Raw genomic sequence first — 57,671 nt, 5'->3', positions numbered from 1 at the left:
CGGCAAAAGAGAGTGATGCCGCCTATGATGCGCTAAGTAAAGCCTTCGATGTTCGACTCGTGACGAAGAAAACAAGTACGTTTGAAAAAGGAATCTTAGTGCTTCCGTCTTATTTGGCAAAAGGCATTGAATTTGATGCCGTGTTAATTTATAACGCCTCTAAAGACATTTACACTCAAGCTTCGGAAGCTAAACTCCTGTATACGGCCTGTACACGGGCAATGCATGAACTTCATCTGTTTTCAATTGGTGAAAAGAGTTCTTTACTCGAAAAAGTCCCGAGTGAATTATATACAGTTTTAAAATAAAGTATAAATAGCGCTGCAATAATTGTGGCGCTTTTTTTATCTATCAACCAATGAGAGCTAATTAATAACTTAGCTGAAGATCCTTGCAATTACCCCTTTTGTGGTAAACTAGTTGTAAAAATATTTCAGAAAAATATAAATAAGTTGATTAAGGAGAGCTTATGAAATTAATATTACTCTTCGGACCACAAGCGGTTGGTAAGATGACGGTAGGACAAGAATTAGAAAAACTTACAGGCTTGAAGCTGTTTCACAATCATATGACAATTGATTTGCTACATCCCTTTTTTGGTTTTGGACCGGAAACTTGGAAACTATCAAGTACTTTTCGGGAAGCGATTTTTAATGAAGTGGCCAGGAGTCCAACATTATCTGGTTTGATTTTTACTTTTGTATGGGCTTTCGATATGGAGGAAGATTGGGCGTTTGTTGAGCAAACGTGTAAAATCTTCGAATCAAAAGGAGCAGACATTTATTTTGTTGAACTTCAAGCGGATGTAGAAACGCGATTGGTACGCAATAAAACGCCTCACAGACTCGAACATAAACCGACAAAACGTCATATTGAAGAATCGGAACATAATTTGAAAGAAACGTTGGTGCAACATCGGCTTAATTCAATGAAAGGCGAAATCAAAAGGGACAATTATATAAAAATAGACAATACCCATAAGACGCCTGAAGCCGTCGCGCAAATGATAAAGGAAAAATTCAAGCTATAAAATTCATGGGTAAAAGCTCTCAAACCTCAAAAGAAGAGTATCAACATTTCTCATAATAAAAGACGCCATAGCGAAGGTTTTAGATCAACGATAATGGCGTACCAAGGTAAAGAGGATCAATTTAGCTCACTAACAAAAGGGAGAGTGGAAGACTTGAAAATTGGGGAAGCGCGGATGTATGCCTCTGAATGGGTGGAAGAGCAAGCTAGTAAGTTAAAAGGATTTTGGGGAGCTTATTATAGCGGGTCAACGATCATGTTAGCGGATGCTGCTGAACTCTCACCATCCTCTGATTTGGATATCATGATTATTCTTGATAGTGAAGAGACTCCACTCAAAATTGGCAAATTTGTCTATAAGGGCGTTTTGATTGAAGCCTCTTATTTGTCTAAAAGTCAGTTTAACTCCGTGGAGGATGTTCTAGCACACTACCATTTAGCCAACAGTTTTCAAGTGAATACCATTATTGCTGATCCTACTGGAGAATTAGGTCAAATCCAAAAACAAGTTGCCCACCATTTTGCAGAAAAAAAATGGGTAGAACGTCGCAGTCAAGACGCTCTGAAAAAAGTGGAAAACGGACTACGATCCATTGACGAATCAGCCCCGTGGCATGATCAAGTGACCTCCTGGTTATTTCCAACAGGTGTGACGACCCATGTCCTGTTAGTCGCTGGACTTGAAAATCCCACCGTGCGTAAAAGATACCTGGCTGTAAAAAAGGTGCTTTCAAAGTATGGATACGATGAGGTGTATGACAAATTAATCGCATTACTCGGGTGTCAATCATTAACACCTGAATGTGTGGAAGCCCATCTTGACGCTCTGGCCCATACCTTTGATGTCACAACTTCAGTTGCACAAACTCCTTTTTTCTTCAGCAGCGATATCAGTGCATCCTCTCGCGTACTTGCCATTGATGGAAGCCGTGACCTTATTCGCGCAGGAGACCATAGGGAAGCCGTTTTTTGGATTCTTGCAACCTTTGCACGTTGTCACAAAATCTTAGCTGCTGATGCTCCAGAACGAGAACAGGAACTCGCGCCTGCCTTTAATGACGCTGTTGCTGAGCTTGTTGGTATTACCTCAATCGAAGACCTTTTTCAAAGGGCAGAAGACGGCCTTCAATTTCTTCCAAAACTTTGGGAAGTAGCAGAAGCAATCATTGCAGCCAATCCGATTATCACCGAATAAGTTATATATTGATTCATTGGGAGGGGATCATAAGCCCCAAATCAATGGATTTTAATCTCAGGTTAGATCAAACAATGAGAAACATTGAGGAAACTTCGTGAAGTGAGGAAGAAGCGGGACAAGACATTCAAAAATTAAAGTATATAAAAAGGTATTATATTGATAGTGTAGATATATTAATGCTCGGTTTTGTAGGGGGGGAGTCATATAAAAACCCTTTTATTCTCTAAAGAAATCGATGAAATAGATTGGTTGGATTTTACGGATGCCTTACAAGCTATTTTAAAAAATAGTATAGAGGAACAATTGTTAATAGATATTTATAGTATAAAAAACGCCAGGTTCCTTAAAACCGAGCGTTTTTACTATTTTCAATTCTCATTCTTAAAATACATATGTCCCTAAGACGCAACTTCTCCTTGCTGGAGGAGGTACATCTTATGATACAAGCCTTTGAAGGCGAGAAGCTCTTGGTGTGTTCCACGTTCGACGATTTCACCCTTGTGTAGCACGAGAATTTGATCGGCGTCTTGGATGGTTGAGAGACGGTGAGCAATCGCAATGGTTGTTCGTCCTTCACGCATTTTAGCAAGCGCTGTTTGTATCGCTTCTTCAGTTTCCGTATCCACATTCGCTGTAGCTTCATCAAGAACAAGAATCCGTGGGTCAATGGCCATTGTCCGGGCAAAGGAAAGTAATTGCCGCTGACCACTTGAGAAGGTTGAGCCTCGCTCTCCAATGGGTTCATCATATGTCTTAGGCAATTTTTCTATAAAACTATCAGCTTGAACAAATTTAGCCGCTTCGACGATTTGCTCATCTGAAATGTTGCGGTTATTTAAACGAATATTCGACTTTACATCTCCAGCAAAAATAAAGGGATCTTGGAGAACCAGACCGATGTTTTTGCGCAGTTCCTCATCAGAAAAGGCTTTTAAAGACGTGCCATCGATCGTAATATCTCCCTTTTCAATAGGGTAGAAGCGCATTAAGAGATTAATAATCGAGCTTTTCCCACTACCAGTATGGCCTACAAGTGCAACCGTTTCTCCAGGATTAGCAACAAAAGAGATATTTTTTAATACATCTGTCTTGCCATCATAAGAGAAGGTCACATTCTTAAATTCAATCTTGCCTTCCTGAATAGAAGAAGCGCTATTTCCTATTTTTGTCGGGGCCATTTCAGTTTCGTCGAGAAGACCAAAAACGCGTTCCGCTGATACTGTTGCCTGTTGGAAATGTGTCAATTGCTGCATCATTGAATTGACAGGTTCAAAAAATCGGTCGAGATAATTGACAAAGGCATAGATCACGCCAATAGAAATAACAGAGTCAAACGAGCGAACCCCGAAAAAGCCAAGGACGAGAACCAAGCCTAAGACATAAAGGACTTGAACAGCTGGACGAAGTAACAGACTGTTTAACTTGATACTTTTTAAAGAAGCGTGATTATGCTCTCCATTGGTCTTCCCAAACTCTTTTCTTAATCGTTTTTCTTGGCGCATCGCTTGAATGATCGTCATCCCTTGCAGAGATTCATTAAGCCGTGCATTCAGTTGACTTAGCTTCTCCCGAGTTGTTCGAAAGACCACAGCACTCAGCTTTTTATAGCCATACATCAAAACAAACAAGAGCGGAAGTAAGATCAAACAAAAACTCGCCACCTTAACATTTAAAGCAAACATGGCAATGAAGATGCCGATGAGCATGACGGAGCTTTGCACTAGCGTTGCAAGCACGGTAACAAAGAGCTCTTTAATCGCTTCCGTATCATTTGTAATCCGAGAGATTAAGCTGCCTCCAGGCGTTTTATCGAAAAAGGAAAGGCCGAGATGTTGGACCTTATTAAAGACATCAACACGAAGTTGCTGAATGATTTTTAAGGCAACGGTTTGAAAATTTATGATTTGCAAGTAATGAAAAAGCGCCGTTCCAATATAAAGTAGCACAAAGATAATTCCAAGGCCTGTTAGCGATTGCCAAGCAAAGTGCCGAGGCGTTAAATAGTCATCAATAAACACTTTGGCAATATAAGGCCCTAAAAGGTCGGCACCCGTCGCAAGAAAAAGAATTAAAAATGCAAAGGCAAGCTGTTTTTTATGGGGCTTGGTGTAACTTAACAAACGTCGAAATACTTTTTTACGCGCTAAATTTTCTTTTGGATAGCTTTCATTCATGAGGATATCCCTCCTTGTACGACGAATGATTCAAGTTGTTGGCGTCGGAACATCGCCCGATACCAATGATCTTCAGCCATTAATTCAGCATGCGTGCCATGTTCAATAATTTCGCCATTTTCTAGTACAATAATGATATCAGCGTGTTGAATGGCACTCAGGCGATGGGCGGTAATAAAGGTCGTTTTATTTTGGCGATTTCTTTTTAACGCTTCTAAAATGGCTTCTTCGGTACGGGCATCAACGGCTGATAGCGAATCATCCAAAATGAGAATTTCTGGATTGATTAACAAGGCGCGAGCAATGGACACCCGCTGTTTTTGGCCTCCGGACATCGTTACACCGCGTTCACCAACCACAGTGTCATACCCTTCTTTAAATGCCAGGATGTCCTCGTGAATATTAGCGAGTTTAGCAGCCTCATAGATTTCTTCCAAGGTCGCATCAGGTTTTGCAAAAGCGATATTTTCAGCAACAGTGGCTGAAAAAAGAAAGTGATCCTGAGGCACATAGCCAATCGCTTGGCGGAGGCTGCTCATTTTATAATCATAAATAGAGGTCCCACCAATGAGAATATCTCCAGCTTGGCAATCCATTTCCCTTAATAAGAGCTTAACTAAAGTTGATTTTCCGCTCCCCGTTTTACCCACAATTCCGATCGTCTGTCCCTGCTTTAAATCGAACGCAATATTTTTTAAAACAACAGGGGTGTCCTCAGTGTAGCGAAAAGTTTCAATGCGATAAGCAATATCACCACTGGGCACTTTCGCTAAAGCATTGGGACGATCGACAATATCGGGCTTGACTTTTAAAAGCTGACGAATGCGGTCATAGGAGGCGCGGCCGCGCTCAACAATATTAAATAAAATTCCGAACGCCAGCATCGGCCAGACCAGTTGCCCAAGATAGAGACTAAAACTCGTTAATTCACCAATTGTAATCGAATCATGGACGACAAAAATGGCACCAAAAACAAGCGTTAAAAAGTAGGAGAGACCGACAAAAAAAGTGATGGTCGGGTCAAAGAGGGCATCCACTTTTGCTACTTTAATGTTCTTAGCAACGACATCCGCCGATTGCACTCGAAAGTTTTCCTTTTCGGCTTGTTCTTCACCAAAAGCCTTGATGACACGAACTCCTGATACATTTTCTTGAACTCTATCATTAAGCTCAGAAAAAGCCGCCTGAGCATCGTGAAAATTTTTGTGAAGGAGATTCCCATAATGACTGATAGCCCAAGCCATGAAAGGCATAGGAATCAGCGCAATAATGGTTAAGCGCCAATCGATGATGGCAGCCATCGCAACAATCACCATTGCCCCCATCGTGATTGAGTCAACAAGCATAAGAATCCCGTCACCAGCTGCTTCTTGTACGGCGCGAATATCATTCGTGGAGTGAGCCATCAAATCGCCTATGCGTCTTTTACTATAAAAATGGGAGGTCATTTTAGTAAAATGTCCAAAAAGACGATCTCTTAATAGCTTTGCAAGATTCATGGAAGACCCGAAAATAAGCATTCGCCAGCCGTAGCCAAATCCATAGGCTGCAAATCCTGAGATGATTAAAATACTCAACCATTTGAATAATGATCCCGATGTTAAGGTATGAAGACGAATATCATCGACGATAACCCCTACAATAAAAGGAGGGACCATTGACATAAAGCTTGAGCACATAAGAAGGACAATTCCCCATATGTACTTTGCTTTTTCTTGCCGGAAATACCACATAAGATCAATAAAAACTTTCATATCCTACCCCCTAAACACTTCCTGAGACAACGAGAAAACAGGTCCACAGAAAAGCCAGTTTTTCTTTGCCCCATCTCTTTTTTTATTCTGAAAACGCAAAAAAACCACGGGTTCTAAACTGCACACACCCCTGGTTATCTCCAGAACATTCTTTGTTCACTTTTTCGTAAATAGGTCAAGTGATCTTGCATGAAGGTTGTGCCATTATACGCTCTATGCTGTTATTAAGAGTTATTATCATTTGAGTTCTCATGACACACACCCACCATCTCTAAACGAATTATTCCATAAATATTATATACTTAAAAAACACAATAAGTAAAGAGAATTTCGCCTAGTCAAATTATTTATTTATAGATAAAATAATACATACTTTTGGTTTACACAAGCAAAACAGACTGCCATGCTTTGGCAGTCTGAAAGAGAAAAGGGTGCTTCAGGGTTATCTAACATATAATTTTTGTCCAACGGTTAAAGTAGCTAAATTGCTGTCTTGTGGATTGAGATTGGCAAGCTCAGAAGATGTCATGCCATATTTTTTAGCGATGACCCATGCCGTTTCGCCACTTTTAACGGTGTGGATATTAGCTGCAACGCGAATCCTTTGCCCTACACTAAGCCTATTGAAATTTGTTACCTTTGGATTCAAAACCTTGATCTGATTGAGTGTGATACCATATTTTTTGGAGATGATATAAAATGTATCGCCTTTTTTAACCGTATAATATTGAGATGAAGCTTTTGGTGCTGCTTTTGGCGTAGGTGGGTTTGCAACATTTGATTTAATGAATTCTTGAACCCATAACCCATTGTAATACCCGACACCAATTTGGTTAAAGGCACTACTTAGAATATTAGCCCGATGCCCTTCAGAATTCATCCAGGACGTCATTACCTCTTGAGAACTTCTTTGTCCTTTCGCAATGTTCTCACCTGCCGAACTATACTGAATGCCATAGCTTTTCATCATATCGAAGGGTGAGCCATAGGTGGGAGAGGATGGGAAAAGTAATTCTTATTATACATATCCTTGGCCTTATCTTCAGCCATTTTTGCGAGTGCTGTATTATAAGTAAGCGCATTAAGTCCTTGTTTAGAACGCTCCTGATTGACTAAAGAGGCGACTTGTTCTTCAAAGGTTTGTCCCAACGCCTGAGTTCCTATACCTATCAACAACAAAAAAGCAACAAGACCCGAGGTAAGCGCTTTTTTCATGTGTTCACCTCCTTATATATCGTCTGTAACACCTTTAATATGTCATGTTTTTACCTTTTCATTCCTTTCATAGCCTATTACAGCCTTGACATTATATCTCGAATTAAAGATAATTGAAATGAATAGCATTAAAAAGGAGCATTATCCATGATTCATGTTTATAAAGAAGGAAAGTCAAAAAAACCGGTATTCCTTTTGCTTCATGGCACAGGGGGAAACGAGCGAGATCTCATACCTTTGGCCAATTTGATCGATCCAGAAGCGACATTGTTAGGGGTTCGGGGGAATGTTACTGAAAATGGGATGCCAAGATTCTTTCGCCGCTTAGCAGAAGGGGTGTTTGATGAGGAGGATTTAATTCAACGAACCGAAGAATTACAAGCGTTCCTTAGTGAGGCGGCTGAAAAATATAGCTTTGATCGTGAAAACATCCTAGCGATTGGTTTTTCAAATGGGGCAAATATTGCAGGAAGTCTTTTATTCCACTATGAAAAGGCGTTAAAAGGAGCCATGCTTCTTCACCCTATGGTGCCCAGAAGAGGAATCGACTTACCCAATTTAAAATATACGCCAGTATTTATTGGCGCAGGCAAACAGGATCCCTTAGTGCCTCAATCAGAGACATTAGAATTAGCAGACTTATTAAAGAATGCTGGTGCCAGTGTAGACCTGCACTGGGAAAATGGCGGACACCAATTAACGCACAGTGAACTCCAAGCGGCTAAAGCATGGTATGAAAAAGTAAAATAATTTTAGAAAAAACCGAGAAAAAAGCATGCCCGGTCCTCGTTTAGACATTGAAAAGTCTTTTACTCTTTTACCCAAAGGCTGCATAACAACTCAGTTGATTGGAACGTAAGGTGCGAGATTCAACTTATAAACTCAGTGGATTCCTCAGCGTCGTTGACTCACAGGTACCTAAACTAGAGTCTTTCGAGAAAAGCACGTGTCCGAAGGATCCATTTTGGAAAGCACAGATAATCCATTCCAAAATGAGCTTTTTGAGAAAACTTGGGTTCCGACAAGCCTTAATGGCGAAAGCCAAAGCTGTACATATAAGGTCTTTCGCAAAATAGACATTCTGACGTTTAATAAAAAGGAGGGGGCACTTAGCCACCCTCCTTTACTCATTGGTTAGGGATCTCCAATAAAAGTTTATAATATTGGTTGCCATTTCTTCATAGGCTGTAAATAACTCCTGCATAGAAGGAGCATTTCCCATCCGGAGTAATGCGATAAAGGCATGCGCTGCAAAGGGAGGGGAAACGGGTCTTATTTCATTATTGTTGACCGCCTCTTCAATAACAACCTCAATTTCTTGGTACATTCTTTCTTCAGCCTGACGCATCATATGTGTTTGATTTTCCGATACATTGTTCTTGGTTTCTCGTAAAAAACCGTCTAGGTCAATATCCATCGTGGCTCTCAAGTGGGCTTCAGCGACATCAAACAAGCGATCTTTTAAAGGTTTTTCACTATGTAATAACGAATCGATCTGTCGACGGATCCTTTCCATCATTTGTAAGATACTTTCAGTAAAAAGCTCGGCCTTTGTTTTAAAATAATAATAGACAGTTGCCTTTGTCACACCACAAGCTTCAGCGACATCATCTACGGATACCTTTTGATAACCATGGTTAAGAAAAAGTCGTATGGCCGCATGAATAATCACCTGATCGGTTGTGGTGTTTTTCTGTGTCGTTGGTGGTCGGCCGGGAGAGCGACGACGTTTTTCAGTCAATCCTCTTTCACTCCTTTAAATCCCTCTTTCATTTGCATTATACCATAATTGAACATAACTCATATTCAGAGAAAATTATTGTGTCATAAGCATTGAAAAATTAACTAACCAGTATATATAATATAGTGAGAAACAGATGAGGATGTGACACTATGGAGAGTTTATTATATACATGGGGAAGATTTGTAGCTGGACGAAGAGGACGATGGGTCACCTTAAGCATTTGGATCATTATTGCTGGAGTCCTCTCGATGATATGGCCTAGCGTAAACAGTGTTGAAGATAATGCTGCCGCACAATTGCCGAAAGATATCCCTTCCGTTCAGGCGAGTGCTATTGAAAAAGAACAGTTTCCAAGCGATGCAGGGACTCCTTTACTCATCGTTTGGAATGATTCAAAAGGTCTTCAGTCTGATGATTTCAATAAGATTCGTCAATTATATCAACATCTGAGTGAGGAGCCACTGAAGCAGCAAAGCTTTATCCCACCGCTACAAAAGGCAACGGATGTTGCTTTAAGCCAATCTGTTTCAAAAGACGGAACAACTTTGGTAACCCCCATTTTCTTCAGACAAAACGCTGAGGAAGGGGCTTTAAATGCGGATTTAGCCTCCTTACAAAAGCAAGTGGGTAAACAAGCAATTACAAATAATCTTAAGGACAAGGGTCTACATGTGCGGTTTACAGGCCCGATTGGGATTTCAACGGATGCCAAAGCCTTGTTTGGGAAAGCCGATATCACCCTGCTTATTGCCACGATTCTTCTTGTTCTTATTTTGCTTATTGTCCTTTATCGATCACCAATTTTAGCCTTTGTTCCTCTTGTTGCTGTTGGATTTTCCTATGGTGTCATTAGCCCAATACTTGGACTATTAGGTGATAAAGGGTGGATTACGCTTGATACACAAGCCGTTTCGATAATGACGGTATTATTATTTGGAGCAGGCACAGATTATTGTCTTTTTTTGATCACAAAATATAGGGAATCGTTACTTGAAGAAAAAGATAAGCACATTGCATTAAGTGGAGCCATTAAGTCAGCAGGTGGAGCCATTATGATGAGTGCCTTAACCGTTGTATTAGGACTGTCAACCTTGTTTTTAGCCCATTACGGTTCCTACCAACGCTTTGCTGCGCCTTTTAGTTTAGCCATTTTGATAATGGGTATTGCTGCCGTAACCCTTTTACCTGCACTATTAACGATATTTGGAAGAGTGTCGTTCTTTCCATTTATCCCGAGAACGCCAGCAATGCTTGAAGAACATGCAAGTAAAAAACAAAAGCCTTTACGGCAAAGAACGACACAGTCCCAGTTTAGTGAGAAAATCGGAAAGCTCGTGACACAAAAACCTTGGTTAATCATCATTATTTGCGTAATTTTCCTTGGGGGTTTGGCTTCATTTTCAGCAAAAATTGCTTATTCTTATGATTTACTTGAATCCTTTCCCAAGGATATGCCTTCTAGAGAAGGCTATACCTTAATTTCTGACAAATTTTCTTCTGGAAAATTAGCACCGATGAAAGTCATTGTGGATTCAGAAGGTCGGAAGACAAATGTAAGAGAAGTGCTTCAAAGCCTTTCTTATGTAAAAGAAGTTTCTGTAGAACAAAGTGGACTTAAGGATCATAACATCAAAGGCTATGACGTCACACTAAAAGGAAACCCTTATTCACCTAAGGCGATGAATGATGTTCCTAATATTAAAAATAAAGTGGTTAATGCGTTAAAACAAGCCCATATTCAGAACGCCACGGAAAAGGTATGGCTTGGTGGAGAAACGGCTTCCCTTTATGATACGAAGCAAGTCACCGATCGAGATAAGCATATTATTATTCCAGTCGTTATCGGGATTATTGCTTTACTCCTTATCCTTTACTTGCGAAGTATCATCGCAATGTTATATCTGATTATCACTGTTTTACTTTCCTACTTTTCAGCTCTTGGTTCAGGATGGCTTATTCTCCATTTTGGTTTCGACGCTAGTACCATGCAAGGGTTAATTCCGTTATATGCTTTCGTCTTTTTGGTTGCTTTAGGAGAGGATTATAATATCTTTATGATCTCGAGCATTTGGAAGAAAAGCCGGATCATGCCACTACACCAAGCGATCTCCAACGGGGTTCAAGAGACCTTTTCAGTCATAACATCTGCAGGTCTTATACTGGCAGGCACCTTTTTAGTCTTAGCTACATTACCGATTCAAGTGCTTTTACAATTTGGGACCGTCACAGCTATTGGTGTGATCTTGGATACTTTTGTTGTGAGACCATTACTAGTACCAGCCATTACAGCCGTTCTCGGTAAATATGCTTTTTGGCCTAGCTTGGGCAAAAATAGACCCATGATGCTCAAAAGGGAAAAACACCCTCATCCATAAATGAGAAAAAAGAGCGCCTCGTGTGGCGATTAGTATCAACGCTCTAACAGCACCCTTAAATACACGCTTTTTATAGAAGGATCAGACATGACGTGGCAATGCTAGCCGCTAACATAGTGCTGATCCTTTTTTATGGTTTATTTCCATCTGGCGCCTTCTAAGTTTATTCTTTATTTAATTTGAAATATTAGTTAATATAGAGATAATTTAATAAAATTTTAGTAGGAAAGATCATTGACGTTATTAAAACCAATATGATAAAGTATAACTAACATTTCATCTCTTTAGTTAGATAAAGAGAAAAAGAATCGGAAGGATAGATCGTCATGCAATTACCCCCAGAGAGTCAGGATGATTTAGGTTGGGTTGTCAGCCAACGATTAGAAATCTTTGAAACTTTTAGGAAAACAGCACGTTTACGTGGTTATAATGAAATTACCACCCCTGTCATCGAATATGCCGAAACATTTACTAATCCTTACGTGGGAATGAATCTCAAAACCATGCTCAAATGGTTTGATTCAGAAGGAGATATTGAGGTTCTTAGACCCGATTGGACTATCGCTATCGCTCGTGCTTTATCCTCAGAACATTCTTCTAGAAAAAAATGGGCGTATCAAGGCTCTGTTTTTCAAACCGATAAACCGGGAATAGAGTGTCGCCAAGCAGGGATTGAAATTGTCGATATGGACCCCGTTCTTGGTGAAGTCGAGTGCTTGTTACTTGCCCATCAATTTTTACAAGACATTCATATTGATCCTTATTTCATAGAGCTTGGACATACCGGTGTTTTTGAAGCTTTAACACAATCAATGGCTCTGGGGAAAAGACCTAAGGAGCAATTAAGGCAAGCGATGCATGACAAGAATAAGGATGAGGTTTACCGTATCTCTAAAAATTTTAGTACGGATGAACAAGCGCGTGAGCTCACCGAACTTGTGGATGCCTTTGGCTCAACACATATTCTTGCAGACTATGAAAAGCGTTGGAAGAACCAGGAGCATTTACTTCACATTATTCATCACTTAAAAAAGGTGATCCGGTTATTAGAGGACCTTTCCGATCAAGAAATACTCATCGATTTAGGTCGAGTGAAAAATCTTCCATATTATTCAGGTATTATGTTTAGAGGCTATTCAAAAACAAGTGGTTCAACCTTGTTTTCTGGTGGACGCTATGACCACCTTTATCACCAATTCGAACGCAAAAGAACAGCAGTAGGATTGGCTTTCGATGTTGATGAACTGGTGCAAAATACAAGAGAAGAATCACGACCTTCTCGGATTTGCCTCCTTGCTGATTCAGACACTTTAGGAGCTGCAGAAGCCTTAAGAACATCCTTTGAACACGCCATTGTGGATGTTCAGTTTGAGGAAGTGGATAAGACCACTTATGATAAAATTTTTAAAATTGTTGATCGGTCGGGTCAGTACGAGGTGATTAAGGAATGAAAATATGTCTTGCATTAACTAAAGGCCGTTTAGAAACACAATGCTTAGATTATCTTAAACAACTATCATTCGACGTTGACCCTTTAATCGAAAAGGGGAGAAGGCTTTGTGTAGAAACCGACCAATTCAAAGTCTTTTTTGCCAAAGGTGTGGACGTTGCCACTTACGTAGAAAACGGCATTGCCGACTTAGGCATTGTAGGTGAAGACATTTTAATGGAATATCAGCCTGATGTTTATAATCTCTTACCCTTGCCTTTTGGAAAGTGTCGCATGGCTCTGGCCGGCATTCCCAAGGAAAAAGAACTCAATCGAAAATATCGAATTGCAACGAAATATCCTAAAATTGCCCGTGATTTTTTTCAAGAAAAAGGGGAGTCCGTGGATCTCGTCAAACTAGAAGGATCGGTTGAACTTGCGCCACTATTAGGCTTAGCAGATGACATCGTTGATATTGTCGAAACAGGCACAACTTTAAAGGAAAATGGCCTAGTTGTGAAGGAAGAAATTACAACCTTTACTGCGAGGTGTATCGCAAATCGTTCGTCACTAAAAGTCAAGCGTTCCGTTATTATGCCATTTGTTGAATCACTAGGAAAGGTGGCGGCATTGTAGCATGAACATCCCTAAGTACACTAAAACAGACTTTGAAACTATGTTTTTAACTAAGAAAGCTAAAAAAATGGAGATAAAAACTCTCCAAGTGGCCCAACAAGTGATTGATGATGTTCGCCAAAATGGTCAGCAGGCGGTTGAAAAATACGTCAAACAATTTGATGGTCAAGTGCCTGAATCCTGGATCGTCACGGACGAAGAAAGACAACAGGCAAGAGAGACGGTTTCTGATGATTTGATTCAAGCATTAGAAAAAGCAGCCCAAAATATAAGATCCTTTCATAGCAAACAGCTACAACACTCCCGGTTGATGACAACCTCTGAAGAAGTCATCGCGGGTCAGTTGTTTAGACCGATTGAAAAGGTCGGCCTTTATGTTCCTGGTGGAACAGCGACGTACCCTTCAACCGTTCTGATGAATGCGATCCCGGCCATGATTGCCGGTGTTAAAGAGATCGTCATGACGACGCCAGCTAAAAACGGTGGTTCAATCTCACCCATACTCTGTATTGCAGCTGATATTGCTGGTGTGCAAACCATATATAAAGTCGGAGGGATTCAAGCGATTGCGGCTTTGGCTTACGGAACAGAGATTATTACGCCTGTTAATAAAATCGTGGGACCAGGAAATGCTTATGTGGCGGCAGCTAAAAAGCTCGTCTATGGCGATGTGGGTATCGACATGATTGCCGGTCCTTCTGAGGTAGCTATCATCGCTGATGAGACAGCACATCCAAAATATGTTGCCGCAGATTTAATCGCCCAAGCGGAACACGACACTCAAGCTCGCGCCATTTTGTTGTCAACTTCTAACGCGCTGATTGAAGCCGTTCAACAGGAAATTGATCACCAATGCACTGTCTTACCCCGCAAGGACATTGCCGCTCAATCCCTTGAAGAACAAGGAGCGTTAGTACAGGTAGACTCTATTGAAGAGGCCTTCTCACTTGTCAATCAGCTCGCCCCTGAGCATTTAGAAATTCAATGTAAGGAACCACTCACATTATTAGGGAAAGTGCAAAATGCTGGCTCTGTGTTCTTAGGCTCCTATACACCTGAGCCCATCGGGGATTATTTCGCTGGACCGAATCATGTTTTGCCAACTCAAGGCAATGCCAAATATTCATCGGGCTTATCTGTTGATGATTTTATTAAAAAAACGAGCTTTCTCTATTATTCTCAGAATGCGCTAAGGGAAGCGGCTCCTTATGTTGACCAAATCGCAAAAGAGGAGCATCTTGAGGGACATGCTCGGGCTGTCTCAGTGAGACTTCAAGATAATGATTCTTGTTCGAAAACGAGCGATTAAAAGTGAGGGAAAACGATGCGAGAAGCAAAGAAATCAAGACAAACAAATGAAACAGGGATTAGTGTTCAAGTCTCATTGGATAATGCCGAAGAGGTTGTCATCCAAACAGGAGTCGGATTTTTCGATCATATGCTTGAATTATTGGCCCGGCACGGAAGAATTGGCCTCAAAGTCGAAGCTAAAGGCGATCTCCATATTGATAGTCACCATACCGTCGAAGATATCGGCATCGTCTTAGGACAGGTGTTGCGTGAAGCACTAGGAAATAAAGAGGGGATTACGCGTTATGGCTCGGCTTATGTGCCTATGGATGAAAGCCTAGGCTTTGTGGCCGTTGATATTAGCGGTAGACCTTTCTTACACTTTGAAGCCACCTTTGAAAATCCTAAACTCGGTCAATTTGATACAGAACTCGTCGAGGAATTTTTCAGAGCTTTTGCCTTTCAATCTGGACTGACGCTTCACGCTCGTGTTCTCTATGGCTCGAATACCCACCACAAAATCGAAGCCTTATTTAAAGCTCTAGGAAGAGCGCTTTCTCAAGCAATTAAAATTGATCCCGAGATTAAAGGGGTAAATTCTACAAAAGGAGTGATCGAATGATTGCTATTGTAGATTACGGAATGGGCAATATTGAGAGTGTAGCGATGGCTTTTAAAAAGCTAGGGTATGACATTTGTGTGACTGATGATATCCCTACGCTCGAACTGGCTTCTCATATTGTTTTACCCGGTGTCGGTGCCTTTCCAGCCGCAATGGAGGAAATTGCTAAACGGGGATTGCGTGAGCCTTTGCGGAAACTCGCTGGAACAACGCCGCTTCTCGGAATCTGTCTCGGTATGCAGCTGCTTTTTTCAGAAGGAGAAGAGGGAGGTACCCCAACAAAGGGTTTAGATATACTGCCCGGACGGGTGACTAAAATGGCAACCCAGGAAATTCTACCTCACATGGGATGGAATACTTTGAAAATATCTCCAGAGTATTCAACATTTGCTCCGCTTGAGGGAAAACATGTCTATTTTGTCCATTCATATAGCGTGAGTACCGATAAAAAATGGATCGTCGCCACCGCAGATTACGGGATGAATGTCACCGCTATTGTCAAAAAAAATCACGTTTACGGGATGCAATTCCATCCAGAAAAGAGCGGGGATGTTGGGCGTGAACTACTGAAACTTTTTCTTAAGGAGGCGGTTGCTGTATGAAAATTATACCCGCTATTGATTTAATCAACGGCCAATGCGTCCGGCTTTATCAAGGAAAATTCGAACAAACAACGCAAGTTGCCCCAGATCCACTTGTCCAACTCCAAACATTTATTCAGGATGGTGCCGAGCGTATTCATATTGTCGATCTTGATGGGGCCCGCTCTGGACAAGCGGCGCAATTTGACCTCATCTGCCAATTGATTCAATCATCATCCGTCCCGATTCAAGTTGGTGGAGGCATTCGCCAACTTACCACCATTGAAAACTATGTAGAAGCCGGTGTCCAAGGGGTGATTTTAGGAACAGGAGCCCTTGAGGATCGCCAATTTACAGAAGAAGCTTTAAAGCGTTTTGGAGATCACGTCATCATCGGTATTGATGCTATTAACGGAAAAGTGGCAACGAAAGGGTGGAAAGAGGTCTCCTTGATTGATTATATTGAATTTGCACAGGAAATGGAGACCTTAGGTGCCAAGACTATTATTTATACCGATATATCCAAAGATGGAACGTTAACTGGTCCAAATATCGATGAGCTCAAACAACTACAGCAAGCCGTCAACTGCAAAATTATTGCTTCAGGTGGCGTGACAACCAAAACAGATCTCATCGCACTTGAATATATCGGCATACAAGAGGCCATTGTGGGTAAGGCCATCTATCAAGGGACACTCTCTCTTAAGGAGGTCAGCCTATGATTGCCAAAAGGGTCATTCCTTGCTTAGATGTGAAGGATGGCAAAGTGGTGAAAGGGACAAATTTCGTTGGATTACGCACCGTTGGAGATCCGGTTGCATTAGCAATGGCCTATTCTCAGGAGGGTGCCGATGAGATTATCTTCTTGGATATTTCCGCAACCAATGAAGGAAGAAGAACACTATTTGATATGGTAAAGCAAACAGCTGAGAATGTGTTTGTCCCTTTTACAGTCGGTGGCGGTGTGAAAACCGTTGAAGATGTTACGGACCTTTTAAAAGCGGGAGCAGATAAAGTAGCCATGAATAGCGCTGCCGTGCAAAACCCTTCGCTTATTAAAGAATCCGCTTATCGCTTTGGGAGCCAGTGTATCGTGGTCGCCATTGATGCAAAACGCTTTGATGACGGATGGCATGTTATGACTCATGGTGGAAAGAAAGACAGTGGGATTGATGCGCTTGAATGGGCCAAACAGGCGGAAGAACTGGGGGCTGGAGAAATCCTTTTAACAAGTGTCGACCATGATGGTGTCAAAACAGGATTTGATCTCCCCTTAACACAAGCTGTTGTTGATGCAGTGAGAATCCCTGTTATCGCTTCGGGTGGCTGTGGTGCCCCCCATCATATTGCTGAAGTTTTTAAAAGCACCGATGTTTCTGCTGCGCTCGCTGCTTCAATCTTTCATGATCATACCCATTCAATTAAAGAGGTTAAAGACCTTTGCCAAAAACAAGGAGTGAATATTCGTGCCATTGGACTTTTCTAAAGGATTAATTCCTGCCATTATCATAGATGATCAAACCGAGCAAACATTAATGCTGGCCTATATGAATGAAGAAGCTTTTGCAAAAACGTGCGAAACAAAAGAGACATGGTTCTACTCTCGTTCACGCCAAGACCTGTGGCATAAGGGAGCCACCTCTGGGAATAAGCAACGTGTGAAGAAAATATTCGTCGATTGTGATCAGGACACTTTACTCATTAGAGTCGACCCCCTTGGCCCCGCCTGTCACACAGGAAGAAAAACTTGCTTTTACCGAGAATTTGACCTTTCATCTCAAACCTTAGTAGAAACCGAGAGTGTAGAACAGAGGGATATCTACAGTACCGTTATGGATGAAATTCTACAGAGGAAGGCAGCTCCTCGTGAAAATTCTTATACAAATTATTTATTTGAAAAGGGCACCGATAAAATCGGAAAAAAGGTTATAGAAGAAGCCGGGGAAGTTGTCATTGCTGCTAAAAACCAAAGTAAAGAAGAACTTATCAATGAGACAAGTGATCTTCTTTATCATAGCTTCGTTATGTTGGCTGAACAGAATGTTTCCTTAAGTGAAGTTGAAGACGAATTAAAACGACGCTTTACAGTTAAGGGGAATTTTAAAGGGGAAAGAAAAGAGATTAAGAAATGGTAAAAAGAGATTGGGATAAAAGTATATAAGACAAAGGAAAAACTGAACGATTTTGAAGTCATTCGGTTTTTTCCTTTGTACGTAAGGTCGCTCCGTCAAAACATTGCGCTTTTTATCGGCGTCATGACACTTACTCATATTTAAAAATATGATTGTTCGTCTTTTGATTTGGCTTATTTCTTTATGTCTTAGTATGTTTATAATATGAGAATTGATAAGTTGACTTCGTTATGAGTGTCCTTTTTGTTGACAAATACATTATTTGGATATTGAACAGAGTGAGTGATGTTGATAATACCTTTTAGTGAACAGGATTTTTAATGCCTGACTGAATAAGGAAGGGTATTTGCCCAGTTTTTCTTAACATGAAGTAAAGTGAGCACAGACGTTTTGTTTGTTGCTATGGTCGCTAGACTTCTAAATGGGTTATTTATGAGTGACAAATTGTCTGTGTCGCAAGCGATCGATAATGGCCATCCACAAGAGCAGAATACAAATAACAATCACACCCTCGATGTCTCCATAAGATGTTAATGATGAGGGATGTGCTGTTATGCCTGTCCATTCGGCAAAGGACCACATTATGGGAAAGAGCACGAATAAGTTATTTCCCGACAGTTTGAATAAAAAGCCATAAATGATCCCCATCCCAATCAATGGAAATAAAGTGTCTATCGGTACGCTGCCAATATGATAAAAGCCATAACACAGTCCGGAGAGAATGATACTCGGGATCGCCCCAAAAGCATTCTCAAAACGAAGCTGTAACCACCCGTACACAAATAAAGGTTCCCATAAATTAAGACCATTGATAATGACCATTGGAAAAATAGACAAAGTAAATTTGATTCCGTGACCAAATAGCTGAATGACAATAAATGAAAATATAACAGAAATAATAAGGGCTATTAGCCATAAATGTTTTTTAATTCCCAAACTTGCGAGTGGCTGCTTTTTATAGCCGACCATATACAAGACTGGGAGAAGGATAGTGAAGAGAACACTCAAAACAATTTTACTCATAATCAACTGTAAAAATGGGTTCTGTGTATGTGTAGTGAAATAATAAGTGCCCATCACCAAAAGTTCACTGAGAAACGCTAGAAGTAAGTCAATAGATGGTGATACGCGTATATAAAAAATGGATCTTAGTTTCTTTTGCAAGGCATTCACTCCTGCTTACCTTTAAATCAATGTTAAATCACTTAAAATAATATAGTAAATCACTGAAAAACAAAAGGGGTAGAAAACTAATCTAAGATATTCAGGGAAAAACACCACGTAAAAACCAGAAGAAAAGTAGGCAATTAAAAGGAAAAGGATTTTCTCTCATAAGTTCGAACCGACCTTTAAGAAAAAATCCTGTATAAAAAAGGAGATGTTGTTGTTTAGGAGCACACACATTATCGACAGGCCTCACAATACCCATATACCTCAAATTTATGACCCGTAATATCAAAATCAGCGATTTCTGGGACACTAATCATGGGGCAATTTTGAATGGTACGTGTTTTACCACACGATAGACAAATAAGGTGATGATGATGGTGATCCGTCCCACAACTTAATTGAAATCTTTTTTCACCCTCTAATTCTGTTTCTTCCAAAATTCCTAATTCAGCAAAAAGAGCTAAATTCCGATAGATGGTCTCAAAACTTAGCCCTGGATAATCGGCTTTTAAGTGATCAATCACTTCTTTAACAGAAGTGTATCGATTTTGTTCCTTTAAGAACTCAAGAATTTCTTCTCTCTTGTGAGTAATTTTATAACCCTTTTCTTTTAACTGTTGCAAGGCTTCATCAATCGTCATTTTCCTCAATCCTCACATTAACGTTTAATCTCATCCTTTCTTTTATTGTAACAGAAAAAGAGGTGAAAAATAAACAGAACCGGTGAGAAATGTTTGTGCGTTAAAGAGAGAAGCCATTAACCTTACATGTTCTTGACTTGATGACTTCTATTTTGACGACTCAAAAAATGGTTATATACGAAAAAGAATAACGCCACAACAATCAATACAATGGAGACGACTTGAGCCATTCGAAGACTAGATGTCAACATTAAGCTGTCTGTTCTCAGGCCTTCTACATAGTAACGTCCAATAGAATACCAAACAAGATAACTTAAGAAGATATCGCCTTTTTTCAATTTAAGTACGGATCGCCTTAAAGTAAATAAAAGAATAAATCCAGCAATATCCCATACCGATTCATAAAGGAATGTAGGAGCGTAATATGTACCATCAATATACATTTGTTGAATAATGAACGAAGGCAAATGTAAATGTTCTAGAAATGCCAGACTGACAGGACCACCATGGGCTTCTTGGTTCATAAAATTTCCCCAACGCCCTATACCTTGTCCTAAAATTAAACTTGGTGCAATAATATCTGTCCATTGCCAAAACGAGAGATTTTTTTTGCGCACAAAATACAGGGTAATAAGTAAGGCCCCCAAAATCGCACCATGAATTGCAATTCCGCCATGCCAAATCGCAATTGTCTCTGAAAGGTTATGTTTATAGTCCTTCCATTCGAAGGCGACATAATAAATTCTTGCGCCAATAATGGCGGCCGGAAGTGCGAAGTAAACAAATTGCGTCAATAATTCGGGATTGATTCTTTGCCGCTTCAACTCATTATAAGCAATAAAATAGCCTAATAATAACCCAGAAATGATAATGACACCATACCAATGAATTTCTAAAGGGCCAAAAGTCAAAGCAATGGGGTTTAATGAATGATGCAAGATAACCCTCCTCGTTAAATGTAATGATTACGTTTTAAGTTTAGTGTAAAAACGATGTGAAGTCAAATCTATAAAAAGAGGGCATAACCTGTCCTGAGCCTTCATAAAGTGTTAAAACAGCATTATTCTAAATCGTAACTTTTTTGTTTTAATCTAGAGGAGGCATCCCATGGTACACCATCTTTGGAAAATGTTTAAAATAGAAGTATTAGGCGTGATTCTGTTTAGCTCTTCCATCCTAGGTCTATTATTAATCACTGCTTTTCAACATGTTTTGCATTTTCCCTTATCACATACACTTCAAGACATGATCTTGACCTATTTAGGCATTTTGCTAGAAGCTTTGCCTTTTATACTCATTGGTACTTTTTTTTCAGGAATCATTCAGGTTTACCTGACAGAAGATAAAATTAGGCGTTGGCTACCTGGACGTGGGGTATTCGCGATTTTACCTGGCATCTTCATCACCATGTTGTTTCCTGTTTGTGATTGTGCGATTATTCCGATCGCTTATCGTTTAATAAAGAAAGGGGTCCCAACACATATTGGCGCTCTATTTTTGATTGTCCCACCAATTATAAATCCCATTGTGATCTTATCCACATATTACGCCTTTAGTACCACAATAGAAGTGGTGGTTTATCGCATCATTTTGGCCTTCATTCTCGCCATTGGAGTTAGTTTGACACTCTTATATTTATTTAACGTACAAAATCCGACAAGAGAAAGACGGTCTAAGCACCATAGTCATGAACATGATCATAATCATCACCATCACCATGATCACAATAAATGGAAGGCGACCCTTGCACATGGACTAGAAGACTTCTTACAAACCAGCAAACTCTTAATGTTTGCTGCTTTTGTTGCAGCTGGGTTCCAAGTATTCGTTGGTCAGCACCATTCAGTGGATTTCCAATCTAACACGATGTTTACACATTTATTAATGATGGGCCTCGCTTATATTCTTTCGATTTGTTCGCAAGCAGATGCTTTTATCGCAGCTCCCTTTTATCCTAAGGTTCCTATGAGCTCAATTCTCGCCTTTTTATTATTTGGCCCGATTTTAGATGTGAAAAATACACTCATGCTTTTTTCTTATTTTAAATGGAAGTTTGTCTTGATTCTGTTTATGGTTGTTAGTCTCTATGTCTTAATACTCGTCTCGCTCATTGATCTATTTTAGAAAACTTGGCTTATACTCCATCGCTTCGCTAAGCACCGCCTGATTTTCGTGTTTTGCACTCACACACTAAGGTTGTCGCCAAGCCTTAATGGCGAAAGCCAAAGTTGCCCTTATAAGGTCCGTGATGTTATAAATTCTAAAGTTATTCGAAAACCAACAGACAATTAAAACACTCACGCGCTCTTTTATCCAATAACGACTTTGGTATGGACTGGAATATGATAATAAATCCATTTTGCATCCGGAATACTCATCCTCACACACCCATGCGAGGCTTTTTTTCCTAATTTCTTCGCTTCAGCAGTGATGACTTTTTGATTTTTGTCCATCGGAACGGTGTGAAAAAGAAATTCTCCGTGGTTTTTCCATGATGTCCAATATTTCGCACCTTCTTTTTCACTATTGGAGTAAAACCATGTGCCTTTTTCAGGTTGGGTATAGAAAGTCCCTTTCGGTGTAGACGTATCGGCATTTTTATCTAATCCCGTTGATACAATCATCGTATATAAAGTTTGATCACCGTTTTTTATGTAGACTTTTTGATTGTCTACTGAAACATCAATCCAAAGATGATCAACATTTGCTATATCTTTCGGATAAGCACCACCTGTAGGTTTTGTCCAGTCTACTGGTTTTACTGCCGGCTTATTATTTTGAATTTCAGGTTTTTTATCAGCCTTTGCTTGCTGATTTTCTCGTTGAATGGGGTGTTCTCCAGAGGCACTTGTCTTTGTTTTATGTGATTCCTCAGGCGAAGAGGTTTTTGAGTGGGTACAGCCCGTAATGATTAATCCTAAAATAAATACAAGCCCTAGTATTGATAGTTTTTGAGTTAACTTCATGTGAATTTCTCCAATCTAATAGAAGTAAAGTTAGAATGATTGTCATTAAATCGTAATGGTTATTATTTATGGACATTATAGAGTCTAAAACGACATTTGTAAAGAAGGAGAGGAGGAAAAACAGTGACGACACTTACACTCACTAAAGAAAAATATGCGGAATCTCATACACACCATCTCCCTTTTACAAGAATCATGGTCCTCATCACTGTCATGAGTTATGGTTTAATTCTCTGTTTAACTCTTGGAGGGATAAAGAGTCAATGCATCGAAAATGAACTCCATTCAATAGACTGGAAACCTTCCACCATTATTTATGAAGCTTTTGGAAATGAAAATATCTACTTTACAAAAGCGATAGCAAGGGATCAACGCCCTCAAGCCATTTCTAGTACATTATTTCAATCTATCACTCATCTTAACTTAAAGGATCTCACTTCTTGGATAAGTTCAGAATATCCCGTCATTTCACTCATTCAAGATAGTGGGGGTGGGGAAGAAGTCTATCAAAGTGAATCCCCAGAACTGGTAGCCAATCTCCCCAATCTATTAGATCAGTATTTCAATAGCATTAATAGAACAACCAGTGCACAAGCTTCAGCCAACCCCGCATCTTTCAAAGCTGTGGAGAAATTTCAACCACTATTAAATAAGGATTTAAAAAAATATGATTTACAATCTTATACGCCTGTATTGATGGCGTTAATGCAGCAAGAAAGTAAAGGAAAAGGTGGGGATCCAATGCAAGCCTCTGAATCTGCCGGATTAAAGCCTAATACCATTAAGGATCCAAAACAGAGTGTGGCGCAAGGTGTGAAATATTTTAGTCGAATTTTAAAGTATGGTGAAGAAAAACATGTGGATTTTCAAACCATTATTCAATCCTATAATATGGGAGTTGGGTATATTAATTTTATTGCTAAGCATGGCAAAAAGCATACTGAAGCGCTAGCAAAGCAATTTTCAATGGAACAAGTGAAGAAAAATCCTAAACTTTATAACTGTGGTGGAGATAAAAATAATTTTCGATATCCTTATTGTTATGGAGATTTTACCTATGTTAGTAAGGTTTCAAATAATCTCATAGGAATCATGCATACAATGCCAGTTATAACGCCTTCTCCTTCAGAGAATCAAGCTTTTTAAAAGAAAAAAATAAAAGCCGCCAAATGGCGGCTTTTGATATCGTTGGTTTAAACTTAAGAAAGGAGATGGGCCGAAAGTAGACGTTTGCGTGCGAGGATACCTATCACTGCTGAAAGGACTGCTTTGATAACACCCACAATAAGAAAAGGATAGACGCCTGACACCATGGCAGCATGCCATGATAGATCAGCAACATATTTGAGCTGAATCGTACCTAGAATGAGGCTCATTATCATCCCGATAATATTGGCGATGATGGCCATCGTAAAGTTAAAACGTGTTCTTTCAAGTATAAAACCGATGATAAATGCACTAATAATAAAACTTACGATGTAGCCACCGGTTGGACCTACAATAACAGAAAATCCAGCACTAAATTGTGCAAAAACAGGAAGTCCGATAGCACCAAGAGCTGCATAGAGGATCATGGCCAAGGCTCCATAGTTAGCTCCAATAACTGTTGCCGTTAAACCCACCGCAAAGGTTTGTCCACTGATTGGAACTAATGGAAGAGGAATCTCAATTTGTGCCATGATCGCCGTCATCGCCGCAAACAAAGCAGACACGATCATCATCTTTAACTTTTCTCTTGATTTCATCATTTTCTCACCCTTAGATCATTTATGTAAACCCTATTTAAATATAGGTTAACATAAAAGCAACGAGAAATGAACACTTGTAAAGGAGAGTAAATAAATAAAGCCTACTCTAATATTTTTTCCAAATTAAAACGCCATTTTGACCACCAAAACCAAAGGAATTGCTCAATGCATAAGTAATAGATTGGTTCCGACTATGGTTAGGCACAATATCCGCAGGGGTACCATCTTCTTGTTCATCTACATTTATTGTGGGCGGAAGGGTACTCGTTTTTATTGCCTTAATGCAAGCAATACTTTCAATCGCTCCAGCAGTGCCAAGCATATGACCCACAGCACCTTTAATAGAACTGACGGGGATCTTGTTAAGATGATCGCCAAATAATTCATAAAGGGCATGAGACTCTGCCCGATCTCCCGCTGGGGTCGCTGTCGCATGAGCATTGATATAATCAATGTCCTCCGGCTTGAGTTGTCCACTTTCTAAAGCTTCTTCCATTGCTAATCTTGCACTCTTACCCGAAGGATCAGGAGACGTTTCATGATAAGCATCATTGGACGTACCGTAGCCAACAAGTTCCGCATAGATTGTAGCGTTGCGGGCCTTTGCATTCTCCAATGTTTCAAGGATAACCATCGCAGCGCCCTCACCCATAACCATGCCACTACGCTTTGTATCGAAAGGTCGAGACCATTTCTTATAATCCTGATCAGGTCCATCAACCGCTAAGGCACCAGCGGCCCTTAATCCAGATAATATTGTTGGGCTAAATAAACATTCCGCTCCACCCGCGATCACCATATCGGCTTTTCCTAATCTTAACCAATAACTAGCTTCACCGATAGAATTTGCGGAAGAAGCACAGGCTGTTGAATAGGTCATGACCGGTCCATGCAAATCATACTGGATGGCAATACCAGCTCCAGCCGCATTAGGAATCGCTTTGGGTACTAACCGGGCGCTTACTCTTTTAGACCGCCCTGTATAAATTCTCTCAGAACCTTCTTCTAAAGTTTGAACGCCACCGAAAGCACAACCAATTGAAATACCGACACGGTGAGATTGATAAACCTCATGTAGGTATGAGATATCACCTAAACCCGCATCATTAAGTGCTTCGATGGCCGCGATAATACCCATCTGAGTAAAACGATCTGATCCTTGGATGGCTTTTTTGCTAAGATAGCGAGAAGGATCAAAGTCTTGGTAAGTGGCAATCACAGGTGCCCATTGTCTAAGTTGTTCATCATCCGTCTTTTTGACTGCTGATTCACCTGAGACGATTCCCTCCCAAAATCTTGAGGTACCAACCCCAAACGGAGTGACTGCGCCTAACCCTGTGACGACAATTCGTTCACGATCAGTCATCTCTTAAATCACCTCATTGTTTTCTGTAATAAATAATTATATTATCTTAGTACGTATTGATTGATTATTACAAATTAACGCGCTAAAATTATAAAGAAGAGCTTTGCCGTAATCTTATTATAATAAACTTTTCACTAAGAATTCATCTTTTTTGTTTGAGATGTTTATAAATTAGAGAAAGAAGGATATGCTTTGGATGAGAACAAGAAGCGCTATGAAGGGAAGATAGCTTGTATTACCGGGAGTTCAAGAGGTATAGGGCGCCATCTCGCACTTCAATTTGCTAAAGAAGGTGCCGATGTTGTCATAAACTATTTTCGAAATGGTGATGAAGCTAGAAAAACAGCTTCAGAAGTAGAAGCGCTTGGACAAAAAGCATTACTAGTTCGTGCTAATCTTGCTCAAGAAGATAAAATTATAAGCATGTTTAAAAAGATAGAAGAGACCTATGGTCGTCTAGATATTTTTATACATAATGCAGCTTCTGGGAGAAACCGAGAAGCAATGGAAGTTGATGCTAAAGGCTGGGACTGGACCTTAAACGTTAATTCAAGAGCGTTTTTATTAGGAGCACAGCAAGCCGCTCGACTTATGCCTGAAGAAGGTGGAGCCATTCTTGCTTTGTCTTCATTCGGTTCCGATCGTGTGTTTCCATATTACACTTCGGTAGGGGCAAGTAAGGCAGCACTCGAATCCCTCGTTCGCTACTTTGCGATAGAATTAGCAAAAAGAAAGATTAATGTAAATGCTATTTCAGCAGGAGCGGTGAAGACCGATGCCCTGAATCATTTTCCAGAAATGGACAAGACATTAGAAAAAATTGAGGAAAAAATGCCTTATCATCGTTTGGTTGATCCCCAGGATATAGCAAATCTTGCATTATTTTTGTGCTCTAACGAGGCTGAAATGATTCGTGGACAAACCATTCGCTTAGATGGCGGTATTACATTATTACTTCCTTAATTCATAAAAACAACAAAAAGGAGTCGTTTAAAAATGGCTGTAACATTAACCAAAGAACAAATTGAAGAAAAGGTAAGACAAGTTGTTGTAAATCAATTGGACGTAGATCCTAGTGAAGTAAAACTAGATAGTCTATTCGTTGATGATCTTGGAGCAGATTCACTTGATTTAACTGAACTTGCTGTAGGTTTTGAAGATGAATTCGATATTGAGATTCCAGATGCTGATTTTGGCAATCTTTCAACAGTGGAGAATGTTGTTAATTATATATTGAATCTCTAAAATTTTTGAGGAAGTGACATTTATGCAGATGTTTAATGGGTGTATTTTAACAGAAGAACGGGCACAAGAATTTCTTGATAAGGGTATATGGAAGAATGAATCCTTTGTCGATGTTTTAGAAAAACACGCCAACCTTTATCCAGATCTTGTCCATAAAGATGAGAACCGCAGTTTAACGTATGCTGAGTTATGGAATGAAGTTCAAGCTGTTGCTGCTAATCTCTATCATATGGGGATCCGTAAAGGGGATACAGTAGCTTTACAGTTGACCAACACCCTTGATTACGTGGTTGCTTTGTTTGGCGCCAATCTTATTGGTGCTGCTGGTGTAAGCCTCCAAGTTGATTTAGGGCGAGAAGCACTAGTAAAAAGTATCAATCAAGCCAAGGCAAAAGCGTGGATTATTACAGATAATTACCGTGGGCAGCCTCTATATGACATGGCGGTCGAGGTAAAATCTTCTCTCCCTAGTATTGAACATTTAATTATTCAGGGGACTCAAGAAGACAAGTATAGTGAAGCAACTACATTTTCATCCTTAAAAACAGCTCAAAAACCATTAACGGAAGAGGAACTTAATGCCAACCGACCAGGGCCACTTGATAAGTTCTTATTAGTATTCACCTCAGGGACAACAGGCTCTCCTAAAGGGGTTGTCCATTTGCATGCCAATTATCTTTGGGCTTCTCGTGTCCTCGCGAAAAACTTTGGGTATGAAGCAGGTGACGGGGTTTTGGATATCGCACCGATCTTCCACCAAACTGGCATGCTCGCAGGCGTTATGATGACGATTGCTGCTGGGGGTAGAATCTTGTTTATTGATCGTTTCTCAGCAAATCGTGTTTTAAAATGGATTGAAACTGAAAAACCTGGGTTTATTATTGGTGCTCCTCCACATGTCATTCATGTCGCAAATTCTCCAAAACTTGCGGAGTCCGATACTTCCAGTGTTAAAGTGTTTATCTATGCTGGGGCTCCCGTACCAAGTTCAATCTTACATCGTCTCCAAACTGACGGCGGTATTAAAATTGGCGGCATGTTCGGCTGGTCTGAAGGCTTTGTAGCTTGTGCAACAAAACCAAATGATCCTATTGAAGCGATAAGTAGTACAGTAGGCTTTGGCTTACCAGGTCTTGAAATTCGCTTAGTTGACGAAGAAGGCAATGATGTCAACGAAGGTGAACCTGGTGAAATGTTAGCGCGTGGGCCTAACTTTAGTGCAGGATATTATGAAAATCCAGAGGCTTCTCACAAGCAATGGGATGAAGATGGTTGGTTCCATTCTGGTGATTTATTAAGAAAAGACAAAGACGGTCGCTATGCATTTATCGCTAGAGCGGATGATATTATAAACCGGGGTGGAACAAAAGTAGATCCTAAAGCAGTAGAAGACGTCATCGCGGCTTTAGATGCGGTAGAAACGGTTGCTGTAGTTGGCGCACCCCACGATACATTAGGCCAACAAACTGTAGCTTGCGTCGTTCTCAAAGAAGATGCTGAACCTTTCACCCATGCTGAACTACGGGATTTCCTTAAAGAAAAAGGGCTTGCTAAATTCCAGTTCCCTGATAAATTAGAGATTTTAAAAGAATTGCCTATGACACCTTCAGGAAAAATCAAGAAGATTGTCTTGAGAGAACAGTTTTTAGTTGAAGCTCAATCTCATTAAAAGAGATAAGATCATTATTGAATATGAGGGTGACTCTATTGAGAGGTCTAAAGCCATTAGACAAAAAAGAAGAACAGACTAAGCACCGTTCTTCTTTAGCGTTATGGTACGAGCTGGCTTCCATTAAAGTCACCCCTTTTACAACGTTGAGGAGGGCATTGATTTGAATATTTTAAATCCATCAGATTTAGATGCTATTGAAGTAAAAGATTCTTACATAAATCCCAAACTTGTCGAACGCGCCAACGTCATAAGGAATCGAGTGATTCAGTTTCGCAAAGAAGAAGCAGACGAGTGGGGAAAACAAATTGAAAAGGATCAAGCCATCCCTGAGGGGCTTTGGTTAAGAATCCGCGAATTGGGTTTTCATAAACTTACATTACCCGAATGGGTGGGTGGTGAAGGATTACCTCTTACGCTATACCTACCGATTCTTGAAGAACTTGCCCATTGTCATGGCTCCATACGAATGGTATTCCATGCTTACAACAGCATTTGGCGGACAGCCGGACAAGGCACCAAAGAACAACAAGCGTTCTGGCTTAAGAAATTGGTGGAAGAAGGAGCGCTTGTCGCTTTTGCACTCACAGAGCCCGACAATGGCACCGGCATCGATCTTAGAACCAAAGCGACTTTTGAAAATGGAAAATTCATTTTAAATGGGAAAAAACATTTGATTACTTTTGCTGAAGAAGCGTCCGTTATTACCGTTATTGCCAAGATGGAAGGCGAAGGTGGTCGTGGAGGATTAACCGCTTTTCTAGTGCCACGAGATCGCAAAGGAATGAAGCTTGAACCAATGTCACATATGATGGGTGATAAGGGTTGTTCACATGCCGTAATAACCTTTGAAAACTGTGAAGTTGCTGAATCCGAGTTGCTTGGTGAAATCGGTGAAGGCTTTGGCATCGCTGTAAGAGGATTCTTAGATCAAAGCCGTGTTTGTATTGCACAAAGTGCTGTAGGTCTTGCTCAAGAAGCACTGGATGTAACCCTAGATTTTGTTCGCAACCGTAAAACCTTCGGAAAAGCGATCGCTAGTCGACAAGCAATCCAAATGAGACTCGCAGAAATGCAGATTGCCATTCAAGGGGCACGTTTACTCTGTTTAGATGCCGCTAAGAAGTTTGATAATGGAGAAGACATCTCTTTAGAAGCTTCAATTGCTAAGGCTAATGCCATTCAAATGTCTCGTGAAGTTACTGATGGTGCGCTCTCATTATTTGGTGGAAGAGGCTATAGTGTTGACAGTCCTATTGAGCGTCTATATCGTGATGCAAGATCCCTTTGGTTTGAAGAAGGGACTGCTGAGATGCAAAAAATGACAATTGCTGAATCATTATTAAAAAATGCGCGACAACGTGAACGTAAAGAAAGGCAAACAGTATAAATGCTTGCCGCATTATTTAAGCCTCAAGAGGGTTTCCTTTTAAAGGATATCCCTTCTGAGGCTTTAAAAGCTGATGAGGTAAGACTAAAAGTCGAAGCCTGTGGTGTCTGTGGAAGTGACCGGCAAGTTGTAAGAGGGGAACCTGCACCCCCAGGGACTCAGTTCCCTCTCATTATGGGGCATGAAATCTCAGGAACAATAATAGAAATCGGTCAACGGAATGAGGAATGGCAAGTTGGCGATCAGGTGATTGTTTTTCCATTTATCAATTGCGGATCATGTAAAGCATGTAAAAACAATCAAAGCAATTTGTGTTACAGACAAACCTGTATTGGTTATCATCGTTCAGGCGGTTTTGCGGAGGAAGTCATTGTGCCTATCGCTCAAATAATCCGTCGTCCAAAATCTATTGACCCTGCAAGTGCCGCTCTATTAGTGGATGCATTCGCGACCCCTTATCATGCCATGCGGCTTTCTAATATAAAGGCATCTGATTCTCTCCTTGTTATTGGTACGGGTGGCCTAGGACAGGCCGCACTCCGTTTACGCCATGGTTTTGACCTTGAAAGTCTTGCAATAGTCTCACGACGGAAATCTTCAGTGGAAGTCCCTTCAGACTGTGAATTGTTTACATATTCTGAAGGAGAAATACGTCAATTGACTCGAAAACTTAGGCGCTGGAGTGGCACTGGTGGTATTGACGTTGTCCTTGATACAGTTGGAAGTTCAGAGACAGTCGCATTAGCAATGGACGCTGTTCGTCCTGGAGGGACCGTCACGGTTATTGGGATGTCCATGGATGCTGTAAATATCCCTATTGCCAAAACCGTGCGCAGAGGCCTTCGTTTACTCACAAGTTTTGGTTCAGTAAAATCAGACATTGTGGAGCTTTTAGATTTAGTTGAAAATAAAAAACTAGATCCAAAATCACTCATCGCTGGAACTGTTTCATTAAAGGATGTAGAAACGCCTTTTTCTGAGCAACGAGCTTCAGGAAGGTGGATTATTCAGCCTCATGATGGACATTAACAACTTGGGATTTTCCAAGTTGTTTTTATTTTGAACACTTTTTATCTTATAAAAGCTTTTCAGCTAAGCACACTTCATATATAATAATAAATGAGATGAGTTTAGCAGAGTTGGAGTTTAGTAACTGGAGAAGAGCTGAGTTTAAACATTATAAGCGAGTGCTGTTGTTAAGAAATTCCTCTATATAACAACGCATTTTATATCCTTCCAGTGATTGCTTCTCTCTGTATACTTTTGTATACAAGGAGGATGACCCATGATTAACCTATCGGAGCTCGATAACGAGCAAAGCACTATCACCATGCATAACCCATTGCTTCGCATTGAAAGACAAACCCATCCCATTGATTTTCAAGCTGAGAATATTGCTGAAGACCTTCTTTATGATCTTGATCATTATAAAGGTGCACTTTTTTCAAGTAATTTTGAATATACTGGTCGCTATACGCGTTGGGATGTTGGTTTTATCAAACCCCCTTTAGAAGTCAAAAGCCAAGGCTCGCACTTTTTTATTGAAGCACTAAATAAAAGAGGCCAACTGTTACTGCCGCTCATTTATGAGCATTTAAAAAATGCTTCTTTTCTGGAAACTGTAAGTCACAATGATGACCATACGATTATTGGGAAATTACCAAAATCTCAGCAGGTGAAAGACGAAGAAGCACGAACGAAACAAACGACTATTTTTGATGTCCTCAGGCGTTTACAATCTTTATTCTATAATTCAGAGGATTCTTTTTTAGGCTTATACGGTGCGTTTGGTTTCGATTTAATTTTTCAATTTGAACACATAGAGAAGCAGAAACCTCGAACATCAGAACAGAATGATATTCACTTATTTCTACCGGATGAGCTTTATATCGTTGATCGAAAAAAAGGGATTGCTTACCAAATTCGTTATGAATTCAGCTATGATGGTCTGACAACCAAAGGCCTCCCGAGGGAAGGCAGCTATACTGAATATAAACATAATCCTGATCAAGCATTATTAAATGCTAACAAACCTCGAGGGTACTATGCTGATCTCGTCAAAAAAGCTAAACCTTACTTCTATAGAGGTGATCTTTTTGAAGTAGTCCCCACCCGAGTGTTATACAAAGCGTCACCGTTAGCCCCTTCTGAAGTGTTTAACCAATTAAAAGAATTAAACCCAAGCCCCTATGGCTTCCTCATTCATTTAGGCTCTGATTTCTTAGTAGGCTCTTCACCCGAAATGTATGTCCGAGTCGAAGGAAATAGGGTGGAAACTTGTCCTATTTCTGGAACGATTAAACGAGGCGAAAATGCTATTGAGGATGCTGAAAATATTAAAGCTTTGCTCAATTCAATGAAAGAAGAGGCAGAGCTCACTATGTGTACCGATGTGGATCGAAATGATAAATCTAGAGTTTGTATTCCAGGTTCTGTCAAAGTGATTGGTCGACGCCAAATTGAAGCTTACTCACACCTTTTTCATACCGTTGATCACATCGAGGGAGAATTGCGACCTGAGTTTGACGCTTTTGATGCTTTTATGACCCATATGTGGGCAGTCACTGTAACCGGAGCACCTAAATTAGATGCCATAAGATGGATTGAAAAATATGAAGAAAGTCCCAGGGGCTGGTATGGTGGTGCCATTGGATGGTTTACCTTTGACGGCGGGCTCAATACAGGATTAACCTTAAGGACAGCAAGACTCAATAGTGGTTTGGCAGAAATTAGAGTGGGAGCCACTTTACTACATGCCTCAGAGCCAGAATCTGAAGAGTTAGAGACCGATGTTAAAGTCGCTGCCCTAGAAAAGGCGCTTGAACCCAAGAAGGTAATCGAGAATATAAAAGAGAGACAACCTGCACAAGTAGGCAAGGGGAAAAATATTTTACTTGTTGACCATGAAGATTCCTTTGTCCATACTCTTGCAAATTACTTCAAACAAACAGGCGCTAAAGTGACAACTTGTCGAGCTGATGTCGCGCGAGAATTAATACGTCAAAAACAAGAGTCTGTCATCGATCTTGTTGTCCTTTCTCCTGGACCTGGGAGACCTGAACGTTTTGATATAAATACGACGATTGATTTATGTCTTCAAAAAGAGATTCCCATTTTCGGTGTTTGTTTAGGTTTACAAGGTATCGCAGAATACTTTGGTGGCGAATTAAAGACACTTGCCACGCCTTGCCACGGAATGCTCTCTGACATCACGCTTCTAAATAAAGAACCTTTATTCAAAGAGATGGAAGGGATGAAGGTGGGAAGATATCACTCATTGTATGTTGACGCACTCCCAAAAGCATTAGTTCGTATGGCAGAAACACACGACCATATTCTTATGGCAGCCAAACACCAAAAGTTGCCGATCTATGGTGTTCAATTTCATCCTGAATCCATCTTAAGTACTTTTGAAAATAGTGGGCTTCAACTCATTAATAACCTTATGGATGCATTAAAAAGGGATGATAAAGTCTATTTAGCATAAAGCAAAGAAAAAAGGAGCGGATGATCCGTTCCTTTTTTTATGCCTCATTTGTAGGCTGAGCACCACTGATCATATTGTAAAATTCACCTAAAGTCGTTCGGACATAAGGGACTAGCCATAACATGCCTATCCCTGCTGTTAAGGAAGCTAGGATACCCCAGCCGATAAAACTTAACCAAAGAAGGACATACTTCCATTTATAGCCATGCATTAAACGTCGACTAGCCGTAATCGCTTCAAGAACAGAATATTCCGGATGATCTCTCATCACCAAAAACGTTTGCGAATAGGCAAGGCTTTTTATTATCCCTGGAATAATGAGAAGGAGTGACCAGAGAAAGATAAATAAACCCATCAAGAGCTGTGTACCTAGCATTTTCAAATAATACAACAAGTCTGAAAATGGGCTGAAAAGTGTCTTGATCGTTGTTTCCTTTTTTCTTGAAACGTCTAAAAATACCCAGTTGAGTCCGACAGTAATGGGAAAGAGGATAAATGAAATAAGCTCCATTGCAATATCAGCAGTTGAATAAAAAGGATATAATGACGGTGAGCTCCCTGTATCATTTATGTATGAAGTCGCTATATTTGGAATCCCTAGATAAATAAAACCGGTGATCAAAGTCACAAGAACACTAAAACTCCAACGTCCTTTCAAAGATGCTAGAGCTTTTCTTTTTAATTCTGTTATCATATCTTAATTACCCCCTTACCATACTATATAGTCTTATAATCCTTAGCGCAAATAAAAAATAAAACATTCATTTTTTATTATAGACACATAACAACCGGCATATAAGGAAAACTATAAGCAAAAAAGGAGGGCTATTATGAGTGATAATAGTACATCAAACTATAACCGTGATTTAAGAGCGAGAAGATTTAAATTTGTCATTGGAGGACTTGTAACAGCTTTTATTGTCATCTTTTTCATACTCTACATATATGAAAGGGTTATGTGAGCATCAAGAGAGCGTCATATTAGAAAAGAGGGTGACAAAAAGGCGATTCTGTACCACTATGGGTACTAGACCTTATTGTCATCCTCTTCATTCATACGAGATTCAATTTCACTTTTTCATAATACGCTCTTAAGTACTGCGTTGGCAGTTCATAAAGCTGCTGCCCCTTGATCTTATATATCCCTAATTTTAATAACTTTTGAATGTATTCTTGCTTTACCTTTGCGTTCATTTGAGTCACTTAAATTCCTCCCAATGAGATAGGTTCCCCATTCGGTTCGTTTTTAAACATTCTATTTTCTATTTCGAAGGTCGTTTTCAATCGCTTCGAGACTACGTCCTTTTGTTTCTGGGACAAAGAAAGCCACAAATAGGAAAGCAAAGACCCCGATAATAGCGAAAATAAGAAATACCCATGCAATACCAATCGCACTCGATAGTACAGGAAAGAGTAATGACACCACGAGGTTCCCTAAGGAGAGGAAGAGGGTCGTTAAACCGGTTCCAGCCCCTCTTGCTTTTAAAGGGAAGAGTTCAGGAAGAATAACCCAAACAGCAGGTCCCCAAGTCGCCGCAAAGAAAACAATGAATAACCCTAGAAATACAACGGTTATCCAAGCAGTCGTTGTCGTTAACCCAGCAGAAAAAAGAATGATCGCCAGAACAACAAGGCTGATCGTCATCCCCACATTACCCCATAGCATAAGTTTTTTTCTTCCCATTTTATCAATGACTGCAATCGCCACCAGTGTCATGAGAACATTGACAATTCCAATCCCCACGGTTCCTAAAATGGAAGAAGAATCAGCAAGGCCAGCTTCCGAAAAGATCGTTGGTGCATAGTAAATAATGGCATTAATGCCGATGATTTGTTGGAAGATAGCAAGTCCAATACCCGCAATGAGCATGGGACGAATCCAGGGTGCTTTTAGAATCGTCCAAGCACTCTCTTTAATAGTCTCTGTTTCCTTAATCTCTTGGATTTCTTTTTCAATTTCTTCATTACGACGTGTGAACTTCATAATTTTTCGTGCCTCGTTCTCACGATTTCTTTTGATCAACCAACGGGGACTCTCAGGCATAAAAGTAATTCCTATTAACATGATAAGCGCAGGGAGTGCAGCAAATCCGAGCATCAAGCGCCAGCCTTCAAAAGAAGAAAAAGCATAATTGACAATGTAAGCAACGAGGATCCCAATCGTGATCATCAATTGATTAAGACTTGCAAGCGACCCACGAATATGAGTGGGCGCCATTTCTGTCAGATAGACTGGGACAAGTGCTGTAGAGCCACCCACGGCTAAACCAATAATCATTCTCGAAAGGACAAGGCATAAAGCGTTAGGAGAAACTGCAGCACACAAAGCGCCGATAATAAAAATGATTGAGATCAATAATACCACTCGCCGGCGGCCCCATTTATCCGATAAAGGACCACTTAATCCCGAGCCTACAATGGCACCAATGAGTAAAGCACTAACGACGAACCCTTTCATGAAATCGCTTAAAGGAATGTCCTTTTGAATATATAGAAGTGCCCCAGAGATCACTCCTGTATCATAGCCATAAAGCATGCCACCCAGTGCTCCAAAAAAATAAATGAGCGTCTTATTTGTTTTCCTGAGCATGTGAAGTACCTCCTTATTTTTAACAAGAAACTTTGGAGCCCCTTACATAAAGATCAATGAGATAACGGTGACTATTTTAACTTAGTTCAACATTTAAATTCAAATAATATGAAAAGCAAATGTGCTGACCTAGAATATGAGTCATATTAATTGGCATGGTGGCGTTTTCACTCTATACTAATTTTGAGCACTTATTTATACATAAAAGGAGGGCCTTAAATGGTCTATCAAGCTAAAGACACACGCTATGATCAGATGAAATATCATCGTTGTGGAAATTCTGGTTTACTCCTTCCAGCCATTTCACTTGGACTCTGGCATAACTTTGGTGGTATTGATACTTTTGAAAATGGTCGAGCCATGCTCCGAAAAGCGTTTGATTTAGGCATTACTCATTTTGATCTTGCCAATAACTATGGACCACCTGCAGGTTCAGCCGAAGAGATGTTTGGTCAGCTTCTTAAGACTGATTTTGCACCTTACCGCGATGAACTTGTGATTTCGACAAAAGCCGGTTACTATATGTGGCCAGGTCCTTATGGAGAATGGGGATCGAAAAAATATCTTATTTCTAGTCTTGATCAAAGCTTGAAACGCATGGGTCTTGATTATGTGGATATTTTCTATTCTCATCGTCCTGATCCGGATACCCCCCTTGAAGAAACCATGATGGCCCTTGATCAAATTGTTCGTCAAGGTAAAGCTCTTTACGTTGGCATTTCAAGTTACAGTGCCGAGCAAACGGCCGAGGCGATTAAAATATTAAATGACCTTGGAACACCATTACTTATTCACCAACCGAGCTATTCCATGTTAAATCGTTGGATTGAAGATGGGCTGACCGACGTTTTACAAGAAAACGGCGTCGGGAGTATCGCCTTCTGTCCACTTGCTCAAGGGTTGCTGACAACAAAGTATTTAAATGGAATTCCTGAGGATTCACGAGCAGCGAAATCCACCGGAGCCTTAAATAGTGAGGCGATTACTGATGACGTCATTCAAAAAGTGAGGGCACTCAACAGTTTGGCAGAATCACGCGGACAAAGCCTTGCACAAATGGCTCTTGCCTGGGCTCTTCTCAAAGGAAACTTAACCTCAGTACTTATTGGGGCGAGTCGCGTCAATCAAATTGAAGAAAATGTAGCGACTCTCAACCATCTTGAATTTAGTCAAGACGAACTTACTCAAATCGAAACCATTCTTGCAGGGAAATAAACATTATAAAAATATAGCTATTTTTTCACGAAGCTTGACATTTCCATTGATTTTTACCATAATAACTTTAATTATAAATCTACACAGACGTTGATATGGACTATTAGATAGTATGTGTCGTAAGAGAGTGGAACTCTAGGCTGAAAAGTTCCATCGACATCCATGCTATTGAACCCATCCATGGAGTTGTTGAGAGTTAAAAACTCAACCGTTCTATCCTACGTTACAGGAGACAAGCGGGCATCTTTGTGATCTTTGATGCCAAGTAAGGTGGTACCGCGGAAGCCGACAACACTTTCCGTCCTTTTTTTAAATAAAAGGATGGAAAGTGTTTTTTATTTTTTATTACTTTTAGGAAGGAAAGGCCACTCGTGAAGAAACGGATTGTTGTGAAAATTGGAAGTAGTTCTTTAACAGATGTTCATGGCAGACTAAGCCTTACAAAATTGAATCATCACGCTAAAGCTTTAGCCGCTTTAAAGCGGCAAGGTCATGAAGTCATCCTTATCTCTTCAGGAGCTGTATCTGCTGGCTTTAATGACCTTGGCTATCCGACACGCCCCACAACAGTCTCTGGAAAACAAGCCGCTGCTGCAGTCGGTCAAGGGCTACTCATTAGAGCCTATACTGAAGCCTTTAAAAGAGATGACATTGCCTGTGCTCAGTTACTTTTAACACGTGATGTTTTTACTCATCAGGAACAATATAGTAATGCTTATACGACTTTAAGTGAACTTCTCAAGCGTGGTGTCTTACCCATCATAAATGAAAATGATTCAATAGCGGTAGAGGAATTAACATTCGGCGATAACGATATGCTTTCTGCACTCGTCAGTGGGCTCATCCATGCGGATCTTTTGATTATTTTAACGGATATTAATGGCCTCTATAGTGACAATCCCAAAACAAATCCCCACGCTGAACGATATCGGTTCTTACCCGCTATCACGTCAGAACTTATGGCCCAAGGAAAAGAAGCCTCAAGTTCTAAGGTAGGGACAGGGGGCATGAAATCAAAACTTCATGCGTCTCAAACCGCATTGTCTCTTGGAGTTAATGTCTTTATTGGAACAGGCGATAAGCATGATAATCTTATCAATATTCTAAATGGTGCTGGAGATGGAACCTATATTGGAGATACACAAAATTATATTTTAAATAAGCCCAAACAGTGGATCGCTTTTCACTCGCCGATACACGGAACAATCCAAATTGATCATGGCGCAGAACGTGCCCTTATCGAGGGTGGAAAAAGTTTACTTCCCGCAGGCATCATCGCCTGTAAGGGGCTTTTCAATATTAATGATGTTGTTGAAATTATCAATATGAAGCATGAGGCCATTGGTAAGGGGCAAGTCAATTATTCCGCTGAAGACTTAAATAAAATAAAAGGGCTTGCTAGTCATCAAGCCATATTAAAAACCGATCAAACACGGCCAGAAGTCATCCACCGGAATCGACTTGTCTTATCTTTTACAAGGGGGAATAGCAAATGAGTGAACTTATCACAAAAGCAATGAAGGCAAAGGAAGCCACCAGCATCCTTAATAGCAAATCCACAGAGAACAAAAACCAGGCACTCCAGAGTATTGCAGCACAGCTGAGAAAAGAACAGGCTTATATTTTAGAAGAGAATAATAAAGACATTAAAAACGCACAGAAAAATGGCGTTCATGTCTCACTTATCGATCGCCTTCGCTTAAATCCACAAAGATTAGAAGAGATAGCGTTAGCCGTTCAACAATTGGTTGCTTTAGATGACCCTACAGGAAAAGTTTTGGCAACTTGGAAGCGTCCTAATGGCTTAGAAATGAATCAAGTGAGTGTTCCGTTAGGAGTTGTCGGCATGATCTATGAAGCAAGACCGAATGTGACAGTCGATGCTGCTAGTCTTTGTCTAAAAACTGGAAACGCCGTCCTATTAAGAGGAAGTTCTTCAGCTATTCACTCAAATAAGGCGCTCGTAAAAGTCATTCAACAGGGGTTAGAACACTCTGATTTTCCAATCGATGCTGTTCAATTATTAGAGGACACCCGCCGAGAAACAGCAACCGAAATGTTCAAATTAAAAGAGTATTTAGACGTCCTCATTCCTCGGGGGGGGAAGCATCTCATTCAGACTGTGGTTGAGCAAGCAACCGTTCCGGTATTAGAAACAGGCGCAGGGAATTGTCACCTTTTTATTGATGAAACAGCAGATCCCCAAATGGCTATCGATATCACAATCAATGCCAAAACCCAAAGACCCTCAGTCTGTAATGCCATTGAAACCGTCCTTATTCATAAACAATGGGCGGCTCACCATTTTCGAGTATTTGTAGCTTCTTTACGGGAGAGTGGCGTTGAATTAAGAGGGGATGAAGGCGCGCAGGCCATGGTCCCTGGTCTGATTCCTGCTGTAGAAGCGGATTGGCAAACTGAGTATTTAGATAAAATTTTAGCGGTAAAACTCGTGAATAATGTCGATGAAGCTATTACTCATATTAATAAATACGGAACGAAACATTCAGAAGCGATTATTACAGAAAATCAAGAACATGTGAAAACCTTTTTTGAACGTGTAGATGCAGCCGCTCTATACCATAATGCCTCCACGCGGTTTACGGATGGATTTGAGTTTGGATTTGGTGCCGAAATTGGCATTAGTACGCAAAAACTGCACGCAAGAGGACCGATGGGCTTAACAGCGCTCACAACAACGAAATACCAAATCAATGGCCATGGACAGATCAAAGCGTAGACAAAACCCTCAGCCCTTATTTCAAGGGATGAGGGTTCACCATCCGTTTTATCGCAAACCAAAGTGTCCAAAGGAAAGGGAGTAGAGAAGGCATCGCAAGATAAATAGAAAGATTGGGGTGAGCAAATAAGAGAAGCGTTGCCATTAACGCGATGCCCCCTGTGATGATCCCCAACATCCTTAACACCCCTTGATCATTGATTGCTAGTAATATAATACCTATATATACAAAGAACATTGCCAGATAGCCCGCAAACAGCCCCCAAGTGAAAAGAGCATTCCATATCGGCTGATAATACGTTTTTCCCTCTATGAGGATAGTTGATAGTAATTGCGGAAGGACCGCAAGCTCAGCAGCTAAAATGATGTACCACAAAGTAAGTGACCCGATAAATAGTCGTGCTGCATTTCTTGAGCGGTTTTGCTCACCATCAGCCAATTGAGCTAAGCCAATCAACCATAGCGTTAACCCACTGAGAAAAAACCAATGATCGAGAATCCAATGTTCATGTGCGTTGACTTCTTTAAACGCATAGGACACATCCCAAGGGTTGGTTAACGGGGGATGAAAAATAGTGGCCGCAGCAAAGATAAGGCCTCCAACAAGGGTTAATATCGCTGAGATACGTTTGAGCATATTCACCCCTCATTTACTTTTTTCTTAATTATTGACGATAGAAGAGGAGAATAAACCCCTTCAGACTATATGTGCATCATCTGAAGCACGGACACGAGCTTGCTTCTTTTTCAGAGACAAAAGAATGACCATGACGATCACACAGATGGCCCCAATCACTTGAAAGCTCCCAAAAGGAACATGTAACCAGAGTAGTGAACTGACAACGGCTACGAGGGGTTCTGTACACCCTAGCAAACTACTTTCTTGTGGAGAAATATATTTTAGACTGCTTAAATATAGATAAAAAGCCAGGAAGGTACCTAGCAAAATGATAAAACCGATAGTAGCTGGCGTCGAAACCGTCCAATGCTTCATTTCAACTTCCCATGGGGGATGAAGGACGCTTAGTGCCAAACCGCCAATTAACATGCCCCAGCCTATAATGACGGATGGACGATACCGTTGAATAAAATGACTCGAATGTAAGGTGTAAAAAGCGAGTGTCACACCCGATAGAATGCCCCACATTATTGAGACCCCTGAAACGGAAAATCCTTTGATCGTCCCGTTGGTCATTAATAAAAACGTTCCGAAGAGAGCTAAAAACACCGCAAATATTTCCTTTCTTGTAGGAAAGGAACGGTTTTTCATTACTAAATACAGAGTAATAAAAAACGGAGCCAAATACTGTAATAAAGTCGCTACTGCAGCATTCCCCGTTGCAATAGAAGCGAAATAGGTATATTGAACGCCAAGCATGCCCACGAATCCAAATAAGAAGATATTTAAGGCATCTCTCTTGTTCTTCCATATGGCTAACACTTGACCACGGCTTTCCTTATTCATTAAAGCCAACAACAAAAAAAGCCCTCCAGAACAAAGCAACCTTACAGTAACAAGCCATTCCGTAGACACTGCATTATATTGAAAAAGCCGCCCGGCCATGGTCCCTGAAATACCCCATAAAGCCGCTCCGATAGTGACCATCACTATCCCCTTACTATGTCTCCATTTATCCATCCCAAGATTACCTCCATTCACGCACGGCTTGTAAAAAGAAAACTTTAATCTCAAGTATAGACGATTCATAACTAAATCTGAAGTCATGAAAGTGAAAATTAAAGCACCTTTGTGAAAGAAAAATGTTTAATAGTTATTTAGAATCAAGCTGTTAAATGGTATGCTAAAGAAAACATTCTATTTAAGGAGAACTTTTAAAATGATCTATCTTTTGTGTTCGATCCTTCTTGTATTTTTCATACTCATCGTGCGCGTCAGTGAAAAACTGAGTACCTTAGACTCTCGGTTTAAACGCATTCAAACCACCTTAGATCAAATAGCCAAACAAGTCAATGTTCCTGAAGACCCTATAAATGAAACGATCCGCGCACTTGTTAAAGAAGGAAAAACCGTTGAAGCTGTAAAAGAGACGCGAAAAGCTTTCGGTTTCTCCCTATTGGAAGCTAAGAAGTATGTAGATGATTTTACTCACAAAGGTGGGAGCTAATTGATGGAAGGCCAGTCTCTTTTAACACCAACAAGATCAACCTCTGAGCGTGTACATAAAAAACAATGGGAATATGAAGGGGTTCAACAGTGAATGTTGGGTTCTTCGTCCTTACTCACGCTCTTTATAATGATCATTGCCTCAAGTCATGTGGCTTTTTAACGGGGAGACTCTTATCCTCAAATCTGATTTTCGGTCTCGACCACATGTTTTTATGTTTTATGTAACAGGGCCATGCATGATTTGGATGATATATATCATCCCTTTTATAGGTATAGCAATTTTTGTCTTTCAAAAAAGGGATGTTGTCAGTTAACACTCCATAGAATGGAATAAAGGAGGACGTTAAAATGAAAAGAACGGGTGAGTTTATATTATCGATTATCGCCCTGATTATTAATGGGTTGAGTTTATTAGGGGGGCTATCCTTTAAAAAGTTATCGACAAATACCCTTGAAGATCAGCTTCAAACGTCGGGGACAGAACTCTCAAAACAGGACATTCATGATATGGTCGCCGCGATGAATCATCTTGGGTCTTATCTTATTATTCTGGCTAGCATAAGTATTATTCTTGCCATTATTGCCTTAGTATGTTTGCAGGGAAACAAAAAGCCCAAACTTGCTGGCTTGTTTCTCATTATTGCTGCCGTTTCCAGTATTATTACTGTTGTTCCCTTTATTTTATATCTCATTGCCGGGATTCTGGCCCTTATTAAAAGGCCAAAAGGGAATAGGTACTAAAGAGAATAAAAGAATGGCCTATGTCGCCGCGAAGACATGGCCCATTTCAAAGTCCAAAGAGATTTAGCTTAAAATAAAGTAAAGGTGGATTTTAATGAAAGCACAAATGCAGCAATAGAAATCAACAACTTATATAAGGCCAACGGAAAATCACCAGCAGTACAGTCACTTAACTTATCGGTTAGACCCCTTTGTGGTGCTCTCATCATGAGCCCGAAGTCTTATTTCTGGATGAATATCCACGGTTGGTCTTGATCCCGGAAGCGCTAGACAATTAAAGCATGTGTGATCATGGCGCAACCGTCTTTCTGACGATCCATATCTTAGGTATTGCAGAACGCATGTGTGACCGTATTGCCATTATTAATGATGGAAGCGTTATAGCCCTTAGAACCATGGAGGAACTTCGAGGACAAAAAGGAGCGCAAACAACACGGGAAGCTATCTTTACCTACTCAAGCAAAAAGCGCTTCGGATCGTCGCTACTTAGACGATAATAGAATAGAGGTGACTCGGCAAAGAGTCACCTCTATTTGTACTATTTTTGTATCCAATGACTTTTGATAAAGGCGTCTCTTCCTGATTCCACACGTTCCTGAGCGTATTTGTCAGGATGCTTTTTATAGAAGGCTTGATGCTCTTCTTCAGCGACGTAGAAGGGACCAGCAGGAAGAATTCGTGTCACAATCGGTTTATTGAATTTCCCACTCTCTTGTAATTGTTTCTTTGAAGCTTCTGCTAACGCTTTTTGCTTGTCATTATGATAAAAAATCGCTGTCCGATATTGGGGCCCGCGGTCAAAGAATTGTCCACCGTCATCTGTTGGATCGGTTTGTGGCCAATATAAGTCGAGCAACTCTTGATAAGGAAACCGCTCTGGATCAAAGGTAATTTGCACAACCTCATAATGGCCCGTATCTCCTTTTTTTACTTGCTCATAGGTAGGATTTTCTAAAGTGCCCCCCATATACCCAGAAATCACTTTATGGATCCCGGGCATTTCATCGAAAGGTTTGACCATGCACCAAAAGCAGCCGCCAGCGAATGTCGCTAATTCCAATTGTTTTTCCATATCCAAAATCCTCTCACACGTTGTCTAACTTCATCATAGCGCTTTTCATTAAGACTGACAACGCTGAGAAACTGAAGAATAAATTCACGATATGTCTGATTAATAAGATATTTTCATTGTCTTTGTTTTTAAAGTTCAGTAATATTATTGAAAGGGCTTTTAAAAAAAAGGCGTTAGAAAATGCCTTGGACGCTGATGCTATTTTTATAAGAAAAAGGCAATCGTCCGCACCAAGGGGATTGGAGCGGAAATCTCCTCCGTCCCGCTGACCAAAACTTTATTTTTTCTGACGTTATAAAAAAGCTACTGTATTTATAAGGAGAGTTGTCATGGAATTTACTGACATTCAGACGTTAGCGATCGAGCTAAAACAGAATATCCAAAAAGTTATTATTGGAAAAGAAGACGTCATTGATCAGCTTCTTGTAGCGCTTATTTCTTCAGGACATGTTCTTCTAGAAGATGTTCCTGGGATGGGAAAAACCTTGCTTGCTAAAGTCTTAGCTCAGTCATTAGACTGCTCATTTAACCGTATCCAATTTACTCCAGATTTACTTCCTACGGATATAACAGGGCTTAACTTTTATAATCAAAAAAGTGGGGAGTTTGAATTTTATCCTGGACCCGTCTTTTCAAATATTTTATTGGCAGATGAAATTAATCGCGCGACGCCAAGGACACAGTCTAGTTTATTAGAGTGCATGGAAGAATATCAAGTGACGATCGATGGCGCTACTCGAAAATTAGAGCATCCTTTTATGGTCATTGCGACTCAAAATCCTGTGGAAAACCAAGGGACATTTCCTTTACCTGAAGCCCAGTTAGATCGTTTTTTATTAAAAGTAAAACTGGGTTACCCCACTAAAGAAGAGGGCATCAACATCTTAAAACGGTTTAAGGAGAACAATCCCATCGACCAACTCGAAGCTATTGCTACCAAAGCAGATGTGTTAATGGCGCAAAATCTCTATTCGCATCTTTACGTTAGTGACGAGATCCTTAACTATATCATGGAAATTGTTGAGAAAACTCGTCGCCACCCTTATATAGAATTAGGTATTAGTCCAAGAGGAAGTCAAGCATTACTGAAGGCGGTTCAAGTCTATGCTTTACTCCAAGGAAGATCCTATGTCTTACCTGACGATGTCAAGGCCATGGCCAAGCCGGTGCTCGCACACCGACTTATACTTAATCAAGCAAAGAGAGTAAAGAGCAATCAAGCTGAAGGGGTTCTAGAAGAACTCATAGAACTCGTTCCGGTTCCTACTGAAGATGAATTGATAAGGGAAAGGAAATGACTCTCTATGGGGATGGCATGGCTCATTATTATTGCCCTCGTACTCATCATAATACAAAGCATCCTTTTTACCAAATGGGGTTTATCACGCATCGGTTACACCCGTTTCTTTAGTGACGATGCTGTCTTTGAAGGTGAAGAGGTCGAGATGATTGAACAAATTTCAAATAAAAAACTTCTTCCAGTTCCATGGTTACGTCTGGAATCGCATATTAGTGCAGATCTCCAGTTTCAACATCAACATGAGCTTGAGATCGCTGACCAGCAATTTCACCGGAGCTTATTTAGTCTCATGCCCTTTCAAAAAATTACGCGTCGTCATAAAGTCACCTGTAAGAAAAGGGGGCACTATCGATTAAATACAGTAGAGATGACAAATGGAGATCTTTTGGGCCTCAATGGAACACATGGAAAGTTGCAAGTGTCTGCAGAGTTGATTGTCTATCCCAAACTCCTTTCCATAGAGGAGATTTTTTTACCCTCTCACAGCCTACAAGGGGACTACAGTGTTAAGCGATGGATTATTGAGGATCCCTTTATGAAGGTGGGCATCCGCGACTATCTTTACGGTGATGCCATGAATAGTATCAATTGGAAAGCGACAGCGCGGGCTGGAACGTTGCAGGTCAATCAGAAAGACTTTACAGCAGACCATCATCTGATGATATATCTTAACTTCGAGCTCACCGATGATATTTGGATGCCCATAATGGATCGTCCCTTAATTGAAAGGGGAATTTCCTACGCTGCAACGATTGCACAGTACGCCTTGGATCAGGGGATCCCTACAGGGTTTAGCTGCAATTCATACATTAAAAATTTTGACCAACCAAACGAAAAAGAACCAATTCGAATACTTCCCAAGAATAGTCAACACCAGCTGACACTTTTGTTGGAAACTTTGGCAAAACTTCAAATGGATCGACGGGTATCCTTTCAGAGTTTTTTGCAAGAAGAGGCTGAACAGCAGATGCCGAATACAGATATTCTATTGATTACAGGCTATCTGAGTGAAAAAGCACGAGAACGTATACAGCAACTAGAAGCTCAAGGTCATGCGGTAGAAATCTTTTGGCTTTCCACCAACTCAGAAAAAGAGAGTGAGTCAATGGAGGAGGAAAAACAATATGTATAAGGATCTACCTATGCTTCTCCGAAAATGGGGGCAAGGCATTGTTGAAGAACTTGTCTTCTTTCCTATTCTCCTTCTGATAGCCATCATGATTGTTCCCCTTCACTACATATGGGTTTGGCTCGGCAGTTTACTTTTTCTATTCTTGATGGGTCTTTTGCTTCGGAAATATCTAAATGGGAAAAGACGTGGTTTCTATCTCCTCATTATCTTCCTAATCAACGGTCTCGTGTCTTTGTTAGTGATGCCACATACTTGGTTAACACTACCAACTTTTCTCATTGGGCTTGTGGTGACATATAGAGGCATCATTTATATTGAAAAAGAATGGGAGGAAGTCTTCCCACTTGTTTTTCTTTGGATAAGTCTTCCAATCTATTTTGTAGCGTACCTAGTCTACCGATACATCGAACGCTTTTCACCCTATTTATCTCTTATCACTTGGGCGGGGAGTCTGTGTTTAATAGTAACGCTTTTCGTTACCAATCATCGCCACTTGGAGACTGCTACTTTATCAGACAGTAAAAAACCTATCTTAAGTCGCACTTTAAAGAGACAAAATAGAGTGTTCATTGTCATTACTTTAATCGTTCTCTTTCTTATTGCCAGTTTTCATTGGATTGCCTTTCTTTTTTCACAGATAGTGTCCTATATTGTCAGTGGTGTTGCTTGGTTCTTTTCGCTCTTTTCCCATGATCGACCACCAGAGAAACCGCTGACACCATCAACACCACAATTTCCACAAATGGAGCAACAAAAACCCTCCGCTTGGGCAGAGATTTTTGAAAAAGTTCTCATGATTGGCGTCTATATTCTCATAATCGCGGCTATTTTATTTTTACTCTACTGGCTTTATAAAAACACGCGCAAATGGTTCTCGAAACTCTATGCTCGCCTTGTCCGTTTTCTAAATAAACTCTTCCATACCTCATCATTTGAACACGAGACGGCAGCCTTTATCGATGAAAAGGAAAGTCTCATAGAGGATTGGCGCAAAGCATCGCAACATAAAATCAAACAGTGGTTCACACGATTCAAGCGTGAACCCGGATGGGAAGACCTTAAAACGAATCAAGAGAGAGTACGCTATCTTTATACAAAGACTGTTCTGAACGAAATCAAAAAGGGATATCAATACAAACCATCTTTGACGGCACATGAAACCCTTAAAGAAATAGGAAGGGACAAAAGCTACCTCGAGCCAAAAGAAGAGCTTCTTGATAAAATGTACAATCAGACAAGATATAGCCCTTTGACTATTGACGATCGAGAAATAAAAAAATTCATAGATAAAAGGAATAAAGAAAATGGGAAGTAATCCCAGTCGTTAAAAGGATGACTTCCCTACACATCTTTATTATCTAAACCTTTTTTGGAAAAGGGCTAGGACGCCGAGGTAAAGTAATACGATAGAGAAGACGATGACAGCTAGGACCCCAATCACATGAAGCACTTGATCGAGCCCTGCCAAAAATGTTCCTCCCAGTGGAACTTGAATAAGCGCAAACCCAACGAGAACACATATAAAATATAAAAATGGGAAACGATCCATTCTTTGCATACCCCCTTTATAAATGTGATGTGGACGCTTATAGTGTTAGATTATGCAACCTTGTACTGTTAAGTTAATGATTCATAAAAAACCTTTTCATTTTCATTCTGATACGCACCCGTTCATCCAAAAACGAAAAGGAGGGAAGTCACTTTGAACATTCAATGGGTTTGCAATGACTGTGGGAGGAGCTATGATCCAAAAGATTTGCTTTGGAGATGTTGTTGTGGCGGACTTTTAAATGTAGAATCCTTTCCAATATCTTTTCCGCTTAAAAAAATTCAAAGTCGGGAGGCGTCCTTATGGAGATATAGTGAAGCCTTACCGTTTCAAAACACATCTTTCATAAAGGATATTACAATGGGCGAAGGCTTCACACCTATAGTTCCTCTAGATCGGGACGCACCCCATCTGCTTGTAAAACTAGACTTTATGATGCCAACATTATCTTTCAAGGATCGAGGAGCAGCTGTCCTCATCGCGAAAGCAAAAGAATTAGGTGTGACAAGAGTTATTGCTGACAGCAGTGGGAATGCAGGAACAGCCATTGCCGCCTACGGAGGACGATTAGGTATAACCTGTGATATATATGTACCTGAACAAACATCGCCTAAGAAAATACAACAAATACATGCGTATGGGGCGACTGTCCATACTATTCCTGGAGATCGTGAAGAGACAGCCAAAGCAGCCGTCCAAGCTGTAGAACAGCAGCATATTTTTTATGCCAGCCACGTTTATAATCCTTTTTTCTATCAAGGAACTAAAACCTATGTTTACGAACTATGGGAGCAATTAAAGGGAGATTTACCTGATACTCTCGTGCTCCCCGTTGGAAATGGCACCCTTCTTTTAGGCGTTTATTATGGCTGTCAGGACTTAATGGAAGCAGGATTGATCTCCAAATTCCCGCGTCTCATTGGTGTTCAGGCCGAGCGGTGTGCGCCATTGGCTACGGCCTACCGCTTAGGAAAGGCAAGGACCGTCACTATTGCACAACAGCAAACTTTAGCTGAAGGAATTGCTATTGCAAATCCACCGAGACATCGGCAAATTTTAGCAGCTGTAAGAGAAACAAATGGCATGTTCGTTACCGCTTCCGAACAAAAAATTAAGCAAGCACATTTGGCATTAGCTGAAAGAGGATTTTACGTTGAACCCACAGCTGCAGCTACATATGCTGGCTACCTCCAATATCAAAAACACTTCAAGCACAATCAATTGAACTCTAACGAAAATGAACGCGTCGTCATACCACTTTGTGGGGCAGGTCTTAAAGCAGGATAGTGAGCAGTGCAAAAAGTGTCGAAAAAAATTAAGCCCTTACTTTTCCAAAAAGAGCAGAAATTCGTTTGCTATTTTAGAGGAGACATGCTATACTAAACTCAATTATTGTTGTTCGGTGTTACATAGATAGAATATATTAATTTTGATTAATTATTTCTCCTTGGAACATTTTAAGAGCAGTAATAGTAATACAATTGTGGCGATCCACAATAGGAGGAAAGAAACATGGCACAAGGTAAAGTAAAATGGTTTAACGCAGAAAAAGGTTTTGGCTTTATTGAAGTTGAAGGCGGAGATGACGTATTCGTACACTTCTCAGCTATCCAAGAAGAAGGCTTCAAATCTTTAGAAGAAGGTCAAGACGTATCTTTTGATATCGAAGAAGGTCAACGTGGACCTCAAGCAACTAACGTTGTTAAATTATAATTGACTTTAAAAAGACCCTTTCACTAGGGTCTTTTTTATTCTATTAGAAAGTAAATCCTTTCATTCGTGCAATTATTCATGCAACTCAACCTTTATTATTATTACTAAAAAAACTTGCCGACTGGCAAGTTTTTTTATGCTTTTCTATTCTACTTTTCAATTTCAGCCGTCACAATAAAAGCTAAATCTTCATTTCCAAACACCGACAACAGGTTAAGTAAAGTTTGATCAGGAATAGGCTCTGATTCCTCTTTGGGGACGGTCAATTCTAAGGCCTGACTAAGAGCAGGGTTGGTCGCTTGGTCTGGATAGGCTCGTAAATAGACCTCCATTGGGTCAAGCTCATGATTAATGCACCACTGGGCAAACACAAGAATCATCATATGTTCATCCCGCTGAAAGTTGGCTATAACGTGTTCTTCCACTTCTTTTGGCTTCATGTAATAAACTCCTTCTCACACTCATTACCCTTATTATAGCGAAAGCTACACTTTATTCACAACACCTTCTATATCACGTCTTCATAAAATCTATTAAATGAAGAGGATTTTACCACTAAAGAAGAGAAGAGCTTTAGTAGAATATAGAAATGAATTCCTATAATGATAGAAAATGAAAGGGATGATCGTATTTTTTCTCAACAGCCCACCGTAATGTTACTGGGGACTTTTCATATGAGACCAACGAATGATTTAAATCAAATGAAGACAGATGACCTGTTATCGGAAAGACGCCAAACTGAGATAGGAGAAGTCGTTGAAAAAATCAAAGCCTTTCGGCCGACAAAAGTCGCAGTGGAATTAGTGACAAAAAAGGATGAAGAACTCAATATACACTATCAAAAATATCTCAACGATGAATATAGCCTTCAGGTCAGTGAAATTGACCAAATTGGTTTTCGCATTGCCCAAGCTTTCGGACATAAGAAGTTGTATGCCATTGATTGGCTGGAAACAGAAGATATAAAAAAAGGTCTAGGCGATATCTATGAATGGGCACAGGAAAATCAACCTGACCTTTTTGACTATATTTTTAACAGGATCCTCGCCAAACAGATTATCCCTGAGTTAAATGAGACAACTTCGATATTAAGTATTTATAAAAGGTTAAATAGCCCCGAAAGCCTTAAGGATCATCATAAAGTAAATGTGAATATTGCACGGCTTGGTACAATAGACAATTATGTAGGGCTTGATTGGCTCACCTGGTGGTATAAACGAAATCTTATTTTGTATTCGAATCTTACAAGACTGGCAACTTCATCAAAGGAACGGGTTTTATTTATTGTCGGAGGCTCTCATGTAGAAATTATTAACCGCTTTATTCTTGAAAGTGAGTTTGCCAAGGTTGAATACGCCTATGACTATTTGAAATAAAGACCTCATTATTTTGAGGTCTTTATTTTTTGAAACGTTTTCTCATTCTCCTTGGTCTAATGAATGAAAGGAGTGAGGCAAGGCAATGCCGGATCCGGAAATGATTAAAAAAGCCAAAAAGGGAAATGAACAAGCCTTTCAACAAATAATTCAAATAGAAAAAGACAAGCTTTATCGAATGGCCTATATCTATGTGAAAAATGATGAGGATGCTCTGGATATAGTCCAAGAAACAATATATAAAGCTTTTATCTCGATTAAAAAATTGAAAGAACCAAAACATTTTTCGACTTGGCTTACGCGTATCTTAATGAATACTGCAATCACTTTTATTAAGAAACATAAGCCCCTTGTTCTCTTAGAGAATATGGATAGGGTTGATGATACCCATCCTCATCGTGTGGAAGAAAGCCTAGATCTTCTCGAGGCCATTGAAAATCTAGAGGAAAAGTACAAAACGGTGATCATTCTCAGATACTATAGAGATCTTACCATCAAGCAAATCGCCGATATATTAAATTGTCCTGAAGGGACGATTAAAACTCATCTTCATCGTGCCATAGGTCAATTGAAGATAGAATTAAGGGAGGCGTTTATTCGATGAACGACCCTTTATTTAACGAAGTAAAAAATAAGTTGGATAGGATTCCTATTCCAGAAAAAAAGCTTGATCAAGCTATCAGCGATGGTATCAAAAAAGGAAAGTTAAAAAAGCAAAAGCATTTCAGAATAGCCTTTTACTACAGTACGGCAGCAGTCGTCGCTCTTGGGTTATTCTTTGGTTCAGCCTTCGTTTCCCCAACCATGGCAGCTGTCATATCAAAACTTCCATTTATGAGTAATGTCTTTAAGCAAAAAGATATTACCTCTGAGATTTTTGACACTTTAAAGCACAAGGGCTTTAAAATTGAGAGTGCTGGTATTAACTATCAAGGGAAAAAGGAATTGTCTGTCGATGTCGGAGGTTCAGAAGCTTATTATAATGATGTTAAAGCGGACATTAAGGAAATGGTCATGAATATTCTCCATTCTAGAAACTATGACGATTTCTCCGTAAAAGTGAGTCAATATAAGAATTTTGACTCTGACATTAGTGAGTCTGATAAAAGAAAGGAACAACAAACTGAAAAACTTTTAACCGCAATGATGCAAGCATTCCAAAAGCATCATATTTCTCAACAAACTATCGGTGTGATGAATAACAAATATGAGCGATCAATAAACTTTGAAGTACCTAATACGGCATCTCCCTATGAGATATCTGAACTCAAAAAAGTTGTGAACGACGTCGTAGAAAACCTAAATATGAAGCGCTTTGACATAAAAATAGATAAATATGATGTGGCAAAAAGAGAACAGGATTATCGTTGGGGTGACATTATTTCAATGATGACCGATGAATTGGTCGGGAAAAAGGTTTACAAAACTACAGGCATGGCCTATACCGTCCACCCTAGCCCGGAAGTTATTGTCAAAACATCCGTGAAAAGCACAGATCCAGAGGCAAAAAGTTTTGGCCAGCAATTAGAAAAAGTTGTTGATCACTTTTTAAAATCTAATGACATGAAGACCAAGATCAAAGGTGATCACTATAAGATCATTATCCGGAGCAAGGATAAGAAACAACTGAATTAAAGCACTAATAAGGCGATACTTTTTTCAGAGTATCGTCTTTAGTGTTAACATTTAAAGAAAATAAACAGTATTGTTTTGTATAATAAAAATAGGGCTAAGAGCAGGAGGGGTTCAAGTTTGAAGCGGATTGCCATTGATATGGATGAAGTGATTGCCGACTTCATTCCTGAGCCTTAAGACTATTTAATACCGACTATAATGAAAAAATCACAATACAGGAATTGGAGGGTAAAAGATTAAGAGATCTACGTCCTCATTTAGTAACCGAAAAGAAAATATTTGCATGACCCCGCTTTTTTAGAGGGTTAAAAGTAATGAAAGATAGCCAGGAAGTGATAAGAGAATTAAGTGAGCATTATGAGATTTTTATTGCAACGGCGGCTATGGAGTTTCCAAGCTCTTTTACAGCAAAATATGAATGGTTAAAGGAGCACTTTAGTTTTTTAAATGATATGAATTTCGTTTTCTGCGGGGATAAAAGCATTATAAACGCCGATTATCTCATCGATGATAGTTCACGGCATTTTAAACGCTTTATTGGACAAGGCATTTTATACTCTGCGGCGCATAATCTTCATGAGACAGGTTATATCAGGGTAAACAATTGGCAAGAGATCAGACACTATTTCATGACCGAGGAACTGAAATAAAAAATATCAAAACATAAAACAGGAACACTTGTTTTCTTTTTCGAATTGCTTTATAATCAATTATAGAAAATCATTTTCCTCAAATCCACATCATAGATATGACGCGTATTCAATCCGAAAAAAAGGATGTGTACAATGCATGTCAGCTCCTGTTTTAGTTCTTCGTGAAGAATCGTCGCTTTATCAAGATCGAGATCGCCTCTGGAAAGAAATCATCACTGAAATGTTCGAACCTTTTATTTTGTTTTCTATGCCCAGTCTTTATGAAAAATTGGACTGGAATCGGAAACCCGAAATGCTTGAACAAGAGCTCCACAGATTATCTGTTCAAAAGAAAGGTAAACGAGAAACGGATAAATTAGTAAAAGTCTTTCTAAAAAACGGCAAAGAGCAGTGGATATTAGTGCACATTGAAATTCAAGGTAGTCCAGACACAGATTTCTCTTATCGTATGTTTCAATATTTCTATCGCATTTTGGATAAATATAAACAAAAAATTGTCGCCATTGCTTTGTTAACAGATGATCGTAAGTCATTTAAACCTCAAAGTTTCCACTATGACTTTTATGGTACCCAACTGACTTATAGTTATAATACATTTAAATTAATGGAAATGGATGAACAACAGCTTCAGCGTTCACAAAATCCATCAAGCGTCAGTTGTTTTATCAAATTAAAAAGAGGTACAATAATAAACAAACAAGTCAAAAATTTTTAAGGCAACTTTTATTTTTCATCGACTATCTGCTTGACATTCCTGACACACTAAAGCAGGAATTATATTCTGAGATCAGTCCACTTATATTAGAGGAGGAATCAGAAATGCCAGGATTACTCGATCACCCCTCACCAACAATAAAAAGTTATATGGAATACTTAAAAACTTTAGAGACCAAGAGTATTGAAAGAGGACTTCAAAAAGGATTACAAGAAGGAAGACAAAAAGGCAAACAAGAAGGCCGAAGAGAAGGTAGACTTGAAGGTAGAGTTGAAGGTAGGATAGAAGGAGAATACGAAGCAAAAAAATCTATGGTAATGACACTAATGGAAAATGGAGTGGAAAAAAGTCTAATAAAAAAAGCCACCGGTTTTTCTGAAGAACAGCTCAACTCCATCATCGAACAAATGGAAAAATAATGACTTAGAGGTACTTTTTTAAAGTGCCTCTTTTGTACTAGCAGAGTTTTTTGAACCCCACAAGGCGATCCAGAGGAAAGATAGACCCCAATCTAGCTTTAGCTTTCGCCTTTAAGACTCGGCGATCACCTTAATGTTTGAAGATGTATACCAAAACATCAGGCAGTGCTTAGCAAAGTGGTGAAGAATAAGCCAAGAATCATGACCTTAAGAAAAAAGGAATTTGATATGCTCAGTCAAAGAGATTGTTGCAAGTTGCGGGACATTGTCAGATCTTGCGCTTACCCAGGAAATAAAGTCTTCATTAATTGCCCATGTCATGTATCAAGACATAGCACCATTCAAGCCACGCAACCACGCGATAAGTTAAACTCAATTTAATATTATCAGAAGGGAAAGATGGGACAATTAATCCTTTCAGGCGGCGCAAATACCAATCAAACTCAAGAAATAAATTAGTATTTTGCTTAAGAAGTAAATAAAGAAAGGCCATTATCTATCTGCCTTTAGCAGGGGATCCAATGATTCGATCATACTAGCTTTGACTATGTTCTCAACGTATTTAAACCCTTTGGAATCACTAAAGTGGAAAGGTGTGTAGATATGAACTGTCTTTTCCGATATCACCTTCTGAAATTTTCAGCTATTTATATGAGTGGTGGAAATCCTTTGAAATTGCCCAATCATTTTAAAAATACGGGTTTAGTTAGGAGATTAATAGATTATGACAACCGTGGTGGTCTCATTTACGGTCAAAATGTGGGTGCCATTATTTTTGATGACAGGATGCTTAGTACAAACTCAAATGACTCTGGGCTAAATCCTTATTCTTGGCTATTCTCTATGGTGTCATTATGCAGACAAAGAGTCTCAAAGAATTAAGGAAAACACAGAGACGGCTCACACTTCAATCATTGCTTTACCCAAAGGAACGGAGTTAATCGCTAATAAAGGCTGTCTAAAAATGTGGGGCTGAGCGCCGCCTATCTTTTTATGGATGGAAGCAAAAACACATTTAACATTTTAAGGAGGGGGAACGACATGATACAAGCTATTTTCTTCGATTTATATGAGACTCTTATCACCGAATGGGAGGATGGCAAAAAGAGAACAAGTTATTCTGTGGACACCTTAGGATTAGATAGACATACATACAAAAAAGAATGGACTGCTAGGAGAGACAAAAGAATGGATGGGAGCTATCTCGATCACCGAATGGTTTTAAAAGAGATATTAAAAGCCGCTGGAAGACTAATAGATGAAACGATCATAGAGGATATTCATCAAAAAAGAATTCAAGCTAAATCGATTCCCTTTCAAAAAATTGACGAAGAAATATTAATAACCCTCCAGATATTAAAACAAAGGAAAATAAAACTAGGTCTCATCAGTAATTGCGCCCCCGAAGAAGTCTATTCTTGGAATAACTGTCTATTAGCGGATATTTTTGATGATGTTGTTTTCTCTTATGAAGTGAAACAGCGAAAACCCCAGCCTGATATTTATTATACTGCGTGTGGACATCTGAAAGTAGCCCCAAATGAGTGTATCTTTATAGGTGATGGCGGCTCAAATGAGTTGCAAGGGGCCTCCGATGTCGGCATGAAGGCTTACCATGCCACCTGGTACCAACCTCCTTTTATCAGTGAAAAAATGACTGGCTTTCCTAAGCTAGAGTCACCAACACAAATCCTTCAATTGATAGCGTCAATGGAATCATAGGTCTATTAGAACTTCAAGTTTAACCAATATCCAATACGGAAGGGAGCTAATATGAAACCATTAAAAAATAATGTAAAAACAATTTTTTTAGATGCTGGTGGTGTGTTATTTGAAACTTTTATCAAGGGTGATGAGCGAATTAGGAATCTTATGCTAGCAAGAGGCTATGACCGCTCTAGATAAAGCAATAATAAAAGCCTCAAAGCTTAAATCCTACCTTTATAACACATTGGGAGGAAGAAGGGCGATGGTACAAAGCATATTACGGAACAATAGCAAGAGAACTGGGAAATGATGAATTAGTCCATGAATTATTTTACTTTGCTCACTACGCCAATCATTGTGAGTTGTTCCCAGAAGTCAATGGAGTGCTCAATAAGTTAAGTCAATCCTATCGATTGGGGATTATCTCAAATGCTATGCCAAGTATGGACTGGATCTTTGATCGCTTAGGCATTCGTCAATACTTTGATTCAATTATTCTCTCTGCTTTTGTAAATGTGGCGAATCCTGATGAAGCGATTTATCATTTGGCGTTAAATACTCTACAACATGCAGAAAAAGCTGAAAGTGTTTTCATAGATGATAAACGAGAAAATGTGGAAGCCGCTAAAAAAGTAGGGATGTTGGGAATTCATCTGGATAGAGAAAAGCGGGATTTGTTACAGTTATTAAAGGATTATGAACTTTTATAAAAAAATACTAAATCATTCAAAGCAAAATCAAACGAACAGTCAAATAGAATATCTATTCCCCTTACGATTTATGCTATGCCATAATAATCTTACAGTTACATAGTAGGGTGGGCGGTGCGTTTTCCGTTTTGTATCAAGTCACAACGCGGGAGGAGGTGCTGCTGATGACTGTTTATGAGGCAATGATGTTGTTGATCGGTTTTGCCACATTAATAGTTATGATAATAAATAAAAAGTAACCCCCCCTGCCGGCAAAGTAGGATAAGGGTTACCTTTTTCGAAATGCCACCGCTCTTATCTCATGCGGGTAGCTGTGTCAAACGTCGATGTTAACGCATCGGCGTTCTTTTTTTACGACTTTAGTCAGTTGAGCTCGCGATAGCGTGCGAAACAATAAACCACCTGCTATGCAGGT

General features: G+C 39.9%; 59 protein-coding genes, 2 pseudogenes and 1 other annotated feature (1 of these 62 running past the window's edge). Of the genes and pseudogenes, 43 read left to right on the top strand and 18 right to left on the bottom strand.

From position 1 onward, the window contains the following. The 3 genes from helD to IEV91_RS04045 form a co-directional block, all read left to right on the top strand. Positions 1–308, top strand: partial view of an RNA polymerase recycling motor HelD gene (gene helD, locus IEV91_RS04055; protein WP_188496132.1) — the end only. It extends 2,017 nt beyond the left edge of the window; 308 of the gene's 2,325 nt are visible here — the last part of the coding sequence; the start codon falls outside the window, past its left edge; its stop codon occupies positions 306–308. 161 nt (positions 309–469) lie between these two features. Continuing rightward, on the top strand, positions 470–1,030 hold the full coding sequence (locus tag IEV91_RS04050; RefSeq protein ID WP_188496131.1) for an ATP-binding protein: 561 nt from the start codon (positions 470–472) through the stop codon (positions 1,028–1,030). A gap of 144 nt (positions 1,031–1,174) precedes the next feature. Then, a complete protein-coding gene (locus IEV91_RS04045; protein ID WP_308420006.1) occupies positions 1,175–2,224 on the top strand; it encodes a hypothetical protein in 1,050 nt (349 codons plus the stop codon). A 401-nt stretch (positions 2,225–2,625) separates the two neighbouring features. Here IEV91_RS04045 and IEV91_RS04040 read toward each other — a convergent pair whose 3' ends face one another. The 3 genes and pseudogenes from IEV91_RS04040 to IEV91_RS21845 form a co-directional block, all read right to left on the bottom strand. Further along, positions 2,626–4,401 (bottom strand): ABC transporter ATP-binding protein, encoded by a 1,776-nt coding sequence (locus tag IEV91_RS04040; RefSeq protein ID WP_188496129.1) that lies wholly within the window; start codon positions 4,399–4,401, stop codon positions 2,626–2,628. After that, positions 4,398–6,155, bottom strand: a complete 1,758-nt coding sequence (locus tag IEV91_RS04035; RefSeq protein ID WP_188496128.1) for an ABC transporter ATP-binding protein — start codon at positions 6,153–6,155, stop codon at positions 4,398–4,400. The genes IEV91_RS04040 and IEV91_RS04035 overlap by 4 nt, the downstream gene beginning before the upstream one ends. 784 nt (positions 6,156–6,939) lie before the next feature. After that, positions 6,940–7,292, bottom strand: a pseudogene (locus IEV91_RS21845) (CAP domain-containing protein); the annotation flags it as partial. Between the two features lie 225 nt (positions 7,293–7,517). Between IEV91_RS21845 and IEV91_RS04020 the strand changes: the two are divergent. Beyond that, the gene (locus tag IEV91_RS04020; protein ID WP_188496127.1) at positions 7,518–8,120 is read left to right on the top strand and encodes an alpha/beta hydrolase; all 603 of its coding nucleotides are present in this window, start codon (positions 7,518–7,520) and stop codon (positions 8,118–8,120) included. Between the two features lie 373 nt (positions 8,121–8,493). Here IEV91_RS04020 and IEV91_RS04015 read toward each other — a convergent pair whose 3' ends face one another. Further along, the gene (locus IEV91_RS04015) at positions 8,494–9,111 is read right to left on the bottom strand and encodes a TetR/AcrR family transcriptional regulator (protein ID WP_188496126.1); all 618 of its coding nucleotides are present in this window, start codon (positions 9,109–9,111) and stop codon (positions 8,494–8,496) included. 152 nt (positions 9,112–9,263) lie between these two features. On the opposite strand from IEV91_RS04015, the gene IEV91_RS04010 reads away from it, so the two are divergent. From IEV91_RS04010 to hisIE, 9 genes are all read left to right on the top strand, one after another. After that, a complete protein-coding gene (locus IEV91_RS04010; RefSeq protein ID WP_188496125.1) occupies positions 9,264–11,489 on the top strand; it encodes an MMPL family transporter in 2,226 nt (741 codons plus the stop codon). A gap of 326 nt (positions 11,490–11,815) precedes the next feature. Next, entirely contained in the window at positions 11,816–12,940 is a 1,125-nt protein-coding gene (locus tag IEV91_RS04005) for an ATP phosphoribosyltransferase regulatory subunit (protein ID WP_188496124.1), read from the top strand. Then, positions 12,937–13,554, top strand: a complete 618-nt coding sequence (gene hisG, locus IEV91_RS04000) for an ATP phosphoribosyltransferase (protein WP_188496123.1) — start codon at positions 12,937–12,939, stop codon at positions 13,552–13,554. Before IEV91_RS04005 ends, hisG begins: the two co-directional genes overlap by 4 nt. Positions 13,555–13,621: 67 nt before the next feature. Next, positions 13,622–14,863 carry a histidinol dehydrogenase gene (gene hisD, locus IEV91_RS03995; protein WP_229745391.1) on the top strand — a complete coding sequence of 414 codons (1,242 nt, stop codon included), beginning with the start codon at positions 13,622–13,624 and terminating at the stop codon, positions 14,861–14,863. Between the two features lie 15 nt (positions 14,864–14,878). Then, positions 14,879–15,466 (top strand): imidazoleglycerol-phosphate dehydratase HisB, encoded by a 588-nt coding sequence (gene hisB / locus IEV91_RS03990; RefSeq protein WP_188496121.1) that lies wholly within the window; start codon positions 14,879–14,881, stop codon positions 15,464–15,466. Next, positions 15,463–16,068 carry an imidazole glycerol phosphate synthase subunit HisH gene (gene hisH / locus IEV91_RS03985; protein WP_188496120.1) on the top strand — a complete coding sequence of 202 codons (606 nt, stop codon included), beginning with the start codon at positions 15,463–15,465 and terminating at the stop codon, positions 16,066–16,068. Before hisB ends, hisH begins: the two co-directional genes overlap by 4 nt. Beyond that, on the top strand, positions 16,065–16,769 hold the full coding sequence (gene hisA, locus IEV91_RS03980) for a 1-(5-phosphoribosyl)-5-[(5-phosphoribosylamino)methylideneamino]imidazole-4-carboxamide isomerase (RefSeq protein ID WP_188496119.1): 705 nt from the start codon (positions 16,065–16,067) through the stop codon (positions 16,767–16,769). The genes hisH and hisA overlap by 4 nt, the downstream gene beginning before the upstream one ends. Beyond that, positions 16,766–17,533 carry an imidazole glycerol phosphate synthase subunit HisF gene (hisF, locus tag IEV91_RS03975; RefSeq protein ID WP_188496118.1) on the top strand — a complete coding sequence of 256 codons (768 nt, stop codon included), beginning with the start codon at positions 16,766–16,768 and terminating at the stop codon, positions 17,531–17,533. Before hisA ends, hisF begins: the two co-directional genes overlap by 4 nt. Continuing rightward, the gene (gene hisIE / locus IEV91_RS03970) at positions 17,514–18,182 is read left to right on the top strand and encodes a bifunctional phosphoribosyl-AMP cyclohydrolase/phosphoribosyl-ATP diphosphatase HisIE (RefSeq protein WP_188496117.1); all 669 of its coding nucleotides are present in this window, start codon (positions 17,514–17,516) and stop codon (positions 18,180–18,182) included. The genes hisF and hisIE overlap by 20 nt, the downstream gene beginning before the upstream one ends. A 423-nt stretch (positions 18,183–18,605) precedes the next feature. Here hisIE and IEV91_RS03965 read toward each other — a convergent pair whose 3' ends face one another. From IEV91_RS03965 to lgt, 3 genes are all read right to left on the bottom strand, one after another. Continuing rightward, the gene (locus tag IEV91_RS03965) at positions 18,606–19,343 is read right to left on the bottom strand and encodes a CPBP family intramembrane glutamic endopeptidase (protein WP_188496116.1); all 738 of its coding nucleotides are present in this window, start codon (positions 19,341–19,343) and stop codon (positions 18,606–18,608) included. A gap of 239 nt (positions 19,344–19,582) precedes the next feature. Continuing rightward, the gene (locus tag IEV91_RS03960; RefSeq protein ID WP_188496115.1) at positions 19,583–19,990 is read right to left on the bottom strand and encodes a Fur family transcriptional regulator; all 408 of its coding nucleotides are present in this window, start codon (positions 19,988–19,990) and stop codon (positions 19,583–19,585) included. Positions 19,991–20,112: 122 nt separating this feature from the next. Beyond that, complete coding sequence (gene lgt, locus IEV91_RS03955) at positions 20,113–20,928, bottom strand: prolipoprotein diacylglyceryl transferase (RefSeq protein WP_229745390.1); 816 nt, start codon at positions 20,926–20,928, stop codon at positions 20,113–20,115. A gap of 169 nt (positions 20,929–21,097) precedes the next feature. Here lgt and IEV91_RS03950 point away from each other — a divergent pair, with 169 nt between their 5' ends. Further along, the gene (locus IEV91_RS03950) at positions 21,098–22,114 is read left to right on the top strand and encodes a permease (protein ID WP_188496114.1); all 1,017 of its coding nucleotides are present in this window, start codon (positions 21,098–21,100) and stop codon (positions 22,112–22,114) included. A gap of 185 nt (positions 22,115–22,299) precedes the next feature. Here IEV91_RS03950 and IEV91_RS03945 read toward each other — a convergent pair whose 3' ends face one another. Further along, positions 22,300–22,956 (bottom strand): L,D-transpeptidase, encoded by a 657-nt coding sequence (locus tag IEV91_RS03945; RefSeq protein ID WP_188496113.1) that lies wholly within the window; start codon positions 22,954–22,956, stop codon positions 22,300–22,302. Positions 22,957–23,589: 633 nt separating this feature from the next. Here IEV91_RS03945 and IEV91_RS21620 point away from each other — a divergent pair. After that, a pseudogene (locus IEV91_RS21620) lies at positions 23,590–24,102 on the top strand (lysozyme family protein); the annotation flags it as partial. A 53-nt stretch (positions 24,103–24,155) separates the two neighbouring features. Here IEV91_RS21620 and IEV91_RS03935 read toward each other — a convergent pair. Together IEV91_RS03935 and IEV91_RS03930 are read right to left on the bottom strand one after the other, a co-directional pair. Next, positions 24,156–24,704: a biotin transporter BioY gene (locus IEV91_RS03935; RefSeq protein ID WP_188496112.1), complete on the bottom strand. Its 549-nt coding sequence runs from the start codon at positions 24,702–24,704 to the stop codon at positions 24,156–24,158. A gap of 106 nt (positions 24,705–24,810) precedes the next feature. Beyond that, entirely contained in the window at positions 24,811–26,070 is a 1,260-nt protein-coding gene (locus tag IEV91_RS03930) for a beta-ketoacyl-[acyl-carrier-protein] synthase family protein (protein ID WP_188496111.1), read from the bottom strand. A 192-nt stretch (positions 26,071–26,262) separates the two neighbouring features. Between IEV91_RS03930 and fabL the strand changes: the two genes are divergently transcribed. From fabL to IEV91_RS03900, 6 genes are all read left to right on the top strand, one after another. Continuing rightward, positions 26,263–27,033, top strand: coding sequence for an enoyl-[acyl-carrier-protein] reductase FabL (fabL, locus tag IEV91_RS03925; RefSeq protein ID WP_188496110.1), 771 nt, complete (start codon positions 26,263–26,265; stop codon positions 27,031–27,033). Positions 27,034–27,066: 33 nt separating this feature from the next. Beyond that, positions 27,067–27,315, top strand: a complete 249-nt coding sequence (gene acpP / locus IEV91_RS03920) for an acyl carrier protein (RefSeq protein WP_188496109.1) — start codon at positions 27,067–27,069, stop codon at positions 27,313–27,315. 22 nt (positions 27,316–27,337) lie between these two features. Then, a complete protein-coding gene (locus tag IEV91_RS03915) occupies positions 27,338–28,984 on the top strand; it encodes a class I adenylate-forming enzyme family protein (protein WP_188496108.1) in 1,647 nt (548 codons plus the stop codon). A gap of 163 nt (positions 28,985–29,147) precedes the next feature. After that, on the top strand, positions 29,148–30,374 hold the full coding sequence (locus IEV91_RS03910) for an acyl-CoA dehydrogenase family protein (RefSeq protein ID WP_188496107.1): 1,227 nt from the start codon (positions 29,148–29,150) through the stop codon (positions 30,372–30,374). Next, the gene (locus tag IEV91_RS03905; protein ID WP_188496106.1) at positions 30,375–31,403 is read left to right on the top strand and encodes a zinc-dependent alcohol dehydrogenase; all 1,029 of its coding nucleotides are present in this window, start codon (positions 30,375–30,377) and stop codon (positions 31,401–31,403) included. Positions 31,404–31,659: 256 nt separating this feature from the next. Further along, on the top strand, positions 31,660–33,861 hold the full coding sequence (locus tag IEV91_RS03900) for an anthranilate synthase component I (protein ID WP_188496105.1): 2,202 nt from the start codon (positions 31,660–31,662) through the stop codon (positions 33,859–33,861). A gap of 37 nt (positions 33,862–33,898) precedes the next feature. Here the strand turns inward: IEV91_RS03900 and IEV91_RS03895 are convergent, their stop codons facing one another. Then, entirely contained in the window at positions 33,899–34,555 is a 657-nt protein-coding gene (locus IEV91_RS03895) for a DUF975 family protein (protein ID WP_188496104.1), read from the bottom strand. A gap of 136 nt (positions 34,556–34,691) precedes the next feature. Here IEV91_RS03895 and IEV91_RS21840 point away from each other — a divergent pair, with 136 nt between their 5' ends. Then, a complete protein-coding gene (locus tag IEV91_RS21840; RefSeq protein ID WP_268236348.1) occupies positions 34,692–34,823 on the top strand; it encodes a hypothetical protein in 132 nt (43 codons plus the stop codon). A gap of 91 nt (positions 34,824–34,914) precedes the next feature. On the opposite strand, the gene IEV91_RS03890 is transcribed toward IEV91_RS21840, so the two are convergent. After that, complete coding sequence (locus IEV91_RS03890) at positions 34,915–35,055, bottom strand: Fur-regulated basic protein FbpA (RefSeq protein WP_188496226.1); 141 nt, start codon at positions 35,053–35,055, stop codon at positions 34,915–34,917. A gap of 61 nt (positions 35,056–35,116) precedes the next feature. After that, positions 35,117–36,451: a sugar porter family MFS transporter gene (locus tag IEV91_RS03885; RefSeq protein ID WP_188496103.1), complete on the bottom strand. Its 1,335-nt coding sequence runs from the start codon at positions 36,449–36,451 to the stop codon at positions 35,117–35,119. 219 nt (positions 36,452–36,670) lie between these two features. Between IEV91_RS03885 and mgrA the strand changes: the two genes are divergently transcribed. The 3 genes from mgrA to IEV91_RS03870 all read left to right on the top strand — a co-directional run bounded on the left by mgrA (position 36,671) and on the right by IEV91_RS03870 (position 40,406). Continuing rightward, positions 36,671–37,666, top strand: a complete 996-nt coding sequence (gene mgrA, locus IEV91_RS03880) for an L-glyceraldehyde 3-phosphate reductase (RefSeq protein WP_188496102.1) — start codon at positions 36,671–36,673, stop codon at positions 37,664–37,666. Positions 37,667–37,747: 81 nt separating this feature from the next. Beyond that, positions 37,748–37,975: a binding site (T-box leader), on the top strand. Between the two features lie 62 nt (positions 37,976–38,037). Beyond that, positions 38,038–39,162 carry a glutamate 5-kinase gene (proB, locus tag IEV91_RS03875; protein WP_229745389.1) on the top strand — a complete coding sequence of 375 codons (1,125 nt, stop codon included), beginning with the start codon at positions 38,038–38,040 and terminating at the stop codon, positions 39,160–39,162. Then, on the top strand, positions 39,159–40,406 hold the full coding sequence (locus IEV91_RS03870) for a glutamate-5-semialdehyde dehydrogenase (protein WP_188496101.1): 1,248 nt from the start codon (positions 39,159–39,161) through the stop codon (positions 40,404–40,406). The genes proB and IEV91_RS03870 overlap by 4 nt, the downstream gene beginning before the upstream one ends. Before the next feature lie 16 nt (positions 40,407–40,422). Here the strand turns inward: IEV91_RS03870 and IEV91_RS03865 are convergent, their stop codons facing one another. Further along, complete coding sequence (locus IEV91_RS03865) at positions 40,423–41,043, bottom strand: hypothetical protein (RefSeq protein ID WP_188496100.1); 621 nt, start codon at positions 41,041–41,043, stop codon at positions 40,423–40,425. A 60-nt stretch (positions 41,044–41,103) separates the two neighbouring features. Continuing rightward, complete coding sequence (locus tag IEV91_RS03860) at positions 41,104–42,045, bottom strand: DMT family transporter (RefSeq protein ID WP_188496099.1); 942 nt, start codon at positions 42,043–42,045, stop codon at positions 41,104–41,106. 199 nt (positions 42,046–42,244) lie between these two features. On the opposite strand from IEV91_RS03860, the gene IEV91_RS03855 reads away from it, so the two are divergent. After that, positions 42,245–42,532, top strand: a complete 288-nt coding sequence (locus tag IEV91_RS03855; protein WP_188496098.1) for a hypothetical protein — start codon at positions 42,245–42,247, stop codon at positions 42,530–42,532. Positions 42,533–42,882: 350 nt separating this feature from the next. Then, positions 42,883–43,275 (top strand): DUF4064 domain-containing protein, encoded by a 393-nt coding sequence (locus tag IEV91_RS03850; RefSeq protein ID WP_188496097.1) that lies wholly within the window; start codon positions 42,883–42,885, stop codon positions 43,273–43,275. 538 nt (positions 43,276–43,813) lie between these two features. Here IEV91_RS03850 and msrA read toward each other — a convergent pair. After that, entirely contained in the window at positions 43,814–44,347 is a 534-nt protein-coding gene (msrA, locus tag IEV91_RS03845) for a peptide-methionine (S)-S-oxide reductase MsrA (RefSeq protein WP_188496096.1), read from the bottom strand. A gap of 329 nt (positions 44,348–44,676) precedes the next feature. Here msrA and IEV91_RS03840 point away from each other — a divergent pair, with 329 nt between their 5' ends. The 3 genes from IEV91_RS03840 to IEV91_RS03830 are packed head-to-tail and all read left to right on the top strand — an operon-like array spanning position 44,677 to position 48,094. Beyond that, positions 44,677–45,645 (top strand): AAA family ATPase, encoded by a 969-nt coding sequence (locus IEV91_RS03840; protein ID WP_188496095.1) that lies wholly within the window; start codon positions 44,677–44,679, stop codon positions 45,643–45,645. A 6-nt stretch (positions 45,646–45,651) separates the two neighbouring features. Continuing rightward, entirely contained in the window at positions 45,652–46,779 is a 1,128-nt protein-coding gene (locus IEV91_RS03835; RefSeq protein WP_188496094.1) for a DUF58 domain-containing protein, read from the top strand. Continuing rightward, positions 46,772–48,094, top strand: a complete 1,323-nt coding sequence (locus IEV91_RS03830) for a hypothetical protein (protein WP_188496093.1) — start codon at positions 46,772–46,774, stop codon at positions 48,092–48,094. The genes IEV91_RS03835 and IEV91_RS03830 overlap by 8 nt, the downstream gene beginning before the upstream one ends. 39 nt (positions 48,095–48,133) lie before the next feature. On the opposite strand, the gene IEV91_RS03825 is transcribed toward IEV91_RS03830, so the two are convergent. After that, on the bottom strand, positions 48,134–48,328 hold the full coding sequence (locus IEV91_RS03825) for a hypothetical protein (protein WP_188496092.1): 195 nt from the start codon (positions 48,326–48,328) through the stop codon (positions 48,134–48,136). A 153-nt stretch (positions 48,329–48,481) separates the two neighbouring features. On the opposite strand from IEV91_RS03825, the gene IEV91_RS03820 reads away from it, so the two are divergent. Together IEV91_RS03820 and cspD are read left to right on the top strand one after the other, a co-directional pair. Further along, entirely contained in the window at positions 48,482–49,615 is a 1,134-nt protein-coding gene (locus IEV91_RS03820; RefSeq protein ID WP_188496091.1) for a threonine synthase, read from the top strand. A gap of 225 nt (positions 49,616–49,840) precedes the next feature. Continuing rightward, positions 49,841–50,041, top strand: coding sequence for a cold-shock protein CspD (gene cspD, locus IEV91_RS03815; protein WP_188496090.1), 201 nt, complete (start codon positions 49,841–49,843; stop codon positions 50,039–50,041). 149 nt (positions 50,042–50,190) lie between these two features. Here the strand turns inward: cspD and yxiS are convergent, their stop codons facing one another. Further along, positions 50,191–50,481, bottom strand: a complete 291-nt coding sequence (gene yxiS / locus IEV91_RS03810; protein ID WP_188496089.1) for a protein YxiS — start codon at positions 50,479–50,481, stop codon at positions 50,191–50,193. Between the two features lie 234 nt (positions 50,482–50,715). Here yxiS and IEV91_RS03805 point away from each other — a divergent pair, with 234 nt between their 5' ends. From IEV91_RS03805 to IEV91_RS22055, 11 genes are all read left to right on the top strand, one after another. Then, on the top strand, positions 50,716–51,417 hold the full coding sequence (locus IEV91_RS03805; protein WP_188496088.1) for a DUF5694 domain-containing protein: 702 nt from the start codon (positions 50,716–50,718) through the stop codon (positions 51,415–51,417). A gap of 85 nt (positions 51,418–51,502) precedes the next feature. Then, positions 51,503–52,021, top strand: a complete 519-nt coding sequence (locus tag IEV91_RS03800; RefSeq protein WP_188496087.1) for a sigma-70 family RNA polymerase sigma factor — start codon at positions 51,503–51,505, stop codon at positions 52,019–52,021. After that, positions 52,018–53,052, top strand: a complete 1,035-nt coding sequence (locus IEV91_RS03795; RefSeq protein WP_188496086.1) for a DUF4030 domain-containing protein — start codon at positions 52,018–52,020, stop codon at positions 53,050–53,052. The genes IEV91_RS03800 and IEV91_RS03795 overlap by 4 nt, the downstream gene beginning before the upstream one ends. Before the next feature lie 314 nt (positions 53,053–53,366). Then, complete coding sequence (locus tag IEV91_RS21615; RefSeq protein ID WP_229745387.1) at positions 53,367–53,702, top strand: 5' nucleotidase, NT5C type; 336 nt, start codon at positions 53,367–53,369, stop codon at positions 53,700–53,702. 139 nt (positions 53,703–53,841) lie between these two features. After that, on the top strand, positions 53,842–54,420 hold the full coding sequence (locus IEV91_RS03785) for an Rpn family recombination-promoting nuclease/putative transposase (protein WP_188496085.1): 579 nt from the start codon (positions 53,842–53,844) through the stop codon (positions 54,418–54,420). A 104-nt stretch (positions 54,421–54,524) separates the two neighbouring features. Continuing rightward, the gene (locus tag IEV91_RS03780) at positions 54,525–54,839 is read left to right on the top strand and encodes an RpnC/YadD family protein (RefSeq protein ID WP_188496084.1); all 315 of its coding nucleotides are present in this window, start codon (positions 54,525–54,527) and stop codon (positions 54,837–54,839) included. Between the two features lie 603 nt (positions 54,840–55,442). Next, positions 55,443–55,721 carry a Type 1 glutamine amidotransferase-like domain-containing protein gene (locus IEV91_RS22060; RefSeq protein WP_188496083.1) on the top strand — a complete coding sequence of 93 codons (279 nt, stop codon included), beginning with the start codon at positions 55,443–55,445 and terminating at the stop codon, positions 55,719–55,721. A gap of 159 nt (positions 55,722–55,880) precedes the next feature. Continuing rightward, positions 55,881–56,561: an HAD family hydrolase gene (locus tag IEV91_RS03770; RefSeq protein ID WP_188496082.1), complete on the top strand. Its 681-nt coding sequence runs from the start codon at positions 55,881–55,883 to the stop codon at positions 56,559–56,561. Positions 56,562–56,612: 51 nt separating this feature from the next. Next, positions 56,613–56,744 carry a hypothetical protein gene (locus IEV91_RS21835; RefSeq protein ID WP_268236347.1) on the top strand — a complete coding sequence of 44 codons (132 nt, stop codon included), beginning with the start codon at positions 56,613–56,615 and terminating at the stop codon, positions 56,742–56,744. A 38-nt stretch (positions 56,745–56,782) separates the two neighbouring features. Continuing rightward, positions 56,783–57,256 carry an HAD family hydrolase gene (locus IEV91_RS21610; protein ID WP_308420009.1) on the top strand — a complete coding sequence of 158 codons (474 nt, stop codon included), beginning with the start codon at positions 56,783–56,785 and terminating at the stop codon, positions 57,254–57,256. Positions 57,257–57,420: 164 nt separating this feature from the next. Next, the gene (locus IEV91_RS22055; protein WP_373284394.1) at positions 57,421–57,495 is read left to right on the top strand and encodes a putative holin-like toxin; all 75 of its coding nucleotides are present in this window, start codon (positions 57,421–57,423) and stop codon (positions 57,493–57,495) included. Positions 57,496–57,671: the final 176 nt, after the last annotated feature.

It is taken from the genome of Pullulanibacillus pueri (assembly GCF_014639255.1).
In the GTDB taxonomy this organism is placed as follows: domain Bacteria; phylum Bacillota; class Bacilli; order Bacillales; family Sporolactobacillaceae; genus Pullulanibacillus; species Pullulanibacillus pueri.
This window is presented reverse-complemented; position numbering and strand designations above follow the sequence as displayed.

Coding starts and splice junctions, on each gene's coding strand:
- IEV91_RS04050 (WP_188496131.1), top strand. CDS start 470: ATGAAATTAATATTACTCTTCGGACCACAAGCGGTTGGTAAGATGACG.
- IEV91_RS04040 (WP_188496129.1), bottom strand. CDS start 4,401: ATGAATGAAAGCTATCCAAAAGAAAATTTAGCGCGTAAAAAAGTATTT.
- IEV91_RS04035 (WP_188496128.1), bottom strand. CDS start 6,155: ATGAAAGTTTTTATTGATCTTATGTGGTATTTCCGGCAAGAAAAAGCA.
- IEV91_RS04020 (WP_188496127.1), top strand. CDS start 7,518: ATGATTCATGTTTATAAAGAAGGAAAGTCAAAAAAACCGGTATTCCTT.
- IEV91_RS04010 (WP_188496125.1), top strand. CDS start 9,264: ATGGAGAGTTTATTATATACATGGGGAAGATTTGTAGCTGGACGAAGA.
- IEV91_RS04005 (WP_188496124.1), top strand. CDS start 11,816: ATGCAATTACCCCCAGAGAGTCAGGATGATTTAGGTTGGGTTGTCAGC.
- hisG (WP_188496123.1), top strand. CDS start 12,937: ATGAAAATATGTCTTGCATTAACTAAAGGCCGTTTAGAAACACAATGC.
- hisD (WP_229745391.1), top strand. CDS start 13,622: ATGGAGATAAAAACTCTCCAAGTGGCCCAACAAGTGATTGATGATGTT.
- hisB (WP_188496121.1), top strand. CDS start 14,879: ATGCGAGAAGCAAAGAAATCAAGACAAACAAATGAAACAGGGATTAGT.
- hisH (WP_188496120.1), top strand. CDS start 15,463: ATGATTGCTATTGTAGATTACGGAATGGGCAATATTGAGAGTGTAGCG.
- hisA (WP_188496119.1), top strand. CDS start 16,065: ATGAAAATTATACCCGCTATTGATTTAATCAACGGCCAATGCGTCCGG.
- hisF (WP_188496118.1), top strand. CDS start 16,766: ATGATTGCCAAAAGGGTCATTCCTTGCTTAGATGTGAAGGATGGCAAA.
- IEV91_RS03960 (WP_188496115.1), bottom strand. CDS start 19,990: ATGACGATTGATGAAGCCTTGCAACAGTTAAAAGAAAAGGGTTATAAA.
- IEV91_RS03950 (WP_188496114.1), top strand. CDS start 21,098: ATGGTACACCATCTTTGGAAAATGTTTAAAATAGAAGTATTAGGCGTG.
- IEV91_RS03945 (WP_188496113.1), bottom strand. CDS start 22,956: ATGAAGTTAACTCAAAAACTATCAATACTAGGGCTTGTATTTATTTTA.
- IEV91_RS03935 (WP_188496112.1), bottom strand. CDS start 24,704: ATGATGAAATCAAGAGAAAAGTTAAAGATGATGATCGTGTCTGCTTTG.
- IEV91_RS03930 (WP_188496111.1), bottom strand. CDS start 26,070: ATGACTGATCGTGAACGAATTGTCGTCACAGGGTTAGGCGCAGTCACT.
- acpP (WP_188496109.1), top strand. CDS start 27,067: ATGGCTGTAACATTAACCAAAGAACAAATTGAAGAAAAGGTAAGACAA.
- IEV91_RS03915 (WP_188496108.1), top strand. CDS start 27,338: ATGCAGATGTTTAATGGGTGTATTTTAACAGAAGAACGGGCACAAGAA.
- IEV91_RS03905 (WP_188496106.1), top strand. CDS start 30,375: ATGCTTGCCGCATTATTTAAGCCTCAAGAGGGTTTCCTTTTAAAGGAT.
- IEV91_RS03900 (WP_188496105.1), top strand. CDS start 31,660: ATGATTAACCTATCGGAGCTCGATAACGAGCAAAGCACTATCACCATG.
- IEV91_RS03895 (WP_188496104.1), bottom strand. CDS start 34,555: ATGATAACAGAATTAAAAAGAAAAGCTCTAGCATCTTTGAAAGGACGT.
- IEV91_RS21840 (WP_268236348.1), top strand. CDS start 34,692: ATGAGTGATAATAGTACATCAAACTATAACCGTGATTTAAGAGCGAGA.
- IEV91_RS03890 (WP_188496226.1), bottom strand. CDS start 35,055: ATGAACGCAAAGGTAAAGCAAGAATACATTCAAAAGTTATTAAAATTA.
- IEV91_RS03885 (WP_188496103.1), bottom strand. CDS start 36,451: ATGCTCAGGAAAACAAATAAGACGCTCATTTATTTTTTTGGAGCACTG.
- mgrA (WP_188496102.1), top strand. CDS start 36,671: ATGGTCTATCAAGCTAAAGACACACGCTATGATCAGATGAAATATCAT.
- IEV91_RS03870 (WP_188496101.1), top strand. CDS start 39,159: ATGAGTGAACTTATCACAAAAGCAATGAAGGCAAAGGAAGCCACCAGC.
- IEV91_RS03865 (WP_188496100.1), bottom strand. CDS start 41,043: ATGCTCAAACGTATCTCAGCGATATTAACCCTTGTTGGAGGCCTTATC.
- IEV91_RS03860 (WP_188496099.1), bottom strand. CDS start 42,045: ATGGATAAATGGAGACATAGTAAGGGGATAGTGATGGTCACTATCGGA.
- IEV91_RS03855 (WP_188496098.1), top strand. CDS start 42,245: ATGATCTATCTTTTGTGTTCGATCCTTCTTGTATTTTTCATACTCATC.
- IEV91_RS03850 (WP_188496097.1), top strand. CDS start 42,883: ATGAAAAGAACGGGTGAGTTTATATTATCGATTATCGCCCTGATTATT.
- msrA (WP_188496096.1), bottom strand. CDS start 44,347: ATGGAAAAACAATTGGAATTAGCGACATTCGCTGGCGGCTGCTTTTGG.
- IEV91_RS03840 (WP_188496095.1), top strand. CDS start 44,677: ATGGAATTTACTGACATTCAGACGTTAGCGATCGAGCTAAAACAGAAT.
- IEV91_RS03835 (WP_188496094.1), top strand. CDS start 45,652: ATGGGGATGGCATGGCTCATTATTATTGCCCTCGTACTCATCATAATA.
- IEV91_RS03830 (WP_188496093.1), top strand. CDS start 46,772: ATGTATAAGGATCTACCTATGCTTCTCCGAAAATGGGGGCAAGGCATT.
- IEV91_RS03825 (WP_188496092.1), bottom strand. CDS start 48,328: ATGGATCGTTTCCCATTTTTATATTTTATATGTGTTCTCGTTGGGTTT.
- cspD (WP_188496090.1), top strand. CDS start 49,841: ATGGCACAAGGTAAAGTAAAATGGTTTAACGCAGAAAAAGGTTTTGGC.
- yxiS (WP_188496089.1), bottom strand. CDS start 50,481: ATGAAGCCAAAAGAAGTGGAAGAACACGTTATAGCCAACTTTCAGCGG.
- IEV91_RS03805 (WP_188496088.1), top strand. CDS start 50,716: ATGAGACCAACGAATGATTTAAATCAAATGAAGACAGATGACCTGTTA.
- IEV91_RS03800 (WP_188496087.1), top strand. CDS start 51,503: ATGCCGGATCCGGAAATGATTAAAAAAGCCAAAAAGGGAAATGAACAA.
- IEV91_RS03795 (WP_188496086.1), top strand. CDS start 52,018: ATGAACGACCCTTTATTTAACGAAGTAAAAAATAAGTTGGATAGGATT.
- IEV91_RS21615 (WP_229745387.1), top strand. CDS start 53,367: ATGAAAGATAGCCAGGAAGTGATAAGAGAATTAAGTGAGCATTATGAG.
- IEV91_RS03785 (WP_188496085.1), top strand. CDS start 53,842: ATGTCAGCTCCTGTTTTAGTTCTTCGTGAAGAATCGTCGCTTTATCAA.
- IEV91_RS03780 (WP_188496084.1), top strand. CDS start 54,525: ATGCCAGGATTACTCGATCACCCCTCACCAACAATAAAAAGTTATATG.
- IEV91_RS22060 (WP_188496083.1), top strand. CDS start 55,443: ATGAACTGTCTTTTCCGATATCACCTTCTGAAATTTTCAGCTATTTAT.
- IEV91_RS03770 (WP_188496082.1), top strand. CDS start 55,881: ATGATACAAGCTATTTTCTTCGATTTATATGAGACTCTTATCACCGAA.
- IEV91_RS21835 (WP_268236347.1), top strand. CDS start 56,613: ATGAAACCATTAAAAAATAATGTAAAAACAATTTTTTTAGATGCTGGT.